A 54,215-nucleotide genomic window follows, 5' to 3' on the forward strand; every position below is an offset into this window, starting at 1 on the left:
GGTGTGGTTACCGCTGTCGCTTTTCCCTAATCTGTGGAGCGCCCCCTGCTCCACCCCCCACCGTCCCCCTCAGCCGTGAGCGAACACAGGTGTCATTTGTCCCGTATGCGGGGGAGCTGAGCTGAGAAAACGCTGAACGTTGTGCGATGGGGACCACGCATCAGCCAACCGAAGGTTTCTACGGTGTACCGTCGACTAACCGGGCCGCGCCCGGTGAGCTGACCGCCTCTATCGATCAGGAGGACACGGGCGCGAACAAAAGCGTCCGGTAACAGCATGGAGCGTACGCGTTTCTTCCGCCGGCCGATCTTCTGGATCTTCATCGTGGCCATCGGCGCGATCCTGCTCAGCCAGCTCTTCACCAGCGGCCCGAGCTACCAGCCCGTGGACACCTCGGTGGCGCTCGCCCAGCTCAACCAGGCTGGGCCGAACGCGATCAAGGAAGTGCAGATCCGGGACAAGGAGCAGACGCTCCGGATCGACCTGGCCAATAAGAGCAAGTTCGACGATGTCGAGACCGACAAGATCGAAGCCCAGTACCCGGCCGACGCCGGGCTGGAGATCTTCAATCAGGTGAGCGCGGCCAAGGCCGCGGGCAAGATCTCGGGCCCGTTCGACACCGAGGTCACCGAGGAATCGGTGTTCCTGTCGCTGCTGGTGAGCCTGCTGCCGATCGCCGTGCTGGTGATCCTGCTGCTGCTGTTCATGTCGCAGATGCAGGGCGGCGGCTCGCGGGTGCTGAACTTCGGCAAGTCGAAGGCGAAGCTCGTCAGCAAGGACACCCCGAAGACCACCTTCGCGGACGTGGCCGGCTCCGACGAGGCCGTCGAGGAGCTGCACGAGATCAAGGACTTCCTGCAGAACCCGGCGAAGTACCAGGCGCTCGGCGCCAAGATCCCGAAGGGTGTGCTGCTGTTCGGCCCGCCCGGAACGGGTAAGACGCTGCTGGCCCGCGCCGTCGCCGGCGAGGCCGGGGTGCCGTTCTACTCGATCTCGGGTTCCGACTTCGTCGAGATGTTCGTGGGTGTCGGCGCCTCGCGTGTCCGTGACCTGTTCGAGCAGGCGAAGGCGAACGCCCCGGCGATCGTGTTCGTGGACGAGATCGACGCCGTCGGCCGCCACCGCGGCGCCGGCATGGGCGGCGGTCACGACGAGCGCGAGCAGACCCTCAACCAGCTGCTGGTCGAGATGGACGGCTTCGACGCGAAGGGCGGCGTCATCATGATCGCCGCGACCAACCGTCCCGACATCCTCGACCCGGCGCTGCTGCGCCCGGGCCGGTTCGACCGCCAGATCGCGGTGGACACCCCGGACATGGTCGGCCGCAAGGCGATCCTGCGGGTGCACGGCAAGGGCAAGCCCTTCACGCCGGACGTGGACCTGGACGCGGTGGCGCGGCGCACGCCGGGCTTCACCGGCGCCGACCTGGCCAACGTGATCAACGAGGCCGCGCTGCTGACCGCGCGTCAGGACAAGCGCGCCATCACCAACGAGTCGCTGGAGGAGTCGATCGACCGCGTGGTCGCCGGCCCGCAGCGGCGCACCCGGGTGATGTCGGACCACGAGAAGAAGATCACCGCGTACCACGAGGGCGGCCACGCCCTGGTGGCCTGGGCGCTGCCGCACAGCGCGCCGGTGCACAAGGTGACGATCCTGTCGCGCAGCCGCTCGCTGGGTCACACGCTGGTTCTGCCGACCGAGGACAAGTACACCCAGACCCGCGCCGAGATGATCGACACCCTGGCGTACGCGCTGGGCGGCCGGGCGGCCGAGGAGCTCGTGTTCCACGAGCCGACCACGGGCGCCGGCAACGACATCGAGAAGGCGTCGGCGCTGGCCCGGGCCATGGTCACCCAGTACGGCATGAGCTCGAAGCTCGGTGCGGTCAAGTACGGCACCGCCGGTGACGAGCCGTTCCTGGGCCGGTCCTACGGCCACGAGCGGGACTACTCCGACTCCATCGCCGCCGAGATCGACTCCGAGGTGCGCTCGCTCATCGAGCTGGCCCACGACGAGGCGTACGAGATCCTCGTCGAGTACCGCGACGTGCTCGACGCGATCGTGCTGGAGCTGATCGAGAAGGAGACCATCTCGACCGCCGACATGGCGCGCATCTGCGCCCGCGTCGTCAAGCGGCCGCCGATGGCCCCGTTCAACGGGTTCGGCAAGCGCACGCCGTCCACCCAGCCGCCGGTGCTCACGCCGGCCGAGGTGGAGAAGCAGTCGGCGAGCAATGGCCAGGCCAGCGACAGCGGCGAGATCACCGTCTCGACGACCGCGGAGGCCACGAACTGAACGGCGAGCGAGAGCTGGATCATCTCGCCGCCCGCCTGGTCGACGGCTCCCTCACCGGTGTTCCGGTGGAGGAGACCGTCGACCTCGCGCGTATCGAGAAGGCGGTCCGGGAGATCCTCCTCGCGCTGGGCGAGGATCCCGACCGCGACGGCCTGCAGAAGACCCCGTCCCGGGTGGCCCGCGCGTACGCCGAGCTGTTCGCGGGCCTGCGGGCCAATCCCGCGGACGTGCTCAAGACGACGTTCGAGGCCGACCACGACGAGTTCGTGCTGGTCCGCGACATCTCCATCTTCAGCCTGTGCGAGCATCACCTGCTGCCCTTCCGGGGCGTGGCGCACGTCGGCTACCTGCCCGGCGAGGACGGCCGCATCACCGGCCTGTCGAAGCTGGCCCGCCTGGTCGAGGTCTTCGCCCGGCGGCCGCAGGTGCAGGAACGGCTCACCTCCCAGGTCGCCGACCTGCTCCAGGAGCAGCTGCAGGCGCGGGGCGTCATCGTGGTGCTGGAGTGCGAGCACATGTGCATGGAGATGCGCGGCATCCGCAAGGCCGGCGCCCGCACCGTCACGAGCGCCGTACGCGGCATCCTCAAGTCGGACCCGAAGACCCGCGCCGAAGCGATGTCCCTGATCAACTCCCGCTGACCCCGGTACCCGCCAGCGCCCGTCCCGCCGTGACCACGGCCGGACGGGCGCTTTCGTTCACAGCACGGCGAGCAGCAGGACCGCCAGCAGCGCCGGCGCGATGCAGGCGAACGCCCCGACGGCGGCGGTCCGGGGACGCTCCGGGTAGACGACGCCGACCAGCAGCCAGCCGCCGCCGAACGCCAGCGGCGCGAGGATCAGCCCGCACACCGCGGCGAAGAACACCTGCGCGCCGTCCCCGGCCAGACCCGCGACCGCCAGCTGCACCAGCAGCGCGGCCAGGCTCAGCGGCCCGTACACCAGCAGGTTGCGCAGCGTCTGGGAGCCGCTGCCCTCGTCGTCGAACCGGGCCAGCGCCCCATCGGCGACCTCGACGTTCGCGCCCGCCTGGCGCAGCGCGGCCAGCGCCACCGCCGGGCCGCCGGTGACCGCCTCCGCCGCGGCCAGCAGCTCCGCCGGGCCCGGCTGGAGCATCGGCGGCGGAGCGCCCGCCCGGCTCGCCGTGTCGAGCAGCCGGGTGGCCTGCATGCCGAGCCGAGCCTGCACCGTCGGCAGCTCGTCCCGGGCCGCCGCCAAAGCCGACGCCTCACCCGCGGCCGAGTCCGCCGCCTCCCGCCGCACCGTGTCCAACCGCTGCGCCGCCGCCAGATACTCCGCCCACGCGGAACCGCGCTCGCTCATGGTCATGCCGGCTCCTGGCTCAGGGCGGTGAGGATGACGGGCGGATCGTAGGAAGGGTCGCGGGCCTGCCAGAGGCGCTGCCGCAGCGCGGCCAGCACCTGCGCGTCGGCGTCCGGGTCGGGGAACCGCACCGTCTTCTCGTGGCCGCGCGTCGCGCCACGCGGCCCGCCCAGCCCACCGGCCGTGTTGACGACCGCGCAACCCAGCGGCAGGGTCGCCGCCGCATCGTTGGTCGCCTCCAGCACGTCGCCGCCGCCCGGCAGCGCGATGCGCACCGGCACCTGCCCGAACAGCGAATCCCGGCGGGCGTGCAGCGCCTCGATCCCCCGCACCGTGTGCGAGCAGAGAATCAGATGCACGCCGTACGCACGCCCGCGCCGCCCGATCGACTCCAGCAGCCCCAGCGCCTCGGCCGCGACCGGATCCGAACCCGCCACCAGCACCGGGAACTCGTCGATCACGCAGACCAGGCGGGGCAGCGAACGCTGCTCGCGGGCCTGCGCGAAACGCTTCACGCCCAGCTCCTGCCACAACTCCTCGCGTCGCAGCAGCTCCTCGTCCAGCTCCCGCAGCACCGCCAGCCCCTGCTCGCGGTCGCAGTCCATGCCGACCACCCGGGCGTGCGGCAGCCACGCCGGATCAGGGTCGGGACCCGTGCCCGGCGCGAACCGTCCGAACGCCCCGCCCGGCTTGCAGTCCAGCAGGTACAGCGCCAACTCGTCGGGGTCGTAGCGGGTGCACAGCCCATACAGCACGTTCACCAGGAACGCCGACTTGCCGCCGCCCGAACGCCCGCCGACCAGCCAGTGCGGCGTCAGATCCGCGAACACCAGCGAGATCGGCGTATCGCCGGCCAGCCCCGCGGTCGTGGACAGCCCCGCCGCCGACGACTCCGCCCACCAGTGGTCCGGATCCGGCAGCAGGTCCATCAGATGTACCTGCCCCGACAGGGCATAACGTTCCGCCAGCTCGCGGCACACCCGCGCGACCAGCTCCGCGGGCGGATCCGGATCGAGCCGCACCGGCACCGACAGACCGGGCCAGGTCGCGGTCGGGCTCGGCCCGTCGGCCGCCGCCGGCTGCGCGAAAGGCATGCCCCCCAGCAGCGCGTACGGATTACGCAACGCGATCTGCGTGCTCATCGGCAGCGGGGCCTGCGCCGACGGCAGCGACGTGTCCGGGCTCAGCGGCGGCGGCGGCCAGCCCGCGACGATCAGATGCAGCCCCGTCGCCGGACCCGCCTGCGCCAGCGCGGTGATCCGATTCAACTCGGCCCCCTGCACATCCGACGGCAGCGCGGCGACCAGCAGCAACATGGTGCAGTCCCGACGCCGTGGCCGGGCCGTCGGACGCCGCTGCGCCTCCGGCCGGCTCGGGCGTACCCAATGCTCGGCCTCTGCCAGCACGGCCTGCAGCCCGGCCCGGTCCGTGACCGGCGGCGGCATCAGGCCCGCATCGGCCAGCGCGCCGAACGGCGCGAACAGCGCCCCGCCCACCGCGTCCACCGCCCGCACCACCAGGGTCCCCGACGGCGCGGTCGCCAGCAGCCGCAACAGGATCGCCCGCAGCACCCCCGCCACCCGCGGATCCCGCGAGTCGGCGCTGAACGTCAAATGACCCGTACCCAGCAGCGGCAACACCGCCGGGAACTGCGCGTCCTCCTGCGGCGCCGCCGTGCCGACCCGTACGAACTCCGGTCGGCGCTGCTCGCCCAGCGGAGTGCCCGCCGGCACCTCGTCGAGCGCGGCACCCAGCCAGCCCGGCGTCAACCGCGCCGCCGCATCCCGCAGCCGCTGCGCCAGTGCCTGCTGCTCCGCCAGATCCGTACGCGGCGGCGGAAGATAAGTGTCCAACGCGGACGCGGCAGCCTGCGTCACCGCCGAAGCATGCCGGTGCAGGCTCGCCGCCTGGTCGATCCGCGCGTTCAATCCGGGCACGCCGACACCTCCGCTGCGTCCTCCCCGGGGGAGGGTAGCGCAGAGCGCCCGATACCTGTCGCAACTACGCGGAAGCAACCGCCGAGTAAACCCGACAGTTCTTGTGGCATCGAGCATCCGTCGACGGCGGGCTATTCGTCCTTCTGCAGGTAGTCGATGAAACGTGCCCTGATCAGAGGCTCCTGATCGCCGTAATCGTGCCCGGTGAACTCCCGCCACAACGACACCGAGTCGTCGACCGCCGAGCCGATGTCGGCGAGTTCCCGCTCCTCGGTATCCGGCGACGTGGGCAGATGCTTGAACAGATCCCAGAAGAACCCGATGTCCAGCTTCTCGCGCGCCTTCGTGAAGGCGCGCTCGCGCAGCTCCTCGGTGGGCAGGGCGTCCAGTTCGGCGAAATCGGTCACCCGACCAGCGTACGGGGTGATCCGGCGAGCGGCCTCCCGACAGCGACCCGTCCGCCTGTCGCGGCCTCGTGCCGGCCGGGGACGCAGGCTATCGTCATCGCGTGTACGAGACCCCGCCGCCGAAGCGGCCGTCGCCCATCCTCGGCCTGCTGAAGAAGCCGATGATGCTCGCCATCGCCGCAGCCGCGGTGGCGCTCCTGCTCGTCATCTTCTGCTGCTGCGGGCTGTGGTTGTTCGGGAACCTCAACAGCGGGTCGGCCTGACGCCGCGAGTCATCCATTGAGGAATCGTCGGCCCTGTGCGCGGCGTGTCCGCTCGGCTACGCTGCCCGCAGGGCGTGCTGATGCATGTCTCTGCTCATGGGGGAGGTGAGCATGACGGACGGGCCGTGCCGCAGCTAGTGATGGATCCGGTCGCGGTACGGAAGGTCACCGTCGACCTGCTGAGGCTACTGACACCAGCGAGTGAATCCGCGCTCTGTGTGGGGTTCCACCATTGCGTTCCGCTGTCGCGCTGGCGGGAGCATCGTTCCGTGCTTGCAGGTGGTTCTTGAGCAGTGTGGTTGTTGAGGCAACGCGACGCTCGCGGGCAGTCGACTTCGGTCTCTAGCGAACAGGGATAATGGTGTATTGATGACGATGCGAGATTGAGGAACGAGATGCGGTCGGTGAGGTGGCGAAGGATCCTCCTGATTCTGGCGGTCGTCTTGGCGGTCGCCGGAGTTGGAGGTGTAGTAGCTGCGGTTGTGGCGTATAACGAAGCCACCAAGATCGATCGCAGTAATCCTAAGATTGTTGTCGACGAATATCTGCGAGCGGCTTTGGTCACGAAGGACGACGTAGGCGTCAATCTTCATGTCTGCGATGATTCCGCGGGCTTGGCGCCGATTCGAGAGCTCCGGGAGGAGTTTGACGGGCGGGAGAGAGACTTTGGTGTCGTTGTGCTCGTGACTTGGGGCGCAATGACCGGCGAAACTAATGGGAATGGATCGACTGTAACGACGACGTTGACGATTTCGGGCCGCAAGGATGGCGCGGTCATCAGCAAGCGCAGTGAGACGTGGCGGTTCGCCCTTGTCGAGTCAGGTGGTTGGCGAGTATGCGGTGCTCAGCGCGCGCCAGAGCCAGTGCCGTCAGCTAGTGCTTCGCTCTAGCTACTCTAGCCAGAGGTCAGAAATTGGCACGGCTCTGGTCGCGGGGGCCTGGCCGGTAGCGGCCCATCGATACCAATCGTGCTCTTGCGCCACCCGGACCTGTGCGTTGCCCTCCGGCCCGGAATGAGCTTCGGTAACTGCGCGTAGACCGCGCTGCTCGCCATCGGTGCCGACCTGTACGAGCCGTCGGCCCGTCAATTGGCCAGCTGCCTGGGCGGCGATCACCTCTGCGGAAACCGCAACTCGAGTCGGCGGTGAATCCAATGAGACCAACGCCAAGCTATCGGTGCTCGCAGTTCGCTCTGCCGATGTGCTGATGGTCTCGACCCATACCCGCTCCACCGGCACAAGCGCAGCAAAGACCTCGACTCGCTCGCGCTCGGCGCGATACCACTCTGCCTCGGCGAGCACAGGAATCAGGCTCCGCGCGCCTTGGCGGATCATCGTGTCACCGCGCAGCCCGGTGCGCCATCCGTGGCCAGGGAGGCCGATCATCACCCGGGCACCGCGCAGGACGCCGCCGCTATTGATGACGGTAAGCGCAGGAACGGGCACGATGGGGGCGGGCGGTGTGCGCCACTCGGCTGCCCATGCCGCGAAGTCTGCCTCGGTCATGCCGAGTCGCTCTCCTTTCCGAGGGCAGCACCCTTGCTGATCATGAATGGCACCGGATCGATCGCGCCACGATTGGACCGGTCGCCATCGAGGTGGACCTGGAAGTGTAGGTGTGGTCCGCTGGAGTGGCCACTGGTTCCGACATAGCCAATGACCTGGCCGGCGCCGACTCGCTCGCCGACATGGACCAGAGGCCGGCTCACCATGTGGCAATACCGTGTGATCACCTGACCGGCGTGCAGGATGTCCACGAACCAACCGCAACCAGGGGTGGAGGGTGACCCGTCTCGATTGCAGTTGCCGACGTCGCACTTGCTTACGATCACGACACCTGCTGAAGCCGCCCGGATCGGTGTGTTGCGGGACGCGCCGAGGTCGACGCCGTTGTGACTGGGCCTTTCGCGAGTGCGGAATCCTGACCACACGCCCGCGCTGACTGGGGCCGTCCAGCCGGAGGCGGCTATCTGGCCGAATCCAGCGCACTTCAACTGACTGCCCACGACGACGGCGCGTGCCGCCCCATCGGCGAGTTCGTTGACGATCCGCGTCGCAGTCGGCTCATGCTTGGCGTAAGCGTTGGGGTAGGCGCTGATCTGCACGCGCTGAGCAGCGACAGTAAGCGGGAGTGACTCCCAGTTCCTGACCTTCAACAGCTTGTTGTAGAACTTCGTCGACGAGTAGACGGGGTCCATGATCTGCTCAGGAGTGCCCCAGCCCTGGCTTGGCCGCTGCTGGAACAGCCCAAGCGAATCATGGTCATTGCGGTCGCCGAGGTCGCCGTGGTTGGTGAGGCTACTCTCCTGCATGGCCGTCGCCACGGCGATTACCCATCCGCGGGGCGGCACCTTGAGCTGCTGGCCGGTCCTGATGATGACCGCAGCATTGCGGATCTTGTCCTCGCCATACGGGCCGATCCGCGGGAACTGGCCGGTGATGCTGATGGTCTTCGTGCTGCCACAACCGATGGCGTTGGTCAGCGGCGAATTGTTGGTGGTGAGGTCGCCGAAAATGACGGCAGTCACGGCACCACCGCAGCACAGCAGCGCGAGAGCTGCGGTCACAGCGGCGATGACTCCTGGCCGTAGGAGCCGGCGCCCCTTGTCACGGAGGGGTGTACTGAGCAGCGGGAGGCCACTCATTCCCGCTCCCAGTCAACGCCGTCCACCAGCCACCGGTCTTGAGAAGCCACCAGGCGCAATCGCAACAGGCCCGCGTCGATAGGAACAACGACCTCGACGAACGAGTCGGCGAGGGCCTCCATGCGGGCCGCACCGGTTATCCGGTCCGCAGGCACCCCAGCGGGGTCTACGCCGTCAAGCTCCGCGACGAGAGCCTCCGTGCAGTGTGGGCGCAGGGAGTCGAGCCAGGCAGTTGCACTGCGGTCGTGCTTGATCCATTGCTGGGCGAACTTTGTCGCCACGGAGATCGCTTGCGGCCCGTTCTTTGCCTTCATCGGGCTAGGTGTCGGGTCGAGTCGCACCACACCGTCGTCTCCCTCATGGGGGTCGACGGCGCTCGGTGCTGCAATCGTCGGTTGAACTGATGAGGTGACCGGTGAAGTGGGGTCGGCCAGAAGCTTGCCGAGGGCAACGATCACCGCGACTACACCAGCGAGCCCGAGCGCCACCACGGTGCGGGGCCGTAGGGGAATCCGGGAAAGCATCGCTAGCTCCGTTCCGCCCAGGTCTCGGAGCGGCGCTCAGTCCGCTGCGCTGGTTCAGCGGCTGGTTCTGTCCGTGCTTCCGCGCGAGTGGCCGCCTGGTGAGGCACGGTGGCGGGCCGGTATACGGCGTAGGCCGGAGACGATTCGGGTACATCCGGCGAGCGCCATGTCTCCGCGCGAACTGGGTCGGCACCACCGTGCGCCTCAGCGCGGACGACTGACGCGGGGTCCTCCGCACTGACCGCGAGTTCCGGACGCGCCTCCGGCACAGTCGTGCTGGTGGTGCTTCCGGGGGCGACCACGGGAGCCGGCGTCCGCTCATTGGAGGAGGAGGCTGTTGGGGCCGACGGCCTGGCGGTGAGCAGAGAGGTGCCGCTGCTGCCGCCGCCGAGTTGTGTGATGCGACGGTACGGGCGAAGCAGAATCCAGCCCACTACGCCACAGAGCAGCACCAAGGTGACCTGTAGCCAGCCAGCCAGGGACGACGTACTCATGATGAGGTCGACCGCGAAAAGGTAGACCGCAGCACCTGTCCCGAAGATGAGCACGTTGAACAGCGCCGCCAACACAGAGTTCACCAGTCGGCGTAGGCCTGCGCTGGCTGGGCGAAGCAGACCGACCGTGCCTAGCGCCGGTGCGGCGATCACCGCCCAGCGGATGATGAGGAATCCGAGCAGAACCAGCAATGAAGCCACGATGTCAAAGGCCGCGTAGCAGAACGCAGAGAGGATCGCGACGAAACCCGCGCCGACCCGTTCCATCCCCTTGGTTCCTCGAAGGTACTCGTAGGCCTCCGGGTCCTCGGTCTTGATCTGCTCAGCAACTTTCATCCAGTCGCTCTGTTTGGCCCGGATGATGCCGTCGCGGCGGCTTGAGTCGTCCTGGATCGCCGCAACGTCATCCCAGCTCAACGACTTTGCGCGGTACAGAGCCGGTCCGTACTTCTTAGCTGTCTCGCTGTCGGCAGATCCAAGCACGCCGCGAAGCCAGTTGCGATACAGAAGGGCTTGTACGGCGGTGTCGCCGGCGCGGACAGCCGGAGGACGCCTGTCATCGCAGGCTCCAGGCGTCGCGTCGTCGCATATCGTGGGTGCTTGCGCCCGTGGTCCAACCGCATCATGAACGACGCTGAGGACGCTAACCAGTGTGCTGTCAGCAGCCTTCGCGGACTGGACAGGCCAGCTCGCGATGGCTGTCACGCCCACCATGACCAGAATTGCCCAGCCGACCGTCGTCAGCGCCATCGACATCTGGGCTTGGCGGGAGCGCCACAGCAAGTAGACGCCGATCACCGCCAGCGTGATCACACCGAAAACGCTGAAGACCTGCCGGTAGAGAGCCGTAGTGGCGTTCTCCACGAGCGGGTCGGCCCAGCCCCACATCTCGTCCGGAGCCCACGCCCGCTCCCGAAGCGCGTTGGAGACACCGACGATGCCGGCAGCGAGCATGAACTCGCCGTTGGCGATGGTGTTCTCCAGCTTGTAGTCCGGGTGCATGACCGTCTGGACACAGTTGATGTCGTAGGTGGTGTAGTCGTACCCGGCATAGCCGTATTCGCTGTACAGCAGGTAGCTCCTGCCGTCGGCGCCGGTCGTCCAGGTGGGCTTGCTGACGAACCAGCCGCCCAGGCCGGAGTCCGGGGCTGCCGGGTTCGGCGCGCTCAGGCACTGCACGCGCGAGGCGCTGACGTCCTGTAACCGTGTGATGCACTCGTCCAGCCCGCGGGCCGTCCACTCCTCCAGCGAGCACAGCTTGTCCCCGGGCGCTGCGACCGCCGCAGCGGCAGGCGCGGCGGCCTGGACCGGTGCGCCGAACAGCGTTCCCAGCGCCAGCACCATCGTGGCGAGAACCGCGGAGGCGAGCCGCTTCACCGCTTGCCTCCCTGGCCGGCCGCCTGCCCGGTCGGGGTGGTGTCGAGGGTTTCCAGCAGCCCGGCGACGTACGACACGTCCACCCGCACCCGCTGCACCCGGCTGTCGACGTCGCGCAGCACGAACTCGCGGTATCCGAGCCGCCCCGCGCTGTTCGCGTCGGGCGCGGACAGCGATGCCAGCACGGCTTCGTACCCGACGTCGGTGGGCACCCGCAGCAGCCGCAGCGCCTCGGACGCGATCTCCGGGTCCTGCGCGATACGTCCGACGAACACGGTCGACACGAGGTTCTGCACGTCGAGCCCGAGGATGTCCTTCGGGTTCTGGGACGCGACGAGGGCGGCGAGGTTCCACTTGCGGCTGTCGCGCGCGAGCCGGACCAGGAACGAGCGTCCGGACCGCCAGCCTTCCATGAAGTGCGCCTCGTCGAGTCCGACGAGTTTGCGCTGGTGCATGTCGCCGGAGTAGCAGCGCCGGACGGCGAGCCGGTGCGCGGTGTGCAGCATCGGCAGCGCCAGCGCTTCTTCCGCGGACCAGTACTCGCGTTCGATCTTCAGGTCGGGCAGGCGCAGCCCGGACATGGTGATGACGGTGAGCGCCGAGTCGGTGCTGAGCAGGTCGCCGGGCGGGCTGCCGAAGAACAGCAGCGCGAGCGGCATCTCGGCGGTGTCGAGCAGGAGGTTGGCCAGTTCGCGGCCGGTGTCGTCGATGCCGGCGAGGCAGCGTACGACGTCGTCGAGGGTGGCGGTCTCCTCGGCGGGCACGGTGCGCACGGCGTGCCGGAGCAGCGTGGCCGTGGATGCTTCGCGGGCGACCTGCGGCGGCATGAGCATGGAGCAGATGTCCTGGACCAGCATGCGGCGCTCGGCGCGGGCGTTGCTGACGGAGATCTCGTATTCGCGGTCGCCGTCGGCGCCGGGGCCGAATTCGGTGCGCTGCGGGGTCGGGATCAGCGAGTACGGGGCGAGGGTGCCCTGTTCGCCGCCGGTCAGGTTGAGCACGCGCGAGTACGGCTTGAGTTCCGGCATGGACGCGAGGCGGGCCAGCGGGCCGCTCGGGTCGAGCAGGGTGACCTGGACGCCGCGCCGGGCGTTGAGGTAGCCCATGGCGCCGAGCAGGGTGGACTTGCCACCGCCGGGCTCGGCGACCATGACCGACAGGCCGGAGCGCTCGCGGACCTCCATGGGGAAGTGCGGGTCGAGGAAGACGGGGCGGCGGCAGGTGCCGGCGGTGCGCCCGAGGAGGTCGCCGCGGCGGTCGCCGACGACGGACGCGGCCTGGGGCAGCGCGGCGGCGAGCAGGCGCACCGGCATGCGGCGCAGGTAGCCGGTGTTGGCGACGGGCTCGCCGGGGATGAATTCGCGGGCGAGTTGGTCCTGCTGCTTGGGGTGCTGCAGCGAGACGCGCAGCTCCCGGCTGTAGGTGGCGACGACGGAGCGGGCGCGTTCGAGGCATTCCTCGCGGTCGGCGCCGCTGACGGCGATGCGGTGCCAGCCGTGGGCGCGGGCGGAGTCGACGGGCAGGCCGGTGGTCATCTCGTCGCCCATGACCAGCGCCCGGCTGGCGAGGCGTTCGAGCTCGGGCGGGGCGTCCATGCCGTGCTCGAGGTAGTCCAGCTGCTGCGAACGGATCATGCGCAGCCGGTGTTCGAGGTTGCGGAAGCTGTCGCCGGGTCCGAGGATGTCGACCCGCGACGACAGCTCCATGGGCCAGGGCAGGCGCTCGTGGAAGTGCAGCCAGGGCTCGTGCCGCTCGGGGATGTCGAGGGGTTCCATGCGGCCGACGGTGAGCACGGCGGTGTGCCGTTCCTCGCCGGTCATCCGGTTGACGAGCTTGACCGTGCTGCCGTACGGCGTGCGGTAGCGCTCGATGTGCTCGGTCAGGGCGAGCAGGTCGCCTGCGTCCCAGCGGCCGTGCGCGACGGAGCCGAGCATGTTCGGCGGGCTCATGCCGAGCGCGACGGAGCGGTAGAGCAGCCATTCGAGTTCGGTCGCGGCGGCGCGCTGGCCGCGCATGCCGAAGGCGGCGAGCACCTCGTCGAACTGTTCGACCTGCTTGCCGAGTTTGCGGCGTTCGGAGTCGGCGGTGCCCTTGCCGAAGGCGCGCAGCAGCTTCTCGCTGAACGAGTCGCCGAGCGCGCGCCGGGCGAAGGTCACGCCGAGGTAGGTCTGGCCCTCGCTGTGGTTGATCTCGCGCAGGTGCCGCTGGGCGGCGACGAGGTGGTCGCCCCAGCCGGGCGCGCCGGGCACGGGCGGCAGCGGGCGGTGGGTGAGCTGGTCGAGCTGCGCGGCCCACTGGTCGGCCGGGAACGGCCGGGTGGTGCGGCGCAGGTGCAGCCGGAAACCGGCGAGGCCGGCGTACTGCTCGCTGATGGCGGACAGCAGCGACTCGCGGTCGGCGTCGGGCCGGAACGCCCAGCGCACCTCGGGCAGCATGTACCACGCGGTGACGGCGTGCGGAGTGAACGTGAGATGACCGGCGATCTCGGTGATCGCGAGTTCCTGGGCGGCGTCGCGGTCGCGGGGGGCCTTTGGCTGCGCGGGCGGCTTGACCTGCTTGCCGCGGCTCTTGGCCGGTTGCCGCTGCCCGGCGGGCGGTGCGCTGCGGGGCGCGGCCGGCGGGGCGCCGCGCGGGGGCAGCGGACGGCTGCTCAGCGGCACGGTGCTGACCGGCACGGAGCTGACCGGAATCGCGCTGACCGGGCGGTTGCGCAGGTCGGGCTGGGGGCGCATGGGCACCCCGCTGACCGGCACGCCGCTGACGGGCGCGTTGCGCGGCACGCCGCTGACCGGGGCGTTGCGCGGGCGGCCGGGCGCAGTGCCGCGGCTCTGCGCGGTGGCGCGCGGGTCGGTCTGCGGGTCGGGGTGACCGCCCTGGTCGGCACGGTGGCCGGTCGGCGGCGGCGCGGTCAGTGGCCCGTCCGCCCGCGCGGGGCCGGACCGGTGCGGCGTGCCCTGGCGGCTGTCGGGCCGTCCCGGCGTGGTGCGCCCGGCCGGCGGCGCGTCGGAGTACGCCGCGGACTGGCTGGAGGCGGTTGCGCCGGATGCGGGGGTGCCGCGTCCGGGTGGGGACGGGCGGAGCGGCGTGCCGGTGAGGCCGACCGACGAGGGGTCGGCCGCCTCGGAGTCGAACAGCTCCAGGAACGGCGACTCGATGTCGGGGCCGGACGGCGGCGGTGGCGCGGAGGACGGCTCGGGGTCGCGGCGCGAGGACGCGGCGCGTTCACGCTGTGCCTGGGTGGCGGCGTCGGCGGCCGCGCGCATCTCGGCGGCGCGCCGGTCGGCCGCCGTCTGCAGGTCGCTGCGCAGGTCGGCGGTGCGGGCCTCGGGGCGCCCGCCGGCGTCCTCGGCAGGACCCTCCGGCTCGGCGGGTTCGCGGCGGCGCGGCGGCTGGAACACGGCGACGGGGCCCGTCGCGGCGGTCCCTTCGACGGACGGGACGACGTCGGATACCGCGTCGTCCAGGTCGTACTCGGTATCGTTGCTGGTCATGTGATCGCCTGCCGCACGACGACGCGGCGGGCGACCAGGCGCGGGTCGCGGCGCTCGACGACCGGTTCGCGGGTGCGCTTCCAGTCGGTGAGCGCGGTGCGGATGACCATGCGCGCGGGCCGGTCGGGGTCGACGTGGCGGAAGATGTAGGACGTGGTCACGATGGCGAGCGCGATCTCCCAGGTCGGGAAGAGCTCGAACTTCTGCGTGAACAGCCAGTGGATGCCCATGTAGAGCGGGACCAGCAGCACGAACAGGCCGTACTGTGCGTACGGCAACTGCACGGGGAGCGTGTATCCGGGCGGCCCGAGATAGACCAGGCGAGCCCGGTAGATGTCGTCGTCCGTACGCAGCCGCATCGCTTCCGCCTACTCGAACATGATGTCGATGAGGTTCTCGCCGACGAGCAGCAGCGCGCCCGCGCCGACGATGAAGGCCACGCCGATGATGGCGATCGCAGAGCTGGTCAGCACCTTCGACACCTCGCCCTTGCTGGCGCGGCCGATGAAGATGACGCCGAGGATCGCCAGCAGGATCGGAGAGATCTTCGTGGCGAAGAAGGTGAGGATGTCGTTGGTCGCGATGCCGCCGCCCGCGGGGTCCCCGGGCGCCGCCAGGATCTCGTCGGCGAGCATGCCGAGGCTCGGCGTGGCATGGTTCCACGCCGCCTGGACCAGTTCCATGGCGATCATTCGGTACCTCCCCGGTGCGCGACCGGCGCTGCAATTGCTTAAGCCTTACTGATGGGGGTCCTCAGCGGTGGGATGCAGCTGATGACACCCTGCTTCGTGTCGATTACAGGTCGTGGTGGAGCGCCGGGGCGTTTTTGTGGTGCTGTGCGGTTGTGTAGGACCGGTGTTCGATCCATAGCAGAGCGTACGGTGCACCCACCGGTGCGACAAGCCATGCAGGTGGTGGCGGGTGTCGGATGTCCGCCGGTTACCTGGCGCCGGTCATCGTGACACTGACGTCGGTGAACGTCAGCGGGATGGGTGCCTGTGGCTTGTGGACGGTCACCGTGGCCCGGGCGACGCGGGGGTCGCCCAGGCAGGCGTCGACGAGCCGCCGGGCCAGCGTCTCGATGAGGTTGACCGGGGGCCCGGCCACGATCTCGGCCAGCCGTGAGGCCAGCTCGCCGTAGTGCACCGTGTCGGCGACGTCGTCGCTGTCCGCGGCCGGGCGCAGGTCCAGCCCGAGCACGACGTCGACCACGAAGTCCTGCCCGTCGCGCCGCTCGAAGTCGAAGACGCCGTGGTTGCCGCGTACCCGCAGGCCGGTGAGCGTGATGAGGTCCATGGTCAGCCTTCGTAGCGCAGCCGGGGGCTGCCGGTGGCCCGCCACACCGCGAGGGCGTCGACGGTCGAGCGCACGTCATGCACGCGTACCCCCCAGGCGCCTGCCGCGGCGGCCAGCAGGCTGGTCGCGGTGGTGGCGGCGTCGCGGTCCGCCGCGGGCCGGCCGTCGAGCAGCAGGCCCAGGTAGGACTTGCGGCTGGCCCCGAACAGCACCGGGAAGCCCAGGTCGATGATGCGGTCCAGGTGCCGGGTCAGCGCCCAGTTGTGCTCGGCGGTCTTGGCGAAGCCCAGCCCCGGGTCGACGATCAGCCGGTCGGCGGCGACGCCCAGCCGCAGCGCCTCGTCGACCCGGCGCGACAGCTCCTCGCGCACCTCGGTGACCACGTCGCGGTAGGTGGCCAGCGCCTGCATGTCGGCGGAGTGCCCCCGCCAGTGCATGACGACGTACGGGCAGCCGGCGTCGGCGACGACGCGGCGCATGTCCGGGTCGGCCAGCCCGCCGGAGACGTCGTTCACGGCGACCGCCCCGGCCTGCACGGCGGCCGCGGCGACCGCGGCCCGGGTGGTGTCCACACTGGTCGGCACGCCGGCTTCGGCCAGCGCCGCGATGACCGGGACCACCCGCTTGATCTCGGTGTCCGCGTCCACGCGGGACGCGCCCGGCCGGGTCGACTCGCCGCCCACGTCGACCAGGTGCGCGCCCTGGCCGTGCAGCTGCACCCCGTGCCGCACGGCGGCGTCGAGGTCGTCGTACAGGCCGCCGTCGGAGAAGGAATCCGGGGTCACGTTGAGAACCCCCATCACCACCGGCGGCGTCGCGTGCATCAGGTCGGCTGCCACGCTGCGAGAATATCGGTCGTGACTTCGGTGGTCTTCTCGATAGGCAGCAACCTCGGCGACCGCGCCGACCATCTGCGCTTCGCGGTGCGGCGGCTCGCCGAGGAAGGCGAGCTGCTGGCGGTGAGCGGCGTCTACGAGACGCCGCCGTGGGGCGACACGGAGCAGCCGGCGTACTACAACGCCGCCCTGCTCGTACGTGGCGAGCAGTCGGTGGAGCAGTGGCTGCTCACCGCGCAGGGCATCGAGCACGAGGCGGGCCGGGTGCGCCACCAGGCCCGCCGGTACAGCCCGCGCACGCTCGACGTCGACCTGGTCGCCGCGTTCGCCGCCGACGGCGAGCCGATCCTGCGTGACACCCCCGAGCTGACCCTGCCGCACCCGCACGCCCACCAGCGCGCCTTCGTGCTGCGGCCGTGGCTGGAGGTGCAGCCCTACGCCCAGCTGCCCGGGCACGGCTGGGTGAACGACCTCGTGCTGGCCGAGCCGATGGCGACCGAGGTCGCCGCGATGACGGCGCTGCCTCACCTACGGCTCGAAGTAGAGTGACCGTCAGTCAGACGAGTGAGGGGTGTGGACCGCATTGAGCCAGCCGCCGACGCCGGAGCCACGGCTGCAACCCACCAACCCGGCCACCCTGATCGTCGCGGCCCTCGGTTCGGCCGCCGTCGCCTGGCTCATCATCAGCACCTGGTACGGCAGCATGCCGACGCTGCCGTGGCTGCCCGCGTTCACCCTGCTGGCGCTCGCGCTGGTGGAGTTCGCGCTGGCGCAGCAGACCCGGGCGAGGATCGAGCGCAAGCCCGGCCGTCCGGGCGTGGAGCCGCTGGCCGTGGCTCGGTACGCGGTGCTCGCCAAGGCGTCCTCGCTGGCCGGGGCGATCTTCGCCGGCTTCTCCGCGGGGCTGACGCTGTGGCTGCTCGTCGACGGGCAGCGGCTCGCCGCGGCCAGCCGCGACCTGCCCGCGGCCATCAGCTCGCTGGTCTGCTCGCTGGCGCTGGTCGGGGCCGGGCTCTGGCTGGAACGGGCCTGCCGGGTGCCGAAGCGCCCCGAGGACGACAAGCCGGACATCCAGTAACAGTCGAACGGATCGGCGGCGACCACTATCGGGTACCTGTCGACGGCGGGATGTTGTCGCCGGTAGACCCTGTTGCATTCACGTTTCAGCCGGTACGGTGCCTCGGGTATGCCGTGTCGTACCCCGCGACCGGCAGCCGACTCGGGAGGCGCGAGTCATGGCCTACGACAGCGAAGCGACCGACGCGACAGGGCAGCGACGGTACCGCGGCGAGGGCTTCCGTGAGGAGTCCGATCTCAGATCCGACGGCGGCGCACACAGCGTCGTCGCCGGCATGCAGTACCGGCCACGGGCGACGCCCGCGGCCAACCTGGACGACGTCTTCGACGACCCCGCGCACGGCGAGGTCGGCCGCGACCGGCTCGGCGTGCACTTCGCGTGGGAGGGCGTGCTGCTGCTCGGCGTGGTCACGGTGGGCTTCCTGCTGAACAACAGTCATCGGGACACGATCACCGGCGCGAACTTCAAGGAGCTGCTGGTCTTCGCCTCGGTGCTGGGCCTGCTCGGCCTGGGCGCCTCCACGACGCTGCGCGCCGGGGCGGTGAACCTGGCCCTCGGCCCGGTCGCCGCTGCCGCCGCGCTGTACTACGCCGAGCACGGCTCGGCGGGCGTGGTGCCCACCGCCGGCATGGCCGTCGCCTTCGCGGCCGGGCTGGGCCTGGTGGTGGCCGTCCTCGTGGTCGGCTTCCACGTGCCCGGATGGGCGGGCAGCCTGGCGGCGGCGCTGGTGGCGATCGTCTGGATCCAGAAACACCCGGCCCCGCTGACCGTGAGCGGCGAGTACGACCCCACCGGGCAGGCGCTCTACCTGTACGGCGGCTTCGCCGCGCTGACCATCGTGGCCGGCCTGCTCGGCGCGATCCGGTCCATCCGGCGCGGGGTCGGCCGGTTCCGGCCGGTGACAGACCCGGCCCAGCGGCGCGGCGGCCTCGGCGGCGTCGTCGCCGTGCTGGCGCTGATCGGCTCGATGGCGCTGGCGGCCGTGGCGGGCGTGGTGATGGCCGCGCTCAACGGGGCCACCGAACAGGTCGTCGCCCCCACCGAGGGCTTCGAGCTGACCGGCCTCGCCCTGGGCGCGGCCCTGATCGGCGGGGTCAGCGCGTACGGCCGCCGCGGCGGTGTGTTCGGCACGCTGCTCGGCGTCACGCTGCTCGCCCTGGTCGTCTGGTACGCCGACGCGGCCCAGTGGCACATCTCGCTGTACGCGCTGGCCGCCGGCGCTCTCGCGCTGGGCCTGGTGGTCACCAGGCTGGTGGAGACGTTCGGGCGGCCGCTGCCGCTCGACGAGGAGGCCCCGGACGACTGGTCCGACGTGGGCGTGCCGGGCACCTCGTGGTCCACCGGCAGCGGCGACACGTGGTCGAACCTGCCCGCGCAGCCCGCTCCCGCCCGCGCCGACCAGTGGGGCGACGAGGACCGCTGGTCCTCCCTGCGCTGAGCTGACACGACGACCGGAGCCCCGGCCGTGCCGCACCCGCGGCACGACCGGGGCTCCGGCCATCTGTGCCATTCTGCTTTAGAGTCGGGCGAAACGGGCGGGCGCTCGTTGAACCGTTCGTGACGAAGGTTCGGCGATTACCGGCGCGTCGCGCGCCGCGACTGGGTCCGCGCAAGCCACGCTGGGTGGCGCAGCTGTTCAGGACGGGGCGGCGACGATCTACCCGCGGAATGTTCTCGCATTTCAAGGCCGTGGAGCATTCCCCTCGCAAGCAACTGTCGGTAGCCTCTAGCACCATGCCGGACTCGGACACTCGCGATGATCAGCGGCACGCGCGCCTGCTCCCGGTGTTGTTCTGGGGAGGCGTCGGGCTGGCCCCCCTGGCTGCGATTTTCCTGTTCGCGGCCGACGGGGGCACCGCGCTGCGGGCCGCCGTGGGCGTGGTCATCCTGTCGGTCATCCTGATCGGGCTGTCGATCACTCTCCGTCGCGACACCGAGACGGTTCGGCTCGAACTCGAAGACATGATCCTCGATGAGATCGACACCGTTCGAGCCGACGTCCGCGACGACATCTCGACCGCGGCCCACGCCACGCACCGTGCCTTCGCGGAGAAGTTCCAGTACCTGGTCGACCAGCTCGAGGCCACCCGGCACGAGCTGGACGCCACCCGCGCGCAGCTCGAGCACGTCCGCGCCGAGGCCGTGCGGGCCGCCGCGCAGGCCGTGCCCGCGCCCGCCGCCCGGGCCGGCGCCCCCGCACCGACCCCGCACCAGCCGGGCCCGGGCTCGGGCCGCGCGGGCATGCCGCCCGGCGGCGTGGTGCGGCACACGGAGACCGTGCAGGTGACGACGCGGCACACCATCGTCGACCCGCACGGCGAGGACGCGCCGCGCGGCGCGGGGGTGTACGGCAGCCCGGTCAGCGGCGCGGCGGCCGGATTCGACCGTGACCGCGGCCGCGACGCGGGCGAGTACGGCCACCGGGCCGAGAGCCCCCGCATCGAGGTGCAGCGTCCGCGCGCCGAGCGGGCCCGCGAGCGGGACCGGAACGAGGAGTCGTGGACCGAGCAGCGGCTGCGCGAGCAGCTGGAGCGCCGCCGCGACGCCAACGAGCCGGTTTCCGGCGGGGAGACCCGCAGCTCGCGCCGCGACCGTGGCGACGACCGCTGGTCGGACCGTTCCGCCGACGCGATCGAGGGCCGCTGGTCCGACCGCGACGACGAGGACCGGCCGGCCGTGCGCTCCGCCGGTGACCGCTGGACGACCGTGCGCGACGACGACCGCGGCCGCGAGGTGCGGATGGGCGAGCGCCGGGCCGCGCTGCACAGCGACAGCTCCGGCACCGAGCTGCGGATCGAGGACCGCTGGGCCGCGGTGCGCCGCGAGGACCGCGGCTACGACGACGACCGGCTCGACGAGGGCCGGGGCGGCTTCCCGTACCGTGACCAGGAGCGCCGCGAGCCGCGCGCGCTGACCGGCGCCGACCGCGAGGACCGCTGGTCCGACTACGAGGACGTGCGCGAGCGGGACCGCGATCGGGACCGGGACCGCGACCGGGACTACGACCGCCGGTACCGCTGACCACCGACAGCCAGAACGCGCCCTTCCGGAACTCGGGAGGGCGCGTTTTCGTGGAAACAGCGGCTTCGGTGCTACTTGTCGATGTCGCCGACGACGAAGAACATCGAGCCCAGGATGGCGATCAGATCCGGCACGAGGGTGCCCGGCAGCAGCGTGGACAGTGCCTGCACGTTGGCGTACGACGCGGTGCGCAGCTTCATCCGCCACGGCGTCTTGTCGCCCTTCGACACCAGGTAGTAGCCGTTGACCCCGAGCGGGTTCTCGGTCCACGCGTAGGTGTGGCCCTCCGGCGCCTTGACCACCTTGGGCAGGCGCACGTTGACCGGCCCGCCGATCCGGTCGACCCGGTCCAGGCACTGCCGGACCAGGTCCAGCGACACGTACACCTGGTCGAGCAGCACCTCGAAGCGGGCGTGGCAGTCGCCGGCGGTGCGGGTGACCACCGGGACGTCCAGCTCGCCGTAGGCCAGGTAGGGCTCGTCGCGGCGCAGGTCGAAGTCCAGGCCGCTGGCCCGCGCGACGGGCCCCGAGGCGCCGTACGCGGCCGCCTGCGCGGCGGTGAGCACGCCGACGCCGACGGTGCGGGCGAGGAAGATGTCGTTGCGCCGGATCAGGTCGTCCAGCATCGGCATGCGCGAGGCGACCAGGTCGACGGCCTCCCGGGCGCGCCGGGTCCAGCCCGCCGGGACCTCCTCCTTCAGCCCGCCGATGCGGTTGAACATGTAGTGCATGCGGCCGCCGGTGGCCTCCTCCATGACGGCCTGCAGCACCTCGCGCTCGCGGAACGCGTAGAACACCGGCGTGATCGCGCCGATCTCCAGCGGGTAGGAGCCCAGGAACATCAGGTGGTTGAGCACCCGGTTCAGCTCGGCCATCGCCATGCGCAGCCAGACCGCCCGCTCCGGCACCTCCAGGCCCATCAGCCGCTCCACGGCCATCGCCGCGCCCAGCTCGTTGCTGAACGCGCTCAGCCAGTCGTGCCGGTTGGCCAGCACCAGGATCTGCCGGTAGTCGCGCACCTCGAACAGCTTCTCCGCGCCGCGGTGCATGTACCCGATGATCGGCTCGGCGGAGAGCACCTTCTCGCCGTCGAGGACCAGCTTGAGCCGCAGCACGCCGTGCGTGGACGGGTGCTGGGGGCCGATGTTCAGCACCATGTCGGTGCCCAGCTGCTGCGCCCCCGCCCCCGCGCCGACCGTCAACTCCCGCCGGGCCCCACCCGTCTCCACCATGCGCGCCATCGTAAGCCAGCCCAAAGAAAGGAAGGGCACCTTGTTATCGGTATTCGTAGAGGAAGGGCACCTTCTTAACGCTTTGCCCGGCGTGGCCTGGGCGGCGTGGCGCGTCAGGTGCTGGGCTGGAGGAAGGGCAGCCCGCGCCGGTCGAGGCCGGTCCACTGGGCCAGCCACCAGTGACCGCCCAGCCCCGACGCCGCGGTCAGCTCTCCGATCTCGCTCGCCGCGGCGAGCGCCCGCACGTAGCCGACCGGGTCGGACGACGCCAGGGCCAGCGGTGGACGCTGTGCGGTGACGCCGAGGCGGTGCAGCGCGGTGCGCTGGTCCAGCAGCAGCGAGTCCGTGCCGGCGGCCGCGGCGACCGAGTCGACGGCGACGTGACAGGTGATGTCGGTGCTGCCGTCGAAGGCGGGCGGCACCTCACGCCCGTCGCGAAACCCGGTGACCGTGGGCAGGAGGGGCCGCTCGCCGAGCCGATGCCCGTAGTCGACGGCCAGGGCCAGCCCCGCGTCCAGCGCGCCGACCGCGTCGGCCCAGGCCTTGTCCCGGCTGCGCCCGACCTCCACGATGGCGTCCGGCCCCGCGGGCCACCACCGCTCGATCCAGGCGGCGTCAGCCACGTCGAGGGGACCGCCCGGGTTCAGGTCCGTGTCCAGGTACGACCCGTCGCGCGCGAGGTCCAGCGGCACGTTGTCTAGCCATTCGGTGGCCAGCAGCAACCCGGTCAGGCCGCGCGGCAGGTCAGTGCGCCACATGACGCCGTGGACCGCCGCGTCGGCGGCAGGGCCGGGGCCGCGGTCGGTATCGGGGCCGGGATCTGTCCCGTCGAGGCCGACGGCTTCGCCGGGTGACTCGGCAGCGTCGTGCGCGCGGGCGCTGACCTCCACGGCCACCGCCCGGACCCGTGCCCGCAGCGGCGCGTCCAGCGCGGCGAGCACTCCGTGCAGCAGCTCGCCTCGACCGGCGCCCACGTCCACCAGGTCGAACACCTCGGGACTGCCGAGCGCCCGGTCGACGTCGGCGGCGAGCACCGCGATCGCCCGGGCGAAGTGGGGCGACTGGGCGCTGGTCCGGAAGTGGTCGGCGGGCCGCTCGCGGACGAAGAACCCGTCCGGCCCGTACAGCGCAGTTCGCATCGCGTCCCGCCAGCGCATCGGTGCTGTTCACTCTCCGTTCGTCGCCGGTTGCCCTGACGAATCTACGGTCCGGCCCATGCGACGTATTCTCACCTGCCTTGCGGCCGGCGCCCTGGCGGCGACCGCGCTGCCCGGCATGGCCGCGGCGGAACCCGCGCAGGCAAGCCCCGAGGGCGCACCCGCGCTGCGCACCGTCACCGCGAAGTTCGAGACCCCCGCGCTGTACGACGACGAGGCGGGCGGCGACGCCGACGCGGACGACCCGGCGATCTGGGTGAACGAGCGGGACAGGTCCCGCAGCCGGGTCATCGTGACCGCGAAGAACGGCGGCCTGCGCGTCTACGACCTGCGTGGCCGCCAGACCCAGTCGTTCGCCACGCCGGAGGCGCCGGGCCCGGACGACGAGCCGGGCCGCTTCAACAACGTCGACCTGGTGACCGGATTCCCGCTGCGCGGGCGGCTGGTCGACCTGGCCGTGGTCACCGACCGCGGGCGCGACAAGCTGCGCTTCTACCGGATCGACGACGGCGTGCTGACCGACGTGACCGCGGCTGACGCGCCGTTCGCCTTCAACGCGACCCAGCGGGAGGTCAACGAGCAGGCCACCGCGTACGGGCTGGCGACGTTCCGGCAGGGCCGGGACTTCCTGGCCGTGGCGAGCCGCCGGCACACCCCGGAGCTGGGCATGTTCCGCCTGGTGGCCAAGGGCGCGCAGGTGAGCTACCAGCGGGTCGACAAGCTGGTGCTGCCGGACACGTTCCGGCTCAGGAGCGGCGGCGACTGGACGCCGTGCCTGGAGCCGGGCGAGCTGCCGCAGGTCGAGGGCATGACCGTGGACCCGGAGCTGGGTGTGCTCTACGCCGCGCAGGAGGACGTCGCGCTGTGGCGGGTCTCCGTCACCGGCGGGCGGTTCGGCTACACGCCGCGGATGGTCGAGCGCACCCGGGAGTACGGCGTGCCCGCCGTCTACGACCCGGAGACCGAGGAGTGCGCGTTCGACTGGGCGGCCGACCCGGGCGAGGGCGGGCGCATCGCCGCCGACGTCGAGGGCGTGACGATCTTCAAGACCGGGCGGTTCGCCGGCACGCTGCTGGTGTCCTCGCAGGGCGACGACACCTTCTACACGTACGACCGGCGGACGCTGCGGCCGCTGGGGCACTTCGCGGTGGTCGACGGCCGGGTCGACGGCTCGCAGGAGTGCGACGGCGCGGCGGTGGTGAACACCCCGCTGCCCGGTTTCCCGGGCGGCCTGCTGGTGGTGCACGACGGCCACGAGACCCCCGACGGCGACCGCACCGCGACCAACGTCAAGTTCCTGGATGCAGGCTTCTTGAATCAGCACCGCTTGAACAGGCGCTGAGCCGCGAGACGGTGCTCACGGAAGGCGCTCCCGGGACATGTCCCCGGGGGCGCTTTTCGTTGTGCTCATGTGAGCATTCCGCGGCAGTGCGGTTTCGCACAGTCCCTGTCCAGTGATCAGGACACGGGGTCATACTTGCCCCGACCGGTACCCCGAAGAAGAGGACTGGATCAGATCATGAGTGCTGAGCTCACCATCGGTGTGATCGGCGCCGGCCGGGTCGGCGCGGTCCTCGCCGCCGCCCTGCGGGGCGCGGGACACCGGGTAGTCGCCGCTTCCGGCGTTTCCGCCGCGGCCAAGCACCGCATCCGTACGCTGCTGCCGGGCGCGCACAATCTTCCCGCCGACGAGGTGGCCCGCGCCGCGGCCGATCTGCTGATCATCGCGGTGCCCGACGACGCCCTGGCCGGCGTCGTGACCGGCCTGGCCGCCACCGGCGCGCTGCGGCCCGGCCAGGTGGTGGCGCACACGTCCGGCGCGCACGGGCTGGCTGTGCTGGCCCCCGCCGCGGCAGTCGGCGCCCGCACGCTGGCCCTGCACCCCGCGATGACCTTCACGGGCACCGCCGCCGACCTGGACCGGCTGCCCGGCATCTCCTACGGGATCACCGCGGCCGACGACACCGTGCGTGCCCTGGCCCGCTCGCTCGTCGCCGACCTGGCCGGCAGCCCGGAGTGGATCGCCGAGGACCGTCGCGCGCTCTACCACGCCGGCCTCGCGCACGGCGCGAACCACCTGGTCACACTCGTCAACGAGGCGGCCGACCGGCTGCGCGACGCGGGTGTGCTGAGCCCGGAGAAGGTGCTCGGCCCGCTGCTGACCGCGGCGCTGGAGAACGCGCTGCGGATGGGCGACTCGGCGATCACCGGACCGGTGTCGCGCGGCGACGCCGGCACGGTCGCCCGGCACGTGCAGGAGCTGGCCCGCACCGCCCCCGACTCGCTGCCGGCGTACGTCGCGCTGGCCCGCCGCACCGCGGACCGGGCGATCGCCAACGGGCGGTTGCGCGCGGTCGACGCCGAGCCGCTGCTGGGTGTGCTGGCCGAGCCTGCCGCCGCCGACGCCGGTCAGCTCGGTGAGGCGGCGAAGTGACCGCCGTCGTACGCACCCGCGAGGAACTGGCGCGGGCACGTGCCGCCGCGCAGGGCTCCGTCGCCGTGGTGATGACCATGGGCGCGCTGCACGAGGGGCACGCCACCCTGCTCCGGGAAGCCCGTAAGAACGCCGACTTCGTGCTCGCCACGATCTTCGTGAACCCGCTGCAGTTCGGCCCGAACGAGGACCTGGCCCGCTACCCGCGCACCTTCGACGCCGATCTGGCGGTGTGCGCGGCCGAGGGCGTCGACCTGGTCTTCGCGCCGACCCCCGAGGTGATGTATCCGCACGGCCAGCCCCAGGTCACCGTGCACCCGGGCCCGCTGGGCGAGGTGCTGGAGGGTGCGGTCCGTCCCGGCCACTTCGCCGGGGTGCTGACCGTGGTCGGCAAGCTGCTCCGGCTCACCCGCCCGGACCTGGCGTTCTTCGGCGAGAAGGACTACCAGCAGCTGACGCTGATCACGTTGATGGTGCGCGACCTCGAACTCGGGGTGGAGATCGTCGGCGTGCCGACGGTCCGCGAGCCGGACGGGCTGGCGCTGTCCAGCCGCAACCGCTACCTGAGCGAGGCCGAGCGGGAGACGGCGCTCGCGCTGTCCCGGGGACTGCGGGCGGGAGCCGCCCGGCGGGAGGCCGCGGCCGTGCTGGCTGCCGCGCGGGCCGAGCTGGCCGGCGTGGACGTGGACTACCTGGCCCTGCGGGGGACCGACCTGAGCGAGGACCCGGGACCGGGCGAGGCGCGGCTGCTGGTCGCGGCCCGCGTCGGGACCACCCGGCTGATCGACAACCTGCCCGTCCACCTGGACGCCGACGGGGCCGCCACGAAGACCGAGGGAGAATCGGCCTGATGTTCCTGCGCACCATGTTCAAGTCCAAGATCCACCGGGCGACGGTGACCCAGGCCGACCTGCACTACGTCGGCTCGGTCACCATCGACGAGGACCTGATGGACGCCGCCGACCTGCTGGCCGGCGAGCAGGTCGCGATCGTGGACATCACCAACGGGGCGCGGCTGGAGACCTACGTCATCCCGGGCGAGCGCGGCACCGGCGTGATCGGCATCAACGGTGCCGCGGCGCACCTGGTCAAGCCCGGCGACCTGGTCATCCTGATCTCGTACGCGCAGGCCGACGAGGCCACCGCCCGCTCGTACACCCCGCGGGTGGTGCACGTGGACGCCGACAACCGGATCATCTCGCTCGGCGCGGACCCGGCCGAAGCCGTCCCGGGCATGGTCGGCGACGTCGTCCGGGGCGACCTGACGCTGAGCCGTTAGGCCGACCCCCCGCGGTTACGCGGACAGATGTGATCTCGTTCCAGACCGTTAGGCCGATACGGTTCCGACCTGCTTCGCTTAGGCTCGCCCAGGCTCAATGACCTGGGAGGATGGGCGATGCGGGGACGCCTGACGGCCGGCACCATGCTGGCCGCACTACTGACGAACCTGGCGCTGGCCGGGTGCGGGACCAGCCTGCCGGCCGAGGTGGACACCGAGCTGACGGACGACTGGGTGAAGGTCGCCGACGTCGAGGGCTGGGTGCCCGAGGCGGGTTTCTGCCTGGGCGCGGCGCCCAAGGACACCGGCCGCTACACCGACTTCGTCGTGGACTGCGCGAAGACGCACTACGCCGAGGTCGTGCACGTCGGCGAGTTCGCGGGCCTGACGGCCGAGCCCGGCCCGAAGGACAACGCCGCGGCGCTCGCCGAGTGCGACAAGCAGTCCACGACCTACCTGGGCCGCCCGTGGGGCGACGCGCGGCTGGAGCTCACGCTCGCCGTGCCGACCCCGGCGGCCTGGGACGGCGGCGCGCGCTGGTTCCGGTGCGACGTCACCGAGGTCTCCTCGGTCTTCGACGAGATGAACTGGGTCCAGCGGGAGGGCAGCCTGAAGGGCGCCGTGCCGGCCGCGCTGGTGGTCGGCTGCACGCACACCCAGGACAAGGGCGAGACGATCGTCAAGATGCCCGAGGTGCCCTGCGCCCAGGCGCACAACAGCGAGTTCGTGGGCTTCTACCGGGCGGGCATGACCACCGCCTACCCGGCGTCGGAGCGGCAGTGGAACGTCATCCACGACAAGTGCCAGGAGCTGGCCGCGAAGTTCATCGGCGTCAGCGTGAGCGCCGCGGACCGGATCGGCGTCATCTCCAGCCCGCACGGCTCGGAGTCGTGGGCGGCCGGTGACCGGGTGGTGCGCTGCTCGGTCTGGTTCTCCGGCGGCAAGACCATGAAGAAGTCGGTCAAGGGGACCAGGGGCAAGGGCGTTCCGGGCTGGTAGAAGGCCGACAGCACCGCTGTCGCGGTCGCGTTCTGTCGGTTAGGCTCCCGGGCGGACTGGCGGGTGGGAGGGGCGACACATGGCATGGAGGCGGTTGATCGCCGCCAGTGCGGCCGTCTGCGCACTGGCGGCGCCGTTGGCGCTGGCCGGCTGCTCCTCGCCGGTGCCCGGTGTGGACGGCAAGCTCGTCGACGACTGGGCGGGCCTGCCCGCGGCACAGGTGTTCATCCCCGGCGCCGAGGTCTGCCATGAGAAGGCGTACGAGCAGACCGGCCGCGCCACCGCGTACCGGCCGGTCGACTGCGAGACCGAGCACTACGGCGAGACGGTCTACGTCGGCACGCTCACCGGTGCCGTCGCCGAGGCGGGCACCCCGCCGGAGGCGGACGACGCGCAGCTCGCGGGCGCGTTCGCCGAGTGCGACGAGCGGGCCACCGCCTTCGTCGGCCGGCAGTGGCGCGACGGCCGGCTGACCCTCGACCTGACGCTGCCCTCGGCCGCGGCCTGGCAGGGCGGCGCCCGGTGGTACCGGTGCGAGCTGAACGAGCTGACCACGGTCACCGACAAGGCCGACTGGGTGCGCCGCACCGGCAGCCTGCGCGGCACGCTGCCGCCGGGGCTGCTGCTCACCTGCTTCGCCGAGAGCGGCAAGAACGGCTCCGTGGACACCATGCCGGAGACGGACTGCGCCAAGTCGCACAACGCCGAGTACGTCGGCACGTTCACCGCCGCGGCCGCCCGCAAGTACCCGGTGAGCGAGGCGGACTGGGACTACTTCCACGACAACTGCCGCAAGGCGATGGCCGCGTTCATCGGCGTCAGCGTGAGCGCCACCAGCAAGTACGGCGTGATCTCGTGGCCGTACAGCAAGGCCACCTGGGCGGGCGGCGACCGCGGCGTGCGCTGCTACCTGTGGCTGGAGACGAAGAAGATGACCGGGTCGGCCAAGGGCACCGCGGGCAAGGGCATTCCGAGCTGATCCGCCGACCCGACCAGGCGTCACCGCACGTTGGCGGGCATGAAATATGCTCCCCATTCATGTTCGGCGAGGCTTGGGGAGGCGCTCATGCGTGAGGTGATCGGCCGTAGGGTCGCGGGGGTCGTGCTGGTCGCGGCAGCCCTGCTGGCCACGTCGGCCTGCGGGGGACAGCTGCCGCCGGGGGCGGACGGCGACCTCACCAACCAGTGGGCGGCCCTGGCCGAGCCCACGAGCTGGCGTCCTGACGAGGCCGTGTGCGCCGACAGCTTCCGCGACGTCAGCTACCGCTCGTCGTACAAGCCGGTGTCGTGTGACCAGAGCCACACCTACGAGACGGTCGCCGTGGCCGACTTCGCCGGTGAGGCCGCGTCGCGCAGCACGCCGCCGTCGGAGGGCTCGCCCGACCTGCGTGCCGCCTGGGCGGACTGCGACAAGAAGGTCACCGCCCACCTCGGCGGGGACTGGCGCAACGGCTCGCTGTGGTTCGGGGTCTCGCTGCCGTCGCCGGCCGGCTGGGATGGCGGCGCGCGCTGGTACCGCTGCGAGCTGACCGCGCTGGACGGGCAGTACGGCGACCCGGTGTCGCGTACCGCTCCGCTCAAGGGCGAGCTCGCCAACGCGGCGTCGTCGCTGAAGTTCGGCTGCTACCAGTACGGCTCGCAGCTGGTCGCGACCGCCTGCAACCAGGGCCACAACGCGGAGTTCGTCGGCGTGTGGAACGCGGGCAGCACCGCCTTCGCCAGCCTGAAGGGCATGAACACCAAGATTGCCAAGGCCTGCCGCGGCCTCGTCGCGTCGTACGTGAAGGTGCCCAACGACGGCAACATCGGCTACCGCACCGGTGTGGTGTGGAACTGGCCGTCGCAGGCCGACTGGGAGGCGGGCGACCACGGGGTGCGCTGCCACCTGTGGCTGAGCAAGAAGAAGGTCACCAAGTCGCTGCGCGGCGCCGGCGCCAAGGGCCTGCCGATCAACTACGCCTGACGCTCGCGGCACCGTCCCCCGGGCCGCGCCCGGGGGACGGTGAGGGGTGTCACGTGGTCCCGGGGGTGAACGCCGGGCCTCGGCGCGGTTGACTGTGCTGGTGCGCAAGGCGTTGACAGTCCCGGTCGAGCTACCGGTTTTGCCCCGGGCGTTGCCCGCGCGGCCCGCGAGCTGGTACGAGCCGACCGACGTGGTCGTTATCGGGTCCGGCATCGCCGGCCTGACCGCGGCACTGCACCTGCGTGAGGCAGGCCTGCACGTCACCGTGGTCACCAAGGTCAACATCGATGACGGTTCCACCCGGTGGGCGCAGGGCGGCATCGCGGCCGTGCTGGACCCGCTGGACACGCCCGCCGCCCACGCCCGCGACACGCTGGTCGCGGGCGTCGGCCTGTGCGACCCGGCGGCGGTGGACGTGCTGGTCAGCGAGGGCCCGACCCGGGTCCGCGAGCTGATCAAGATGGGTGCGGAGTTCGACCGCCACCCCGACGGCTCGCTGATGCTCACCCGCGAGGGCGGCCACCACGCCAACCGCATCGTGCACGCGGGCGGCGACGCGACCGGCGCCGAGGTGCAGCGGGCGCTGCACGCCGCGGTGAACCGCGACCCGTGGATCCGCCTCGTGGAGCACGCGCTGGTGCTGGACCTGCTGCGCGACGCGGACGGCCGGGCCTGCGGGGTCACCCTGCACGTGCTCGGCGAGGGCACCGAGGACGGGGTCGGAGCCGTGCTGGCCCGCGCCGTCGTGCTGGCCACCGGCGGCCTCGGGCAGATCTTCGCGGCCACCACCAACCCGATCGTGTCCACCGGCGACGGCGTCGCGCTGGCGTTGCGGGCCGGCGCGGACGTCACCGACCTCGAGTTCGTGCAGTTCCACCCGACCTCGCTCTACCTGCCGAACAACCGCACGGCGCAGCAGCCGCTGGTCAGCGAGGCGCTGCGGGGCGAGGGCGCCTACCTGGTCGACGGGGACGGCAAGCGGTTCATGGTCGGGCAGCACGAACTGGCCGAGCTGGCGCCCCGCGACGTGGTCGCCAAGGGCATCCACCGGCAGATGCTGGCCTCGGGCACCGACCACGTCTTCCTGGATGCCCGGCACGTGCCGGACCTGGCCCACCGCTTCCCGACGATCACGGCGTACTGCCTGGCCGCCGGGGTGGACCCCACGGTGGACCTGATTCCGGTGGCCCCGGCCGCGCACTACGCGTCCGGCGGGGTCCGCACCGACCTGGACGGCCGCACCAGCATCCCCGGCCTGTACGCCTGTGGCGAGGTCGCCTGCACCGGCGTGCACGGCGCCAACCGCCTGGCCTCGAACTCGCTGCTGGAGGGCCTCGTCTTCGCCCGCCGCATCGCCGCCGACATCACCCGTGACCTGCCCCCGCAGAGCGACCCTGTCCTCGACGGCCCCGGCCGGCGGGAGCTGCCGGATGCCGCGGTCGAGCTCGCTGCGGACCCCGGGACGGAACTGCCCGGCGTTCCCGCCGCCGGGGGGTTGGCCTGGACGCCGCAGGGGCTCGTCGCCGCCGGGGAGCCGCCGGTGGACCTGGCCGCGCGGCGGCACGAGCTGCAGCGCGCGATGACCCGGGGCGCGGGTGTGCTGCGCAGCGCCGAAACCTTGGCCGAGACGGCGCGGGTGCTGCGCGAGGTCGGCACCCCACCGCTGCCGGGGCGCACCGCGGGCTGGGAGTTCGCGAACCTGCTCACCGTGGCGAGCGCGCTGGTCGCGTCGGCTTGCCTGCGTGCCGAGACGCGCGGGTGCCACTGGCGCGAGGATCATGCAGAGGCGGACGACGGCTGGCGGGGGCACCTGTTCCCCGCGCTGGCCGCGGACGGCACGACGACCGAGACGTGGGAGGCGATGGCGTGAGGGACACGACGCAGGCGCAGCTGCTCAAGGCGGGGCTCGACCCGGACGAGGTGCAGCGCATCGTGGCCAACGCGCTGCGCGAGGACCTGGGGCCGGACCGGCTCGACGTGACCAGCGTGGCCACCATCCCGGAGACCCAGGTCGACACCGCCGACCTGATCGCCCGCGAGTCCGGCGTGGTCGCCGGGCTGGCCGTGGCGGAGCTGGTGTTCGAGCTGGCCGGGCCGGGTGCCGAGGTCACCGTGCACGCGGCCGACGGCGACCCGGTGGCACGCGGCGACGTGCTGGCCACGGTCACCGGGCCGACTCGCACCCTGCTGTCGGCCGAGCGCACCGCGCTCAACCTGCTCTGCCGCATGTCCGGGGTGGCCACGCACACCCGCCGCTGGGTGGAGCAGCTCGCCGGCACCAAGGCGCTGGTGCTGGACACCCGCAAGACCACCCCCGGCCTGCGGCCGCTGGAGAAGTACGCGGTCCGCGCGGCGGGCGGCACGAACAAGCGCATGGGGCTGTACGACGTCGCCATGATCAAGGACAACCACAAGCTCGCGGCGGGCTCCATCACCGCGGCGTACGACCTGGTCCGGGCGAACTTCCCCGACGTGGGAGTCCAGGTCGAGGTGACCACGCTCGCCGAGGCGCAGGAGGCCGTGGCGGCCGGCGCGACGTTCCTGCTCTGCGACAACATGTCCCCGCAGCTGCTGCGCGAGGTCGTGGCGGCCGTCGGCGACCGGGCCGAGCTGGAGGCCACCGGCGGGCTGACGCTGCAGGTCGCCGCCGAGTACGCGGCCACCGGCGTCGACTACCTCTCGGTGGGGGCGCTGACCCACTCGTCGCCTATCGTGGACATCGCCTTGGACCTCCGAGCGCGGAAGTAGACGTCGGGTGCTGCTCTGTATCGACATCGGTAACACCAACACGGTGCTCGCCACCTTCGAGGGCGACAAGATCGTGCACTCGTGGCGGGTGAAGACGGACGCCCGTAACACCGCCGACGAGCTGGGCCTGATGTTCCGCGGCCTGCTGGCCGGGGACAACGTCGAGATCACCGGGGTCGCGGCCTGCTCGACCGTGCCCGCCGCGCTGCGCTCGCTGCGCACCATGCTGGGCCGCTACTACGCCGGGCTGCCCGCGGTCGTGGTGGAGCCGGGTGTGAAGACGGGCGTGCAGCTGGCCATCGACAACCCGAAGGAGGTGGGTGCCGACCGCGTGGTCAACACGCTGGCGGCGCACACCCTCTACGGCGGGCCGGCCATCGTGGTCGACTTCGGCACCACCACCAACTTCGACGTGATCAGCGCCCGGGGCGAGTTCCTGGGCGGCGCGTTCGCCCCGGGCATCGAGATCTCCTTCGACGCGCTGGCGGCCCGCGCCGCCCAGCTGCGCAAGGTCGAGCCGGCCCAGCCCCGCTCGGTGATCGGCAAGAACACCGTCGAGTGCCTGCAGGCCGGCATGTACTTCGGCTTCGCCGGGCAGGTCGACCGCATCGTCGAGCGGATGATCGAGGAGCTGGGCGGGGTCACCGCGGTCATCGCCACGGGCGGCCTCGCCCCGGTGGTGATGGGCGAGTGCCGCACCATCACCCATCACGAGCCGATGATCACCCTGATCGGCCTGCGCATGGTGTACGAGCGCAACGTCAGCGCCTGACCGTCCGCAGCACCTTGGTGACGTAAGGCAGCGGGAAGCTGTCCCGCCCGGCCAGGTCGGGGTGCGTGGCGCACAGCTCGCGGATCGCCTCGCGCAGCCGCCGCCGCTCGTCCTCGGGTGCCACGAGATACCAGGAGCGGGTGGCGATGAGGTCTACCAGGCCCTGCGGGGTCTGCGTGACGCTGTGCCGGAACTCGGCCTGCTCGAACGGGGCGAACAGCTCGCCGAACTCGGCGTTCTCGGGCCGGTGGAACAGAGCCGATCGGATGATCACGTCGAGCTGCCGGACCCAGCCGACGCTCACGTCGCGGTCGTTGCGCATCGGCGCGAACACCCCGCCGGGGCGCAGCACCCGGACGATCTCCGGGTGGGCCCGCGCCTTGTCGAACCAGTGGTACGCGGTGCCGACGACGACGGCGTCGGCGTATCCGTCGGGCAGCGGGATCGACTCCGCGGAGCCCTCCCGCGCGATCGTCCCCGGGGTGGCCGCGTCGAGTTCGGCGCGCATGCCGGGGTCGGGCTCGACGGGCACGACCTCGAAGCCCGCGGCCAGCGCCACCCGGGTCAGCTGGCCGGTGCCCGCGCCCAGATCGACCACGCGCCCGGGGGCGGTGCCGATTGCCCAGGTCAGCGCCTCGGCCGGATAGCTCGGACGCGACTGCTGGTAAACCTGCGCCGCCGCGCCGAAAGAGAGCCGGTGTTCTTCGATGGGGTCCATGCGCGCGCCTCCCGTGTATGCGCCATAACGCCGGGCCCCACCCTAGTGCAGTCCGTGGCGGGGTGAATTCGGCCACCGCCCGGCGGATCCGCCGACAAGCCCAGTCCGGGCCGGACGGATACGCCGCCGTCGAGGGATGAATCGACGCAGCGCGGCGGTTCGATCGCGGCGCGGCGGCCCGCCCGACGGCTACGGCATTCGCCACCCGATAGGCATGGCGGGCGCGCAGGGTCATCACGTCGTCGCTGAGCGCGAATGGCCGGCTCCGCACGACGGCAGGTGCCCACCCGACTGCGCTGCGCGAGGCTGCCGTCGCGGAGTATGCCGTGCGTCCGGGTCGCAGGAACCGGTATCCACCGTGCCCCCGACGTTTCCTGAAATGGCGCGGCGAATCCGTTTTCCCTTGTCAGAGGATAATCGACCCGGCAGCCGTCCGACTTTGCGCCGCGCCCGGCGATGCTATGCCGAATAATGGGGTCACGCCGGAATTGATCCGCTGTCAATGAGTGGCTATCCTGGCGAGCGCTTCTCTATGAATTCATGGCACGCCCTTGACTGGCGGGGAGGATCCGGGGCGGCAAGAAAGGATGACCGCATGGCCAGGCGCGAGATTGTGGTGCTGGCGGACGACCTCGATGGTTCCGAGGGTGACGTCCGCAGTGTGAGATTCGGATTCGAAGGCGCCAATTACGAGATCGATCTCGGACCGGCGAACCATGACAAGCTGGCCCTGGCGCTGGCGCCGTTCCTGGCTGCCGCGCGCAAGGAGAGCGGCCGTCGTGGGCCCGCCGCCGCCCCCAAGGCGAAGGCGCCGACCGCGGCGGAGCAGCGTGCCTTCAACCAGCGGGTGCGCGAGTGGGCCAAGGATCAGGGCAAGGACGTCAACGACCGGGGCCGGGTGCCGGCAAAGGTGATCGAGGCGTACTACGCCGCCGGCCTTCGCTAGCTTCTGTAGTGATATGTGCGGCTTAGGCCGGATTTACGGTACGACACGAAGGTTGTGTACTTCCTTCGCGTCGTACCGTTTTTCATGTCCGGTGCACCGCTTCGGGCGGCCGGACCATGATGTGGACACCGATATTTCGCTGTGCGCGTAGCGGTCCTGGATGCGGAACAGCCGCGGGCGAGGCAAGGTTGGCTCTGATGCCAGCCACGTCGGCGGTTTGCTGGGGCAGATGCCCTGTTTCCTCCGCTTTCAAGTCGACGGTAAGCGACCTGATGGTTACCCAACGGTGACCGGACGAGCGTTTCCGGCGGGCCGACATGGTCGGGGTCTGGCGTTAGAGTGAGTGAAACAGCTTCGCCGCCGCGGATCTCCGGCAGGAGTTCGAGGAACTGAGGCGTAGGTGAGGAGCGGGAATGTTCGAGCGGTTCACCGACCGGGCGCGTCGGGTGGTCGTCCTGGCCCAAGAAGAGGCCAGGATGCTCAACCACAACTACATCGGCACGGAGCACATCCTGCTCGGCCTCATCCACGAGGGTGAGGGCGTCGCGGCGAAGGCGCTGGAAAGTCTCGGCATCTCGCTGGAGGGCGTGCGCCAGCAGGTAGAGGAGATCATCGGCCAGGGCCAGCAGGCGCCGAGCGGGCACATCCCGTTCACGCCGCGGGCCAAGAAGGTGCTTGAGCTGTCCCTGCGCGAAGCGCTGCAGCTCGGCCACAACTACATCGGCACCGAGCACATCCTGCTCGGTCTGATCCGCGAGGGCGAAGGCGTCGCGGCCCAGGTGCTGGTGAAGCTCGGCGCCGACCTCAACCGGGTGCGTCAGCAGGTCATCCAGCTTCTCTCGGGCTACCAGGGCGGCAAGGAGCCGGCCGCGGCCGGCGCCGCCACCGGTGAGGCCGCCCCGTCCACCAGCCTCGTGCTGGACCAGTTCGGTCGCAACCTGACCCAGTCGGCACGGGAGGGCAAGCTCGACCCCGTGATCGGCCGGGAGAAGGAGATCGAGCGGGTCATGCAGGTGCTGTCCCGCCGCACCAAGAACAACCCGGTGCTGATCGGTGAGCCCGGCGTCGGCAAGACCACCGTGGTCGAGGGCCTGGCCCAGAAGATCGTCAAGGGTGAGGTGCCCGAGACGCTGAAGGACAAGCAGCTCTACACGCTTGACCTCGGCGCGCTGGTGGCCGGCTCGCGCTACCGCGGTGACTTCGAGGAGCGCCTGAAGAAGGTGCTCAAGGAGATCCGCACCCGCGGCGACATCATCCTGTTCATCGACGAGATCCACACCCTGGTCGGCGCGGGCGCCGCCGAGGGCGCGATCGACGCCGCCAGCATCCTCAAGCCGATGCTGGCCCGCGGCGAGCTGCAGACCATCGGCGCGACCACGCTCGACGAGTACCGCAAGCACCTGGAGAAGGACGCCGCGCTGGAGCGGCGCTTCCAGCCGATCCAGGTCGGCGAGCCCTCGGTGGCGCACACCATCGAGATGCTCAAGGGCCTGCGTGACCGCTACGAGGCGCACCACCGGGTGACCATCACCGACGCGGCCCTGGTCGCGGCGGCGAACCTGGCCGACCGGTACATCTCCGACCGCTTCCTGCCGGACAAGGCGATCGACCTGATCGACGAGGCCGGCGCCCGGATGCGCATCCGCCGCATGACCGCGCCGCCGGACCTGCGCGACTTCGACGAGAAGATCGCCCAGGTGCGCCGCGACAAGGAGTCCGCGATCGACGCGCAGGACTTCGAGCGGGCCGCGCAGCTGCGCGACAAGGAGAAGCAGCTCCTGGGCCAGAAGGGCGAGCGGGAGAAGCAGTGGAAGGCCGGTGACCTGGACGTCGTCAGCGAGGTCGACGACGAGCAGATCGCCGAGGTCCTGGCGAACTGGACCGGCATCCCGGTGTACAAGCTGACCGAGGAGGAGACCTCCCGTCTGCTGCGCATGGAGGACGAGCTGCACAAGCGCGTCGTCGGCCAGTCGGACGCGGTGAAGGCCGTCTCCAAGGCGATCCGCCGCACCCGGGCCGGGCTCAAGGACCCGAAGCGTCCCTCGGGCTCGTTCATCTTCGCCGGCCCCTCGGGTGTCGGTAAGACCGAGCTGTCCAAGACGCTCGCCGAGTTCCTGTTCGGCAGCGAGGACGCGCTGATCCAGCTCGACATGTCCGAGTTCCACGACCGCTACACGGTGTCCCGCCTGGTCGGCGCACCGCCCGGATACGTCGGTTACGACGAGGGCGGCCAGCTGACCGAGAAGGTGCGCCGCCGGCCGTTCTCGGTGGTCCTCTTCGACGAGATCGAGAAGGCTCACCCGGACGTCTTCAACACCCTGCTGCAGATCCTGGAAGACGGTCGGCTCACCGACGGTCAGGGCCGCATCGTGGACTTCAAGAACACGGTGATCATCCTGACCACCAACCTGGGCACCCGTGACGTGGCCAAGGCCGTGTCGCTGGGCTTCCAGAAGTCGGAGGACGCCGAGTCGAACTACGAGCGGATGAAGCAGAAGGTCAACGACGAGCTGAAGCAGCACTTCCGCCCGGAGTTCCTGAACCGCATCGACGACACCATCGTCTTCCACCAGCTCGGCGAGGTGGAGATCCTCTCGATCGTGGACATCATGATCAAGCGGATCGAGTCCCAGCTGCGCAACAAGGACATGGGCCTGGAGCTGACCGACAACGCCAAGAAGTACCTGGCGAAGAAGGGCTACGACCCGGTCCTGGGCGCCCGGCCGCTGCGCCGGACCATCCAGCGCGAGCTGGAGGACACGCTCAGCGAGCGGATCCTGTTCCAGGAGCTCAAGCCGGGCCAGCACGTGCTGGTCGACTGCGAGGGCGACCCGGAGCAGATCGAGACGGCCAAGCTGACCTTCTCGGCATCGCAGAAGGCGGCAGCGGCTCCGGAGGCCCCCGAGGCCCCCGCCGAGCCGGTCGGCAGCGACGCGGCCGCATAACGAGCACGCACAGCGAAAAGGGGCACCGCGCCAGCGGTGCCCCTTTTCCATGCGCTCAGCCGATGTAGTCCTCCAGCAAGGCGGGTGTGAGCCCGGACTTGTAGATCGCGTTCAGCGCACCGAGCAGGTCGTCCATCAGCGCCGGGCGGAAGTGCATCAGCAGCACGTCGCCGGGCTGCACGACCTTCTTGGACGTCTGGTAGCGCACGATGCCCTTGTCGACCGTCTGCGTCCAGAAGAACGCCGCCTGCGCCCCGCAGTCGTGCGCGGCCTTCAGCGTGGTGGCGTCCTTGTTGCCGAACGGCGGGCGGAACAGCGTCGGCCGGCGGCCGAACAGCTGCGCCAGCTTGTCCGCAGAAGCGCAGATCTCCTTCTTCTGGAACTCGTACGACTTCCCCTTCAGCGAGGTGTGCGTGACAGTGTGGTTCTCCACCATGCCGCCCGCCTCCTGGATCGCCTTGAAGTACGGCGTGTACTTGGTGGCCGCGGGGGAGTTCAGGAACATCGTCACCGGGATCTTCGCCTGCCGGATGAACTCGATGACCTCGGGCTTACGTGACAGCGCACCGTCGTCGATGGTGATGAAGGCGACCTTGTTCGTGGTCGGCACCCGCGACAGCCACATCGCCGAGGCGCTCTCGGGCACCTTCACCCGCTGCGGGGCCGGTGCCGCAGGGAACTCGGGCACCCGCTCCAGATACCACTGCAGGGTCTTGAACCCCGCGGGCGACGGCTGCACCGACGGGCTGGGTGAGGCGCTGGGGCTGGGGCTCGGCGACGCTGTCGGCGTGGGGCTGATCTCGGGACCGGCGAAACCCGGGTCCGGGCCCGCGCTCTTGCACGCGGCGGGCGCGAGGAGTGCGATCAGCAGGAACACGGCAACGGCGCGGCGGAGGGGGGTGGGGGCCACGCCCGGACTCTATCCAGGCTGGGTGAATCCGCAATACCACGGAAAGCTCAAGAGGAAGTCAGATATCGGCGGGAACACGCCCGGGCAGGCCGAAACGTTGCCCGCGGGGCACCACGAGCCCGTCGGCCAGCAGGCTGTCCAGGGCCCGTTCCCGCTGCACCGCATCCGGCCACACCACGTCCAGCGCCGGCTTCGCCACCGGGCCCGGCGCGTGCCGCAGCACGGCCAGCAACAGCCCGCGCACCTGGCGGTCGGTGCCCGCGTAGCGCTGCGGCTTGCGGGACGGACCCGCCGGCAGGGTTGCGCCCGAGCGCCGCCACGCGCACCGCTCCCGCAGCGGGCAGGCCTCGCACCGGGGCGTACGCGCCGTGCACAGCACCGCGCCCAGTTCCATCAGCGCCGCACTGGCCCGCGCCGCCGCCGGCTCGGCCTGCGGCAGGAGCGATTCGACGAGGGTGAGGTCCGCCGGAGTGGTGGCCGCGCCCGCGTCGGGCAGACCGTGCACGGCCCGCGCCGCGACCCGGCGCACGTTCGTGTCCACCACGGGATGGCGCTGCCCGTACGCGAACGCCAGCACCGCCCGCGCCGTGTAGTCCCCGACGCCCGGCAACGACAGCATCTGGTCCAGCCGCCGCGGCACCTGCCCGCCGTGCCGCTCCACGAGGGCCGTGGCGCACGCGTGCAGCCGCATCGCCCGCCGGGGGTAGCCCAGCCGCCCCCAGGCCCGGATCGCCTCACCGGAGTCCTCCGCGGCCAGATCCGCGGGCGCGGGCCAGCGGGCCACCCACTCCCGCCACACCGGCAGCACCCGCACGACGGGCGTCTGCTGCAGCATGAACTCGCTGATCAACACCGGCCAGGCGCCGATGTCCGGCTCCCGCCACGGCAGGTCACGTGCGTTGGCGTCGTACCACGCAGTGGTCAGGGAGGCGAGTTCGGACATGCGCACCACCCTACTGGTGCACAATGCCCGCAGAAGCGAGCGAGTCACGACGCGGGTTGCCCTCGGCGGGCGCAGCGAGGAGAAGGCATGACTGACGTGCACGGGGCCGAGCTGGCCGTCACCGTGATCGGACCGGACCGGACCGGGATCGTCGCCGACGTCGCCGAGGCGCTGGCCAGGCTCGGTGCGAACCTCACCGACTCCACGATGACGCGCCTGCGCGGCCACTTCGCGATGACCCTGATCTGCACCGCGCAGGCCAGCGCGACCGAGGTCGAGGCGGCCCTGCTGCCGCTGTCCGCGGACGGCCAGCTGCTGGTGACCGTGCGCAACGTCGGCCAGGACGAGTCCGGACACAACGGCGGCCTGCCGTACCTGCTGAGCGTCCACGGCGCCGACCGGCTCGGCATCGTCGCAGCGGTGACCCGCGTCGTCGCCGACGCCGGCGGCAACATCACCGACCTGTCCACCCGCCTGGTCGGACCGCTGTACCTGCTCGTCGCCGAGGTCGACCTGCCCGAAGGCGTGCCGGGCAAGCTGACCGAGCGCCTCGCGCACGTCGCCGAGGAGCTCGGCATCGAGGTCAACCTGCGCCCGGCCGGGGCGGACGTCTTATGAGCGGGCAGTACACCCGGAAACAGGGTGGTGGGGAGGCGCCGTGAGCATCGAAGGCTGGGACATCACGGCGCTCGGCGCGGGCCGGGTGCTGCCCGTCGTCACCGCGCCGGAACCGGTGCTGAGCCGGGTCGGCGAGGCCGTGGACCCGACCGACCCGCGGGTGGTGGCGCTGGCCGCCGACCTCGTCGCGACCATGGCCGTGTCGCCGGGCTGCGTCGGCCTCGCCGCCCCGCAGGTCGGCGTCGGCATGCAGCTGTTCGCCGTCGACGTCACCGACCACCCCAAGGCGGCCACCGTGCACGGCGCGTTCGTGCTCGCCAACGCCGTGATCGTGGAGGCCAGCCGGTGGCGTCCGGGCCGGGAGGGCTGCATGTCGGTGCCCGACCTCACCGGCGACGTCAAACGCGCCGGGCGCATCGTGGTCACCGGCGAACTGCCTGGCAGCGGACGGAAGGTGACGATCACCACCGATGCCTTCGAGGCCCGCGCGCTCCAGCACGAGATCGACCACTGCAACGGACTGCTCTTTTTGGACAAGGTGAGCGGAGCGCACGCGATCTATCAGCGGAAAGTCTATCTGTGACACGGAGTTCGCGCCCTGAGCGTGTCGCGTCGTGCGTGTCGTGATCGTGGGCGCTAGCGTGAGCACATCATGAGACTGATAGTGGGTCCGCTGCCCGCAGCCGTCTACTGGCGACGCCGCGCCATGGTGCTCGGTGCGCTGCTGGTTGCCGTTCTCATGATCACCCTGATGGTGCGGGGCACCGGCAGCGGCGGCGCCCCGCAGCCGTCCGCCAACGGCACGACCGCCAGCGCGGGAGTCTCACCGGCGTCGGCCGCGGGGCAACCCGGCCCGAGCCCGTCCGCGTCACCGAGCGACAGCGTCATCACGCCGGTGTCCGAGCTTCCGCCGTCCCCGAGTCCGGACGCCGAGGGCGAGGGCGAAGGCGAGAACGATCCGAACGCCTGCACGGACGCCGAGATCAAAGTGACTGCGAAGCCGACGCAGACGACGCTCAAGCGCGGCAGCGACCTGCTCATCACGCTGCTCATCAAGAACACCTCGAACCGGACGTGCACGCGGGACGTCGGTGCCGATCTTCAGGAGCTGCGGATCCTGAAGAGCACGGAGAAGGTGTGGTCGAGTGATGACTGCGGGGGGCCGCGGGGGCATGAGGTGCGGTCGTTCCCGCCGGCGCATGAGCGGTCTTACACGGTGGTGTGGAACGGGCATTCGAGTTCGGCCTGTGAGAAGTCGATCAAGCGGGTGCCGGATGGGCCGGTTCCTCCTGCTGGGGAGTATCGGCTGTATGCGCGGGTCGGGACGGCGATCTCTGCGTCTGTGACTCTCAAGCTTTCGTAGGTGCTTGCTGTCGTGGGTCGCTGCGCCGGGGGAATGCTCTTGGCGCTGGGGCCGCAAAGAGCGCGGCCTTTTACGCGCCTGCGAGCATTCCCCCGGCTCCGCTCCTCGCCGTAGTCGCACGCCCGATGGTGGGCGAGGTGGGTGGGCAACCCAGGGAGAGAGCGACAGCCTTAACGGCACACATGCCGTCCCCGGGGTAACGCGTAGCCGCCACCCGTGAAGCCGCGAACCCACGTTCCAGAACACCTGAACACAGCCAGCCTGTTCGCCGCAGCACGCTTCGCCGGGCCGTCACCCTTCCCCTGTCGTGCCCTGAACCGGTAACTGGGGTGGGGTGGGGTGGCTGTCGCTTTGTGGGAAAAGGGTGGCCCTTTTTACCTGGTTAGCTTTGTGAGGGTGCGTGGAGCGGGGGTTGGGGTCGAGCGCGTAAAAGGCCGCGCTCTTTGCGGCCCCAGCGCTCGACCCCAACCCCCGCGGAACGCTACGCAGTCACGGCCTCAGACATACCGCTCAAGGATCGACGTCTCAGCAAGCCGCGAGAGACCTTCACGGACGCCACGAGCACGGGCGTCGCCGACGCCGTCGACGGCCTGGAGGTCTTCGACGGTCGCGCCGAGGAGGCGCTGGAGGCTGCCGAAGTGGTCGACGAGGCGGTCGACTATGGCGCCGGGCAGGCGCGGCACGCGGGCGAGGAGGCGGAAGCCGCGGGGGCTGACGGCGGCGTCGAGGGCCTCGGTGCTGGCGGGGTAGCCCATGGCCTTGGCGACGGAGACAAGGTCGATCAGTTCGCTGGCCGTGAGCAGGTCGAGTTCGACGAGGGCTTCGTCGACGGTCCTGGTCTTGCGGTTCATGGGGAGGTAGTCGCGGATGACGAGGGTGCGGTCGGCGTCCACGCCGGCCATCATCTCGTCGAGCTGGAGGGACAGCAGGCGGCCGTCGGTGCCGAGCTCGACCACGTAGCCGGCGATCTCGTCGGAGATGCGGCGGACCATTTCGAGGCGCTGCACGACGGCCAAGGCGTCGCGGACGGTGACCAGGTCCTCGATCTCCAGGGCGGAGAGGGTGCCGCTGACCTCGTCGAGGCGCAGCTTGTAGCGCTCGAGGGTGGCCAGGGCCTGGTTTGCCCGGGACAGTATCTGTCCGGAATCGTCCAGGGTGTGTCGCTGGCCGGCCACGTAGACGCCGATGATGTGCATCGACTGGCTGACCGAGATCACCGGGTAGCCGCTCTGCTTGGAGACGCGCTCGGCGGTGCGGTGCCGGGTGCCGGACTCCTCGGTGGGGATGGAGGCGTCGGGCATCAGGTGCACGGCGGCGCGCAGGATGCGGGTGCCGTCGGCGGAGAGCACGACGGCGCCGTCCATCTTGCACAGCTCGCGCAGGCGCGTGGCGGAGAACTCGACGTCGAGCGGGAAGCCGCCGGTGCACAGGGTCTCGATGAGTTTGTCGTATCCGAGGACGATGAGGGCGCCGGTCCGGCCGCGCAGGATGCGCTCGAGGCTGTCGCGCAGAGGCGTGCCTGGAGCTACCCGTGCCAGGGTGGCGCGCAACGGATCACCGCCGACTGCGGCGGTGTTCCAGGTGGTGTCGCGATCGATCGGCACGGGCACAGTCTACGGGGGCCGCCGAGCTGTGCCCGTCGGCCCGTGCTGGGAGCGTCACTCAGCGGACAACCGTGCAGCCCAGTGCAGTGCCGTACGCAGATCGGACACCTCTTCGACCCGCAGGTCCCCGGCGGGAGTGCCCGTTGACGACGGTCCGCAACCGGGCGGTACCAGAGCGTATTTGAAACCGAGCCGAACCGCCTCGGCCAGGCGCCGGGGGACCGCGCCGACGCGCCGCACCTCACCCGTGAGACCTACCTCACCGATGGCCGCGAGCCGGGGCGACATGGACAGGTTGAGCCCGGCGGAGGCGACCGCCAGCGCGACGGCCAGGTCCGCGGCGGGCTCGACGACCCGGATGCCGCCGACCGTGGCGGCGAACACCTCCTTGTCGTGCAGCGCCATGCGCTCGGTGCGCCGCTGCAGCACGGCCAGCACCATGGCCAGCCGCGCCGAGTCGAGGCCGGACACGGTGCGCCGCGGCGATCCGGCGACGGTCGCCCCGATCAGCGCCTGCACCTCGGTGACCAGGGCGCGGCGGCCCTCCATGGCGACGGTGACGCAGGTGCCGGGCACCGGCTCGGCGTATCGGGTGAGGAACAGCCCCGACGGGTCGGGCAGCGAGGTGATGCCGCCCTCGTTCATCTCGAAGCAGCCGACTTCGTCGGCGGCCCCGAAGCGGTTCTTCAGCCCGCGGACCAGGCGCAGCGAGGAGTGCTTGTCGCCCTCGAAGTGCAGCACCACGTCGACCAGGTGCTCCAGCACGCGGGGACCCGCCACGCTGCCGTCCTTGGTGACGTGGCCGACCAGCACGGTCGCGATGTTGCGCTCCTTGGCCACGGCGACCAGCGCGGCGGTGACCGCCCGCACCTGGGTGACGCCGCCGGGCACGCCGTCGTTGCCGGGGGCGGCGATGGTCTGCACGGAGTCGAGCACGAGCAGGCCGGGCTTGACCGCGTCGAGGTGGCCGAGCACCGCGGCCAGGTCGGTCTCGGCGGCCAGGTAGAGCTGCTCGTGCAGGGTGTTCATGCGCTCGGCCCGCAGCCGGACCTGGCTGACGGACTCCTCGCCGCTGACGATGAGGGAAGGGCTGCCGGCCCCGGCCGCCCACTGCTGGGCCACGTCGAGCAGCAGGGTGGACTTGCCGACGCCGGGCTCGCCGGCCAGCAGCACGACCGAGCCGGGCACGAGGCCGCCGCCGAGCACGCGGTCGAGTTCGCTGACGCCGGTGGCCACGGCACGGGCGGGCACGGCGGAGATGGTGGCGATGGGCCGAGCCGGTTCGCCGGGGGCGCGGGGGGCCACGTTGCGCATCGCGCCGAGGGCCGGACCTGCCGAGGCCTCGATGACCGAGCCCCATTCGCCGCATTCAGGGCAGCGGCCGAACCACTTGGGAGGCTGATGCCCGCACGCGTCACAGACGTATCCGGGGCGTGCGGGCTTCGCCGTCTTCGAGGTGCTGCGCACTGTCACGTGCGCAACCTACCCCGTGGGTGTGACGGTGGTAGGCAGGCCGTCCGGGGCCGCCGGACAGGCGGGCCACCGGGACGGCGACTACCGGGTCAGTGGCCTTCGCCCTCGGTGCCGGGGCGGGTCGGCGGCGCCGAGACAGGCAGGCGCGGCTGCGGGCTGAGCGGCGGCGCGATCGGCACCACGGTGCCCGGCAGGGTCTCCAGGACCAGGCCGTTGGAGAACGTCAGCTTCAGGTGCACGCCCTCGCCGTTGACGACCGGCTTCTTGAGCCCGGTCAGGGCAAGGAACTGGCCGCTGCCCGGGGTCAGCTCCAGGTAGCCGGCCGGCGGGATGGTGAGCTTCGCGGGGGGCGCGGCGGCCGGGCTGGGGCTGGTCGCCGGGGCCGGGCTGGTCGCCGCGCCCGGGGACGCGCTGCCGGCCGCATTCGGCGACTTGCTCGCCGCGGGGCTCGGCGACTCCGCGGCCGGGCTCGGGCTCGGCTTCAGGTCGGCGGCCGAGGCCAGCTTCACGGAGGCCGCGTCGTTGGACTCGAACTTGTCGAGCGTGATCGGCTGCTCGGTGTCGTTGAAGATGCGCAGCTGCAGCGGTGCGGTCGCGCCCTGCGCGTAGCCGGTCGGGCCGGCGTAGGCGAGCACCGCGTCGCGGAGCGCGACGTTGCCGCCGTTCGGGCCCGGCACGGTCAGGCTGAAGCCGGGCACGGCCGCCACCTGGTCGGCGGTCTGCGAGTTCATGCCGGCGCTGCAGCCGGTCAGGGCCAGGGCAGCGGCGGCGGCACCGCCGGCCAGGAGCTTGGTGATCGAGCGAGTCACGGGCTCAGCGTAGTGTCCGCCGATCGCGGCTCCGCAGCCGACCCGCCGCCGATCACAGCGCGCCGCTGAGCACCAGCAGGGCGAGGTCCACGGCGGCGACGGCGAGCAGGGCGCGGAAGGCGGCGCGCGGTGCCGCGTACCAGCCGATGACGATCAGGACGACGGCCGTGAGCAGCGCGCCGGCCCCGGCCCACAGCGGTGGCCGGGCCCCCGCCAGCAGGGTCAGCGTCGCGGCCAGCAGCAGTCCGGACGCCGCGGCGAGGCTGCGCCGGGCGCCCAGCCGCTGGGGCAGGCCGCGGACTCCGGTGGCCGCGTCGTCGGCGAGGTCGGGCACCGCGTTGAGCAGGTGTGCCGCGCCCGCCAGCAGCGCCGCCGCGGCGATCAGCCAGCCCGGCGGGAGTGGCGCGCCGGGGAGCGCGGTGCTCACGAAGATCACCAAGCAGGCGAAGGACACCAGGTAGGGCACGATCGACCAGACCGTGGCCTTGAGCGGCCAGTTGTACAGGTGGGCGGACAGCACGGCGACCGCGAACCACGCCCCGGCGGGCCAGCCCCACCAGAGGCAGGCGGCGCCGGTGGCGGCGGCGGCCACCACGGCCGCGACGGCGACGGTACGGCGGCCCGCCAGGTCCCCGGCCAGCGGCTTGTCGGTCCGGCCCACCGCCGTGTCGCGCCCGGCGTCGATCGCGTCGTTGGCCCAGCCGACCGACAGCTGGCTCAGCGCCACCGTCGCCATGACCGCGGCGACGCCGGCCGGAGTGTGGCCCATGCCGACCGCCAGCAGGCCGCCGAAGACGGTGACGGCGAGGGCGGGCAGGGGGTGGCAGGCGCGCAGCAGACCCAGCGGTGACATCTGGTCAGTGTCGCGCGTCACCGTTATCGTCGCCGACCGTGGACAACAGACGTGGTCGTGGCGCTGCCGTCGCCTCGCTGGCCGTGGTGGCACTGCTGATCGCGGGCGGCTGGTGGTGGCGGTCCGCGGGCGCGGAGCCGCCCCGGCCGGTCCCGCTGCCGCAGCCGATGCCCTCGCCGGCGTGGCAGGCCGCGGCCGACGAGCTCGCGGCCTTGTGGGCGGACCGCCCGAGCAGCAGCGTGGTGGCCATCCAGCCGCCGCTGGAGCTGTCCTCGGGGCAGCCGGCGGCACACCTGCTGAAACTCCCGTACGGCGCGTTCGAGCTGCATGCGGTCTGCGTCGGAGACGCGGGCACGATGCGGGTCACGGTGGCCGCCGCCGACGGCCGCACCGTCTCGGCGGTCGACGCGGAGTGCTCGCTGGAGGTCGGGTACCCGCCGGAGCCGCTGCTGCTGCCGAAGGACGTCGGACAGCTGCGGGTCACGATGTCGGTCGACGGAACCGGTGCCGCGGTCGGCGCGTGGCGGGTGCTGGACAAGCGCGCGCCCGGTGGGCCGGACCAGTGGCGCCTCCAGGCCCAGACCGAACTGCCCGCCGACCGCGCGGCACGGACGCTGTTCGACAGCTGGTTGGCGGGCGGCGACGAGTCGACGGCCGAGCTGACCCTGTCCGGGCCCACCGAGCTGCGGGTCGTCTGCGCCGGGCAGATCATGCTCCGGGTGGAGGTCGCCGAGGAGGGGAACCGGTATCGGGTGGAGCACCCCTGCAACTCGCGCTACCCGTACGTGAACCCCCTCGGCGCTTCGGGAAAGGCGCGCGTGACGCTGACCGGGCTGGGGCCCGCGGGCACGGCCTGGGTGCGCGTGCAGGCGGTGCGGCTGCCGCCGGGCGCGACGCCGTCCTAGGTGCCGGGCGGGTGCGGGGTCGGTGGCAGCGAGACGCCCGGCGACGAGGTCGGGGACGTGGCCGCCGGCGCGGAGACAGCCGGGCGCACGGGCGGGCCGGGCTGCGGGGCGTCGGGGGTCCCGCCGGTCAGGCCGGGCCAGGCGATGAGCAGCAGGCTCAGCAAGGTGATCACAACGGCGATGGCGAGCACGATCAACGGCAGCACGAGCGACGGCTGATCAGGATCGTCAATGCGCTCGGGCAGGTGCAGTCGCCTTCGCCAGCGCGCACGCCAGGCCGCACGCCGTGCGGCCCGGGCTTCGGCCCGCAGCTCGTCCCGGACCCGCTCTGCCTCTTCGGCCAGCTCAGCGGGGTCATCGGGAATGACGACCTCTCCCCACTCGGGCGGGAGGTCCGGAAGGCCGTTGCCCAGCGTGCCCATCGCCGGCTCCTCGCGCGTTCAGCACCGCGTCTCTCTACTGTCCCGCGTCCTACAGACTCACGCTAGTGGCGTGTCGGAGGAGATTGAGGACTGTTCGCGATGCGGACATCGGGTGCCACAGATACCAATGAGTGCAGAAAAGGTCACTCAGAGTAGCGGAAGAAGCGTTGCTGAGCTGTGTCAAGCAGAAGAAATACGGCTCACAACGGGGGTGAGCTGCGCTAACTGTGCAAGACGGGCTGGGACTGCACGGCACGCCCGTGTTACCCTAGACACAGCGAAAGGGGTTTCGTACCTATGGATTTCAGTGTCGGCGAGACCGTTGTCTACCCCCACCACGGGGCCGCACTCATCGAGGCTATCGAGACCCGCACCATCAAGGGCGAGGAGAAGCTTTACCTCGTCCTTCGGGTCGCTCAAGGCGACCTGACGGTGCGGGTGCCCGCCGAGAACGCCGAGATCGTCGGCGTGCGTGAGGTGGTTGGCGAAGAGGGCCTGTCCAAGGTTTTCGACGTCCTCCGCGCCCCGCACACCGAGGAGCCGACCAACTGGTCGCGGCGCTACAAGGCGAATCTTGAGAAGCTTGCCTCGGGTAACCCGCTCAAGGTGGCTGAGGTCGTGCGTGACCTCTGGCGCCGTGAGCGTGAGCGTGGTCTGTCGGCGGGGGAGAAGCGGATGCTCGCCAAGGCTCGGGACATCCTCGTCGGTGAGGTCGCGCTCGCCGAGAAGAGCACCAAGGACGGAGCCGAGGTTCTCCTGGACAAGGTGCTCGCCGAGGCGTGACCCGCACAACGGCAGTGTCATCTGATATCGATAGCCGCGACGTTCCTGCGCCTGCTCGGCGCAAGGACGTCGCGGTTCTCGTTCCCGCGGCCGGCATGGGCCTGCGCCTGGGCGGCGGAACCCCCAAGGCCCTGCGCGAGCTGGCCGGCGAGCCGCTACTGGTGCACGCGTGCCGCCGGCTCGCCCTGGCCCCTTCGGTGGCGATGATCGTCATCGCCGCGCCGCCCGGCGACGTGGACGCGGTCCGCGCGCTGGTGCCCGGGGCCGTCGTGGTGCCCGGCGGGGCCACCCGGCAGCAGTCGGTAGCCGCGGCCCTGGCCGCCGTGCCGGAGTCCATCGAGGTCGTGCTGGTGCATGACGCCGCCCGCGCGCTGACCCCGCCTGAGCTGGTCGAGGCGGTCGCCGCCGCGGTCCGTTCCGGCGCGGCCGCCGTGGTGCCCGCCCTGCCCGTGGTCGACACCATCAAGCGGGTGGACGCCGGCGAGCACGTCCTGGAGACCGTCGACCGCGCCCCGCTACGCGTGATCCAGACCCCGCAGGGCTTCCCCCGGGACACCCTGGTCCGCGCTCACGCCGAGGCCGTCGACGAGCACACCGACGACGCGGGCATGGTCGAGCGCCTCGGCCACAAGGTCCACTGCGTCCCCGGCAGCGACCTGGCCCTGAAAATCACCCGCCCCCTGGACCTCCTCATCGCCGAATCCCTCCTGTCCGCTCACCCCCTCCCCGCAAGTTGATCATGAACTTATGGACCATGGTGGGGGATCGTCGGGGGGCCGCCGTTCAGGCGGAACCCCGGGATGAGTCACTATCGGCGGGTTCGGCGGTGTGTCGCCACCCTGGCGCCGTGATGATCGAGGAGGCGTACCGGTGAGAGTCGGCATCGGCACGGATGTGCACGCGTTCGACGACACCCGCCCGTGCTGGGTCGGCGGGCTGCTGTGGCCGGGAGTGCCCGGCCTGGCCGGCCACTCCGACGGCGACGTGATCGCGCACGCCGCCTGCAACGCGCTGTTCAGCGCAGCCGACCTCGGCGACCTCGGGGCGAACTTCGGGGTCGATCGGCCCGAGTGGTCGGGCGCCTCCGGGGTGACGCTGCTCACCGAGGCGGCGCGGCTGGTACGCGCCGCCGGATTCACCATCGGCAACGTCTCTGTGCAGGTCGTGGGCAAGTACCCGAAGGTAGGCACGCGCCGTGCCGAGGCGCAACGGGTGTTGTCGGCCGCGGCGGGGGCCTCGGTCAGCGTTTCCGGCGCGACTACGGACGGGCTCGGGTTCACCGGCCGCGGTGAGGGCCTCGCCGCGATCGCGGTGGCACTGGTGCACCCCGATCCCCAGGTTCCGCAGCCGTAGACGGGACCGAACGGTGCGGAAATGAAGGCGGACCGCCGCCCGATTCCCGCACCGTCCCATCTCGGCGCTGGGCCGGGTCACCCCGGGGCGCGACCCGACCAGGTCCAGGCGTATCCGGGGTCTTCGCAGGCCAGTGCGGGTTCGCACAGGTCCAGCGGGCGGAAGGTGTCCACCATGACGGCCAGTTCGTCGAAGCGCTCCGCCCCGATCGAACGCTCGGCCGCACCCGGCTGCGGCCCATGGGTGAACCCGGACGGGTGCAGCGAGATCGAACCCTGGCCGATGCCGGAGCCGCGACGCGCCTCGTAGTCGCCACCGGTGTAGAAGAGCATCTCGTCGGAGTCGACGTTGTGGTGGTTGTACGGCACCGGGATCGCGAGCGGGTGGTAGTCCACCTTGCGCGGCACGAAGGAACAGATCACGAAGTTCGGACCCTGGAAGGTCTGGTGCACCGGCGGCGGCTGGTGCAGCCGACCGGTGATCGGCTCGAAGTCGTGGATCGAGAACGCCCACGGGTAGAGGCACCCGTCCCAGCCCACGACGTCGAACGGGTGCTGGGCGTACACGTGCCGGGTCCAACCGCGACGGTGCTGCACCAGCACCTCGACGTCGGTGCCGTCGACGAGCAGCGGCTCGTCGGGCCCCCGCAGGTCGCGCTCGCAGTAGGGGGAGTGCTCCAGGAACTGGCCGCGCACGGACAGGTAGCGCTTCGGCGGCCCGATGTGCCCGGTGGCCTCGATGACCAGCAGCCGGGTCGGCTCCAGCGGGACCAGCCGGTGCACCACCGAGGTGGGCACGATGACGTAGTCGCCGGCGGTGACCTCCAGCACGCCGAACACCGACTCCACGCGCAGTCGGCCGGCCTCGACGTAGAGGCACTCGTCGCCGATCGCGTTGCGATACAGGGGCGACGGGGTGTCGGCGAGCACGTACGAGATGCGGCAGTCGTCGTTGGCGAGCAGGTGCTGGCGGCCGAGCACGGCGTCGGCGCCGGACTGGTCCAGCTTGTGGGTCTGCAGGTGGCGGGGCTTGAGAGGGCGGTTCGGCAGCCTGGTCCAGGCGGGCGGGTCGAACTCCTCGGCCGCCACGATCGCGGTCGGCGCGTGCCGGTGGTAGAGCAGCGAGGAGTCGGAGGAGAAGCCCTCCTGCCCCATCAGCTCCTCGGCGTAGAGGCCGCCGTCGGGCTTGCGGAACTGCGTGTGCCGTTTCCGCGGGACCTCGCCGACGCTGCGGTAGTACGGCATGGCCAACCTCCAGTGTCGCTTTTAGGAGCGGTGTCCACTTTACGAAGAGATCCGTCCGATAATCGGACACTCTTGTCCGCTCTATGTAGCGTCCACTAGATTGACTGATCATGTCAACGCCACTGCTGCTGGCGCAGCTGCTCGACGATGCCGCGGTCTTCCCGCCCGGCAGCGCCACGCTGTCCGACGCCGTGGCGGCCCACCGCGAACACCGCCGCGCCTGGTACGCCCAGCTCGTCGGGCCGCTCCTGGTGCCCGCCTCCCAGCTGCCCGACCTCGGCCCGCTGCTGGCCGAGGGCGAGGATCTCGCGGTCGGGGTCATCGCCGACGGGCCCGCGGCCGACTGCTTCGCGACGCCGCCCGCCGGGGTCCGGACCGTCCAGGTCGAGGCCGCCATGGCGCGCCGCGGCGAGGACCCGTCACCCGCCGTGCACGACTTCCTGCATCGGGTACGCGACAGCGGGGTGCGCGGATACGCGGAGATCCCGCTCGCCTGGGGGCTGCTGGCCGCGCTCGACGTGCTCGCGCAGGCCCGCGCGACCGGACTGCCGGTGTCCGCGAAATTCCGCACCGGGGGCCTGGCGGCCGAGCTGTTCCCCACGCCGATGGAGCTGGCCGCGGTGATCATCGCGTGCCACGAGCGTGAGCTGCCGTTCAAGCTCACCGCCGGGCTGCACCACGCGATCCGGCACACCGACCCCGAGACCGGATTCACCCACCACGGCTTCCTCAACGTGCTGGCCGCCGCGTGCGCCGCCGCCGAGGGGGTGGAGGTGACCGAGGTCGCCGGCCTGCTGGCCACCACCCAGCCGCTGACCCTCATCGAAGCGGTGCGCTCGCGCCGCACCCACCAGCGGCCGCTGTGGGTCGGCTTCGGCACCTGCAGCATCCCCGAGCCACTCGCGGACCTGCAAAAACTCGGACTTCTCGACGGGCGCGCGTGAGCACCCGACCCGCCGAGCGCGGTGAACGAACCATCTCGCCGGGCACGCACGCCCGTGGCGAGCAGAGCAAGGAGAAGGCATGACCTGGGTGCCCGGAGCCACCGGTGGCGGCTACGACCTGAACCACCTTCCGTACGGAGTCGTCGTGGGCTCCGACGGGCAGGCCCGGTGTGCCGTACGCATCGGTGATTTTGCTTTTGACTTGGGCGCCGCGGAGGCGGCCGGGTTGATTCTCGCCGGGGACAGCCTGCGAGCGCCGAACCTGGACGCGTTTCTGGCGCTGGGGCCGGCGCACTGGTCGGCGGTCCGGGCCCGGTTGACGGAGCTGCTCGGCGACCCGGCCCACCGGGCCGAGGTCGAGCCGCTGCTGCTCCCGCTCGCGACCGTGGCCAACGTGCTGGCCTGGACCGTCGCGGACTACGTCGACTTCTACTCCTCCGAGAACCACGCCTCGAACGTCGGCCAGATCTTCCGGCCCGGCCAGGCGGCGCTGCTGCCGAACTGGAAACACCTGCCCATCGGCTATCACGGCCGCGCGGGCACCGTCGTGGTCAGCGGCACGCCGGTGGTACGCCCCAGCGGTCAGCGTGCCGCCGGTGACTTCGGCCCGTGCCGGCGCCTGGACATCGAAGCCGAAGTCGGCTTCGTGGTCGGGGTCGGCTCCACCCTCGGCGAGCCGGTGCCGTGGCAGCGCTTCGCCGACCACGTGTTCGGCGTGGTGCTGGTCAACGACTGGTCGGCCCGCGACATCCAGGCGTGGGAGTACCAGCCCCTCGGCCCGTTCCTGGGCAAGTCCTTCGCGACCTCGGTGTCGGCGTGGATCACGCCATTGGCCGCTTTCGGCGAGCAGGCGTGGACCGCGGCACCCGTGCAGGACCCGCCGGTGCTGCCGTATCTCGACGACGACCGGCGTGCGCTCGACCTCGCCATCACTGTCGAGTGGAACGAGACCACGGTGGCCAGCCCGCCGTTCCGCACCATGTACTGGACGCCGGCGCAGCAGCTGGCGCACCTGACCGTCAACGGAGCGAACTTGCGTACGGGCGACCTGTTCGCCTCCGGCACGGTGTCGGGACCGGAGCGTGACCAGGTGGGCTCGTTCCTGGAACTGACGTGGGGCGGCAAGGAGCCGGTCCTGGTCAAGGGCGAGGAACGCGCGTTTCTGGCCGACGGAGACACCGTCGTTTTGCGTGCCCGGGTGGCAGACATCGAACTCGGTGTCGTTGCAGGGACTGTTTTCCCAGCTCAGATCTAATGTGATCGGCGCCGCACCACCCCGATTTGCATGGTCGCCTGCCGTTTGCGTAATGTTCTCTCTGCCAGCGCGGAACGGACAAAAGCGGCGAGCGAAGAGCTCAAGTCGAAGTCCGGGAAACGCGGGACATCTGGGTGGTGCGGGACTTGCGCTCGCGAAACCGACCGGGTAATGTTCTTCGAGCCGGCAACGAGCCGGGCGGATGAGTCCGCCGAGAGTAAATCTCGGAAGTGACCGCCGGCCGGGTTGCAGGTTCTTCCGAACTGATCTAGCTACTTAAGTAGCTGTGGTGTGTTCGGGTTTGGGAAGCCGCGACATGGATGCAAATCGATCCTGAAAATTCAGGAAAGATTAGCTTGACACGGAGCGACAGACCGGGTAAGTTGGATGAGTTGCCCCGAGCGGGATCCCACAATGTGGGACACCAGCAAGGTGTGTGCTTGTTCTTTGAGAACTCAACAGGGTGCTATTTAAGCCAAGTGCCAATTATTGATCATCCTCTGGATGATTCCTTTGGTGATGGACAAATTTCGGACATTTTATTATGTCGGGGTTTGA

The 54,215-nt window shown here is 71.1% G+C and carries 52 protein-coding genes; 29 read left to right on the forward strand and 23 right to left on the reverse strand.

Annotation, left to right across the window (positions count from 1 at the left end):
• The first annotated feature begins 276 nt into the window (after positions 1-276).
• Both ftsH and folE read left to right on the forward strand, forming a co-directional pair.
• Positions 277-2,295, forward strand: coding sequence for an ATP-dependent zinc metalloprotease FtsH (ftsH, locus tag HAV39_RS39640; protein WP_191844242.1), 2,019 nt, complete (start codon positions 277-279; stop codon positions 2,293-2,295).
• Entirely contained in the window at positions 2,292-2,936 is a 645-nt protein-coding gene (folE, locus tag HAV39_RS39645) for a GTP cyclohydrolase I FolE (protein WP_120317426.1), read from the forward strand. Before ftsH ends, folE begins: the two co-directional genes overlap by 4 nt.
• A gap of 57 nt (positions 2,937-2,993) precedes the next feature.
• On the opposite strand, the gene HAV39_RS39650 is transcribed toward folE, so the two are convergent.
• From HAV39_RS39650 to HAV39_RS39660, 3 genes are all read right to left on the reverse strand, one after another.
• On the reverse strand, positions 2,994-3,623 hold the full coding sequence (locus HAV39_RS39650; protein ID WP_191844243.1) for a hypothetical protein: 630 nt from the start codon (positions 3,621-3,623) through the stop codon (positions 2,994-2,996).
• On the reverse strand, positions 3,620-5,554 hold the full coding sequence (locus HAV39_RS43475; RefSeq protein WP_275413965.1) for an FtsK/SpoIIIE domain-containing protein: 1,935 nt from the start codon (positions 5,552-5,554) through the stop codon (positions 3,620-3,622). Before HAV39_RS43475 ends, HAV39_RS39650 begins: the two co-directional genes overlap by 4 nt.
• A 131-nt stretch (positions 5,555-5,685) precedes the next feature.
• Entirely contained in the window at positions 5,686-5,961 is a 276-nt protein-coding gene (locus tag HAV39_RS39660) for a hypothetical protein (RefSeq protein ID WP_191844245.1), read from the reverse strand.
• A gap of 101 nt (positions 5,962-6,062) precedes the next feature.
• Here HAV39_RS39660 and HAV39_RS39665 point away from each other — a divergent pair, with 101 nt between their 5' ends.
• Together HAV39_RS39665 and HAV39_RS39670 are read left to right on the forward strand one after the other, a co-directional pair.
• Positions 6,063-6,224: a hypothetical protein gene (locus HAV39_RS39665; protein ID WP_191844246.1), complete on the forward strand. Its 162-nt coding sequence runs from the start codon at positions 6,063-6,065 to the stop codon at positions 6,222-6,224.
• A 383-nt stretch (positions 6,225-6,607) separates the two neighbouring features.
• The gene (locus HAV39_RS39670; protein WP_191844247.1) at positions 6,608-7,114 is read left to right on the forward strand and encodes a hypothetical protein; all 507 of its coding nucleotides are present in this window, start codon (positions 6,608-6,610) and stop codon (positions 7,112-7,114) included.
• Here HAV39_RS39670 and HAV39_RS39675 read toward each other — a convergent pair whose 3' ends face one another.
• The 9 genes from HAV39_RS39675 to folP form a co-directional block, all read right to left on the reverse strand.
• Positions 7,115-7,729: a hypothetical protein gene (locus tag HAV39_RS39675; protein WP_191844248.1), complete on the reverse strand. Its 615-nt coding sequence runs from the start codon at positions 7,727-7,729 to the stop codon at positions 7,115-7,117.
• Positions 7,726-8,868, reverse strand: coding sequence for a M23 family metallopeptidase (locus tag HAV39_RS39680; protein WP_191844249.1), 1,143 nt, complete (start codon positions 8,866-8,868; stop codon positions 7,726-7,728). The genes HAV39_RS39675 and HAV39_RS39680 overlap by 4 nt, the downstream gene beginning before the upstream one ends.
• Entirely contained in the window at positions 8,865-9,392 is a 528-nt protein-coding gene (locus tag HAV39_RS39685) for a hypothetical protein (RefSeq protein ID WP_191844250.1), read from the reverse strand. The genes HAV39_RS39680 and HAV39_RS39685 overlap by 4 nt, the downstream gene beginning before the upstream one ends.
• 2 nt (positions 9,393-9,394) lie before the next feature.
• The gene (locus tag HAV39_RS39690) at positions 9,395-11,230 is read right to left on the reverse strand and encodes a DMT family transporter (protein ID WP_239120871.1); all 1,836 of its coding nucleotides are present in this window, start codon (positions 11,228-11,230) and stop codon (positions 9,395-9,397) included.
• A gap of 29 nt (positions 11,231-11,259) precedes the next feature.
• Positions 11,260-14,754: an ATP-binding protein gene (locus HAV39_RS39695; RefSeq protein ID WP_239120867.1), complete on the reverse strand. Its 3,495-nt coding sequence runs from the start codon at positions 14,752-14,754 to the stop codon at positions 11,260-11,262.
• Positions 14,751-15,113, reverse strand: a complete 363-nt coding sequence (locus HAV39_RS39700; RefSeq protein ID WP_191844251.1) for a hypothetical protein — start codon at positions 15,111-15,113, stop codon at positions 14,751-14,753. The genes HAV39_RS39695 and HAV39_RS39700 overlap by 4 nt, the downstream gene beginning before the upstream one ends.
• Before the next feature lie 9 nt (positions 15,114-15,122).
• Positions 15,123-15,446 (reverse strand): hypothetical protein, encoded by a 324-nt coding sequence (locus tag HAV39_RS39705; RefSeq protein ID WP_120317418.1) that lies wholly within the window; start codon positions 15,444-15,446, stop codon positions 15,123-15,125.
• A gap of 247 nt (positions 15,447-15,693) precedes the next feature.
• Complete coding sequence (gene folB, locus HAV39_RS39710) at positions 15,694-16,050, reverse strand: dihydroneopterin aldolase (RefSeq protein WP_191844252.1); 357 nt, start codon at positions 16,048-16,050, stop codon at positions 15,694-15,696.
• Between the two features lie 2 nt (positions 16,051-16,052).
• Positions 16,053-16,874: a dihydropteroate synthase gene (folP, locus tag HAV39_RS39715; RefSeq protein WP_239120870.1), complete on the reverse strand. Its 822-nt coding sequence runs from the start codon at positions 16,872-16,874 to the stop codon at positions 16,053-16,055.
• A gap of 33 nt (positions 16,875-16,907) precedes the next feature.
• Between folP and folK the strand changes: the two genes are divergently transcribed.
• The 4 genes from folK (at position 16,908) to HAV39_RS39735 (ending at position 20,985) form a co-directional block, all read left to right on the forward strand.
• The gene (gene folK / locus HAV39_RS39720; RefSeq protein WP_191844254.1) at positions 16,908-17,435 is read left to right on the forward strand and encodes a 2-amino-4-hydroxy-6-hydroxymethyldihydropteridine diphosphokinase; all 528 of its coding nucleotides are present in this window, start codon (positions 16,908-16,910) and stop codon (positions 17,433-17,435) included.
• A gap of 22 nt (positions 17,436-17,457) precedes the next feature.
• On the forward strand, positions 17,458-17,964 hold the full coding sequence (locus tag HAV39_RS39725) for a DUF3180 domain-containing protein (protein ID WP_239120866.1): 507 nt from the start codon (positions 17,458-17,460) through the stop codon (positions 17,962-17,964).
• 157 nt (positions 17,965-18,121) lie between these two features.
• Positions 18,122-19,402: an ABC transporter permease gene (locus tag HAV39_RS39730; protein WP_239120865.1), complete on the forward strand. Its 1,281-nt coding sequence runs from the start codon at positions 18,122-18,124 to the stop codon at positions 19,400-19,402.
• A 296-nt stretch (positions 19,403-19,698) separates the two neighbouring features.
• The gene (locus HAV39_RS39735) at positions 19,699-20,985 is read left to right on the forward strand and encodes a hypothetical protein (RefSeq protein WP_191844255.1); all 1,287 of its coding nucleotides are present in this window, start codon (positions 19,699-19,701) and stop codon (positions 20,983-20,985) included.
• Between the two features lie 71 nt (positions 20,986-21,056).
• On the opposite strand, the gene HAV39_RS39740 is transcribed toward HAV39_RS39735, so the two are convergent.
• Positions 21,057-22,217: an NADH-quinone oxidoreductase subunit D gene (locus HAV39_RS39740; protein WP_191844256.1), complete on the reverse strand. Its 1,161-nt coding sequence runs from the start codon at positions 22,215-22,217 to the stop codon at positions 21,057-21,059.
• Between the two features lie 113 nt (positions 22,218-22,330).
• A complete protein-coding gene (locus HAV39_RS39745; protein WP_191844257.1) occupies positions 22,331-23,356 on the reverse strand; it encodes an SAM-dependent methyltransferase in 1,026 nt (341 codons plus the stop codon).
• A 76-nt stretch (positions 23,357-23,432) separates the two neighbouring features.
• On the opposite strand from HAV39_RS39745, the gene HAV39_RS39750 reads away from it, so the two are divergent.
• The 10 genes from HAV39_RS39750 to HAV39_RS39795 all read left to right on the forward strand — a co-directional run bounded on the left by HAV39_RS39750 (position 23,433) and on the right by HAV39_RS39795 (position 33,569).
• Complete coding sequence (locus tag HAV39_RS39750) at positions 23,433-24,716, forward strand: phytase (RefSeq protein ID WP_191844258.1); 1,284 nt, start codon at positions 23,433-23,435, stop codon at positions 24,714-24,716.
• Positions 24,717-24,893: 177 nt separating this feature from the next.
• Positions 24,894-25,808: a Rossmann-like and DUF2520 domain-containing protein gene (locus HAV39_RS39755; protein WP_191844259.1), complete on the forward strand. Its 915-nt coding sequence runs from the start codon at positions 24,894-24,896 to the stop codon at positions 25,806-25,808.
• Positions 25,805-26,659, forward strand: coding sequence for a pantoate--beta-alanine ligase (gene panC / locus HAV39_RS39760; RefSeq protein ID WP_191844260.1), 855 nt, complete (start codon positions 25,805-25,807; stop codon positions 26,657-26,659). The genes HAV39_RS39755 and panC overlap by 4 nt, the downstream gene beginning before the upstream one ends.
• Entirely contained in the window at positions 26,659-27,087 is a 429-nt protein-coding gene (gene panD, locus HAV39_RS39765) for an aspartate 1-decarboxylase (RefSeq protein WP_120317408.1), read from the forward strand. The genes panC and panD overlap by 1 nt, the downstream gene beginning before the upstream one ends.
• Before the next feature lie 117 nt (positions 27,088-27,204).
• Positions 27,205-28,086, forward strand: a complete 882-nt coding sequence (locus HAV39_RS39770) for a septum formation family protein (RefSeq protein ID WP_191844261.1) — start codon at positions 27,205-27,207, stop codon at positions 28,084-28,086.
• A gap of 79 nt (positions 28,087-28,165) precedes the next feature.
• Complete coding sequence (locus HAV39_RS39775; RefSeq protein WP_191844262.1) at positions 28,166-29,065, forward strand: septum formation family protein; 900 nt, start codon at positions 28,166-28,168, stop codon at positions 29,063-29,065.
• A gap of 87 nt (positions 29,066-29,152) precedes the next feature.
• Positions 29,153-30,049, forward strand: a complete 897-nt coding sequence (locus HAV39_RS39780; protein WP_191844263.1) for a septum formation family protein — start codon at positions 29,153-29,155, stop codon at positions 30,047-30,049.
• Positions 30,050-30,161: 112 nt separating this feature from the next.
• Positions 30,162-31,919 (forward strand): L-aspartate oxidase, encoded by a 1,758-nt coding sequence (locus HAV39_RS39785; RefSeq protein WP_191844285.1) that lies wholly within the window; start codon positions 30,162-30,164, stop codon positions 31,917-31,919.
• Positions 31,916-32,797: a carboxylating nicotinate-nucleotide diphosphorylase gene (nadC, locus tag HAV39_RS39790; protein ID WP_191844264.1), complete on the forward strand. Its 882-nt coding sequence runs from the start codon at positions 31,916-31,918 to the stop codon at positions 32,795-32,797. Before HAV39_RS39785 ends, nadC begins: the two co-directional genes overlap by 4 nt.
• A 7-nt stretch (positions 32,798-32,804) precedes the next feature.
• On the forward strand, positions 32,805-33,569 hold the full coding sequence (locus HAV39_RS39795; protein ID WP_144119701.1) for a type III pantothenate kinase: 765 nt from the start codon (positions 32,805-32,807) through the stop codon (positions 33,567-33,569).
• On the opposite strand, the gene HAV39_RS39800 is transcribed toward HAV39_RS39795, so the two are convergent.
• Positions 33,559-34,287: a class I SAM-dependent methyltransferase gene (locus HAV39_RS39800; RefSeq protein WP_191844265.1), complete on the reverse strand. Its 729-nt coding sequence runs from the start codon at positions 34,285-34,287 to the stop codon at positions 33,559-33,561. The two genes, HAV39_RS39795 and HAV39_RS39800, sit on opposite strands and share 11 nt — an antisense overlap.
• Positions 34,288-34,882: 595 nt before the next feature.
• Here HAV39_RS39800 and HAV39_RS39805 point away from each other — a divergent pair.
• Together HAV39_RS39805 and HAV39_RS39810 are read left to right on the forward strand one after the other, a co-directional pair.
• A complete protein-coding gene (locus HAV39_RS39805; protein ID WP_120317401.1) occupies positions 34,883-35,233 on the forward strand; it encodes a histone-like nucleoid-structuring protein Lsr2 in 351 nt (116 codons plus the stop codon).
• A gap of 413 nt (positions 35,234-35,646) precedes the next feature.
• The gene (locus tag HAV39_RS39810) at positions 35,647-38,178 is read left to right on the forward strand and encodes an ATP-dependent Clp protease ATP-binding subunit (protein WP_191844266.1); all 2,532 of its coding nucleotides are present in this window, start codon (positions 35,647-35,649) and stop codon (positions 38,176-38,178) included.
• A gap of 55 nt (positions 38,179-38,233) precedes the next feature.
• On the opposite strand, the gene HAV39_RS39815 is transcribed toward HAV39_RS39810, so the two are convergent.
• Both HAV39_RS39815 and HAV39_RS39820 read right to left on the reverse strand, forming a co-directional pair.
• On the reverse strand, positions 38,234-39,088 hold the full coding sequence (locus HAV39_RS39815) for a polysaccharide deacetylase family protein (RefSeq protein ID WP_239120864.1): 855 nt from the start codon (positions 39,086-39,088) through the stop codon (positions 38,234-38,236).
• Between the two features lie 58 nt (positions 39,089-39,146).
• Positions 39,147-40,031 (reverse strand): A/G-specific adenine glycosylase, encoded by an 885-nt coding sequence (locus HAV39_RS39820; protein WP_191844267.1) that lies wholly within the window; start codon positions 40,029-40,031, stop codon positions 39,147-39,149.
• Positions 40,032-40,118: 87 nt separating this feature from the next.
• Here HAV39_RS39820 and HAV39_RS39825 point away from each other — a divergent pair, with 87 nt between their 5' ends.
• The 3 genes from HAV39_RS39825 (at position 40,119) to HAV39_RS39835 (ending at position 42,012) form a co-directional block, all read left to right on the forward strand.
• Positions 40,119-40,649, forward strand: coding sequence for a glycine cleavage system transcriptional repressor (locus tag HAV39_RS39825; protein WP_191844268.1), 531 nt, complete (start codon positions 40,119-40,121; stop codon positions 40,647-40,649).
• 40 nt (positions 40,650-40,689) lie between these two features.
• Complete coding sequence (gene def, locus HAV39_RS39830; protein ID WP_191844269.1) at positions 40,690-41,232, forward strand: peptide deformylase; 543 nt, start codon at positions 40,690-40,692, stop codon at positions 41,230-41,232.
• A 69-nt stretch (positions 41,233-41,301) separates the two neighbouring features.
• Positions 41,302-42,012, forward strand: coding sequence for a hypothetical protein (locus HAV39_RS39835; protein WP_191844270.1), 711 nt, complete (start codon positions 41,302-41,304; stop codon positions 42,010-42,012).
• A gap of 497 nt (positions 42,013-42,509) precedes the next feature.
• Here the strand turns inward: HAV39_RS39835 and disA are convergent, their stop codons facing one another.
• The 4 genes from disA to HAV39_RS39855 all read right to left on the reverse strand — a co-directional run bounded on the left by disA (position 42,510) and on the right by HAV39_RS39855 (position 46,751).
• Positions 42,510-43,616, reverse strand: coding sequence for a DNA integrity scanning diadenylate cyclase DisA (gene disA / locus HAV39_RS39840; protein ID WP_373311836.1), 1,107 nt, complete (start codon positions 43,614-43,616; stop codon positions 42,510-42,512).
• 54 nt (positions 43,617-43,670) lie between these two features.
• Positions 43,671-45,089 (reverse strand): DNA repair protein RadA, encoded by a 1,419-nt coding sequence (gene radA, locus HAV39_RS39845; RefSeq protein ID WP_191844271.1) that lies wholly within the window; start codon positions 45,087-45,089, stop codon positions 43,671-43,673.
• An 89-nt stretch (positions 45,090-45,178) separates the two neighbouring features.
• Positions 45,179-45,898 carry a copper chaperone PCu(A)C gene (locus HAV39_RS39850; RefSeq protein WP_191844272.1) on the reverse strand — a complete coding sequence of 240 codons (720 nt, stop codon included), beginning with the start codon at positions 45,896-45,898 and terminating at the stop codon, positions 45,179-45,181.
• A 52-nt stretch (positions 45,899-45,950) separates the two neighbouring features.
• The gene (locus tag HAV39_RS39855) at positions 45,951-46,751 is read right to left on the reverse strand and encodes a UbiA family prenyltransferase (protein WP_191844273.1); all 801 of its coding nucleotides are present in this window, start codon (positions 46,749-46,751) and stop codon (positions 45,951-45,953) included.
• A 38-nt stretch (positions 46,752-46,789) separates the two neighbouring features.
• On the opposite strand from HAV39_RS39855, the gene HAV39_RS39860 reads away from it, so the two are divergent.
• Positions 46,790-47,656 carry a DUF6023 family protein gene (locus tag HAV39_RS39860; protein ID WP_191844274.1) on the forward strand — a complete coding sequence of 289 codons (867 nt, stop codon included), beginning with the start codon at positions 46,790-46,792 and terminating at the stop codon, positions 47,654-47,656.
• Here HAV39_RS39860 and HAV39_RS39865 read toward each other — a convergent pair.
• On the reverse strand, positions 47,653-48,078 hold the full coding sequence (locus tag HAV39_RS39865) for a hypothetical protein (protein ID WP_191844275.1): 426 nt from the start codon (positions 48,076-48,078) through the stop codon (positions 47,653-47,655). The two genes, HAV39_RS39860 and HAV39_RS39865, sit on opposite strands and share 4 nt — an antisense overlap.
• A gap of 297 nt (positions 48,079-48,375) precedes the next feature.
• On the opposite strand from HAV39_RS39865, the gene HAV39_RS39870 reads away from it, so the two are divergent.
• The 3 genes from HAV39_RS39870 to ispF all read left to right on the forward strand — a co-directional run bounded on the left by HAV39_RS39870 (position 48,376) and on the right by ispF (position 50,214).
• Entirely contained in the window at positions 48,376-48,861 is a 486-nt protein-coding gene (locus HAV39_RS39870; protein ID WP_120317389.1) for a CarD family transcriptional regulator, read from the forward strand.
• A 26-nt stretch (positions 48,862-48,887) separates the two neighbouring features.
• Entirely contained in the window at positions 48,888-49,598 is a 711-nt protein-coding gene (gene ispD / locus HAV39_RS39875) for a 2-C-methyl-D-erythritol 4-phosphate cytidylyltransferase (RefSeq protein WP_275413967.1), read from the forward strand.
• Between the two features lie 133 nt (positions 49,599-49,731).
• The gene (gene ispF / locus HAV39_RS39880; RefSeq protein ID WP_191844277.1) at positions 49,732-50,214 is read left to right on the forward strand and encodes a 2-C-methyl-D-erythritol 2,4-cyclodiphosphate synthase; all 483 of its coding nucleotides are present in this window, start codon (positions 49,732-49,734) and stop codon (positions 50,212-50,214) included.
• Between the two features lie 77 nt (positions 50,215-50,291).
• Here ispF and HAV39_RS39885 read toward each other — a convergent pair whose 3' ends face one another.
• On the reverse strand, positions 50,292-51,458 hold the full coding sequence (locus HAV39_RS39885; RefSeq protein WP_191844278.1) for a homogentisate 1,2-dioxygenase: 1,167 nt from the start codon (positions 51,456-51,458) through the stop codon (positions 50,292-50,294).
• A gap of 110 nt (positions 51,459-51,568) precedes the next feature.
• Between HAV39_RS39885 and HAV39_RS39890 the strand changes: the two genes are divergently transcribed.
• A complete protein-coding gene (locus HAV39_RS39890; protein ID WP_191844279.1) occupies positions 51,569-52,402 on the forward strand; it encodes a hypothetical protein in 834 nt (277 codons plus the stop codon).
• 79 nt (positions 52,403-52,481) lie between these two features.
• On the forward strand, positions 52,482-53,657 hold the full coding sequence (fahA, locus tag HAV39_RS39895) for a fumarylacetoacetase (protein ID WP_191844280.1): 1,176 nt from the start codon (positions 52,482-52,484) through the stop codon (positions 53,655-53,657).
• Positions 53,658-54,215: the final 558 nt, after the last annotated feature.

Origin of the sequence: Catellatospora chokoriensis (assembly GCF_011297315.1) — a bacterium.
GTDB classification, from domain to species: Bacteria; Actinomycetota; Actinomycetes; order Mycobacteriales; family Micromonosporaceae; genus Catellatospora; species Catellatospora citrea.

What these genes read in the sequence shown, in the direction of transcription:
- HAV39_RS39700 (WP_191844251.1), bottom strand. Translation starts at nt 15,113, where the DNA reads ATGCGGCTGCGTACGGACGACGACATCTACCGGGCTCGCCTGGTCTAT.
- HAV39_RS39890 (WP_191844279.1), top strand. Translation starts at nt 51,569, where the DNA reads ATGTCAACGCCACTGCTGCTGGCGCAGCTGCTCGACGATGCCGCGGTC.
- folP (WP_239120870.1), bottom strand. Translation starts at nt 16,874, where the DNA reads ATGCACGCGACGCCGCCGGTGGTGATGGGGGTTCTCAACGTGACCCCG.
- HAV39_RS39775 (WP_191844262.1), top strand. Translation starts at nt 28,166, where the DNA reads ATGGCATGGAGGCGGTTGATCGCCGCCAGTGCGGCCGTCTGCGCACTG.
- HAV39_RS39825 (WP_191844268.1), top strand. Translation starts at nt 40,119, where the DNA reads ATGACTGACGTGCACGGGGCCGAGCTGGCCGTCACCGTGATCGGACCG.
- HAV39_RS39695 (WP_239120867.1), bottom strand. Translation starts at nt 14,754, where the DNA reads ATGACCAGCAACGATACCGAGTACGACCTGGACGACGCGGTATCCGAC.
- HAV39_RS39730 (WP_239120865.1), top strand. Translation starts at nt 18,122, where the DNA reads ATGGCCTACGACAGCGAAGCGACCGACGCGACAGGGCAGCGACGGTAC.
- HAV39_RS39780 (WP_191844263.1), top strand. Translation starts at nt 29,153, where the DNA reads ATGCGTGAGGTGATCGGCCGTAGGGTCGCGGGGGTCGTGCTGGTCGCG.
- HAV39_RS39650 (WP_191844243.1), bottom strand. Translation starts at nt 3,623, where the DNA reads ATGACCATGAGCGAGCGCGGTTCCGCGTGGGCGGAGTATCTGGCGGCG.
- HAV39_RS39740 (WP_191844256.1), bottom strand. Translation starts at nt 22,217, where the DNA reads ATGGTGGAGACGGGTGGGGCCCGGCGGGAGTTGACGGTCGGCGCGGGG.
- HAV39_RS39855 (WP_191844273.1), bottom strand. Translation starts at nt 46,751, where the DNA reads ATGTCACCGCTGGGTCTGCTGCGCGCCTGCCACCCCCTGCCCGCCCTC.
- HAV39_RS39835 (WP_191844270.1), top strand. Translation starts at nt 41,302, where the DNA reads ATGAGACTGATAGTGGGTCCGCTGCCCGCAGCCGTCTACTGGCGACGC.
- fahA (WP_191844280.1), top strand. Translation starts at nt 52,482, where the DNA reads ATGACCTGGGTGCCCGGAGCCACCGGTGGCGGCTACGACCTGAACCAC.
- HAV39_RS39870 (WP_120317389.1), top strand. Translation starts at nt 48,376, where the DNA reads ATGGATTTCAGTGTCGGCGAGACCGTTGTCTACCCCCACCACGGGGCC.
- HAV39_RS39675 (WP_191844248.1), bottom strand. Translation starts at nt 7,729, where the DNA reads ATGACCGAGGCAGACTTCGCGGCATGGGCAGCCGAGTGGCGCACACCG.
- HAV39_RS39690 (WP_239120871.1), bottom strand. Translation starts at nt 11,230, where the DNA reads ATGGTGCTGGCGCTGGGAACGCTGTTCGGCGCACCGGTCCAGGCCGCC.
- HAV39_RS39805 (WP_120317401.1), top strand. Translation starts at nt 34,883, where the DNA reads ATGGCCAGGCGCGAGATTGTGGTGCTGGCGGACGACCTCGATGGTTCC.
- HAV39_RS39800 (WP_191844265.1), bottom strand. Translation starts at nt 34,287, where the DNA reads ATGGACCCCATCGAAGAACACCGGCTCTCTTTCGGCGCGGCGGCGCAG.
- HAV39_RS39745 (WP_191844257.1), bottom strand. Translation starts at nt 23,356, where the DNA reads ATGCGAACTGCGCTGTACGGGCCGGACGGGTTCTTCGTCCGCGAGCGG.
- HAV39_RS39705 (WP_120317418.1), bottom strand. Translation starts at nt 15,446, where the DNA reads ATGATCGCCATGGAACTGGTCCAGGCGGCGTGGAACCATGCCACGCCG.
- HAV39_RS39750 (WP_191844258.1), top strand. Translation starts at nt 23,433, where the DNA reads ATGCGACGTATTCTCACCTGCCTTGCGGCCGGCGCCCTGGCGGCGACC.
- HAV39_RS39735 (WP_191844255.1), top strand. Translation starts at nt 19,699, where the DNA reads ATGCCGGACTCGGACACTCGCGATGATCAGCGGCACGCGCGCCTGCTC.
- HAV39_RS39820 (WP_191844267.1), bottom strand. Translation starts at nt 40,031, where the DNA reads ATGTCCGAACTCGCCTCCCTGACCACTGCGTGGTACGACGCCAACGCA.
- HAV39_RS39685 (WP_191844250.1), bottom strand. Translation starts at nt 9,392, where the DNA reads ATGCTTTCCCGGATTCCCCTACGGCCCCGCACCGTGGTGGCGCTCGGG.
- HAV39_RS39810 (WP_191844266.1), top strand. Translation starts at nt 35,647, where the DNA reads ATGTTCGAGCGGTTCACCGACCGGGCGCGTCGGGTGGTCGTCCTGGCC.
- HAV39_RS39755 (WP_191844259.1), top strand. Translation starts at nt 24,894, where the DNA reads ATGAGTGCTGAGCTCACCATCGGTGTGATCGGCGCCGGCCGGGTCGGC.
- folB (WP_191844252.1), bottom strand. Translation starts at nt 16,050, where the DNA reads ATGGACCTCATCACGCTCACCGGCCTGCGGGTACGCGGCAACCACGGC.
- HAV39_RS39865 (WP_191844275.1), bottom strand. Translation starts at nt 48,078, where the DNA reads ATGGGCACGCTGGGCAACGGCCTTCCGGACCTCCCGCCCGAGTGGGGA.
- ftsH (WP_191844242.1), top strand. Translation starts at nt 277, where the DNA reads ATGGAGCGTACGCGTTTCTTCCGCCGGCCGATCTTCTGGATCTTCATC.
- HAV39_RS39770 (WP_191844261.1), top strand. Translation starts at nt 27,205, where the DNA reads ATGCGGGGACGCCTGACGGCCGGCACCATGCTGGCCGCACTACTGACG.
- HAV39_RS39885 (WP_191844278.1), bottom strand. Translation starts at nt 51,458, where the DNA reads ATGCCGTACTACCGCAGCGTCGGCGAGGTCCCGCGGAAACGGCACACG.
- HAV39_RS39680 (WP_191844249.1), bottom strand. Translation starts at nt 8,868, where the DNA reads ATGAGTGGCCTCCCGCTGCTCAGTACACCCCTCCGTGACAAGGGGCGC.
- panD (WP_120317408.1), top strand. Translation starts at nt 26,659, where the DNA reads ATGTTCCTGCGCACCATGTTCAAGTCCAAGATCCACCGGGCGACGGTG.